This is a genomic window from Sodalis sp. RH19 (genome assembly GCF_047324215.1).
Taxonomy (GTDB): Bacteria; Pseudomonadota; Gammaproteobacteria; order Enterobacterales; family Enterobacteriaceae; genus Acerihabitans.
This window is the reverse complement of the sequence record NZ_CP178734.1, coordinates 1841354-1899024: the sequence shown is the minus strand read 5'-3', so window position 1 is coordinate 1899024 and position 57671 is coordinate 1841354. Positions and strand designations below refer to the sequence as shown.

At 57.8% G+C, this 57671-nt stretch carries 46 protein-coding genes and 2 pseudogenes (2 of these 48 running past the window's edge); 22 read left to right on the top strand and 26 right to left on the bottom strand.

Annotated elements, in window-relative coordinates; translation table 11 throughout:
* Window positions 1-842 carry the 3' portion of an MFS transporter gene (locus ACL2XF_RS08490; RefSeq protein WP_413728426.1) on the top strand. 388 nt of this gene lie to the left of the window's left edge, so 842 of the gene's 1230 nt are visible here — the last part of the coding sequence; the start codon falls outside the window, past its left edge; it ends in the stop codon at window positions 840-842.
* Between the two features lie 229 nt (window positions 843-1071).
* Window positions 1072-1383: pseudogene (locus ACL2XF_RS08485) on the top strand (helix-turn-helix domain-containing protein); the annotation flags it as partial.
* Between the two features lie 197 nt (window positions 1384-1580).
* Here ACL2XF_RS08485 and ACL2XF_RS08480 read toward each other — a convergent pair.
* The 8 genes from ACL2XF_RS08480 to ACL2XF_RS08445 form a co-directional block, all read right to left on the bottom strand.
* Window positions 1581-4073: a virulence factor SrfC family protein gene (locus ACL2XF_RS08480; RefSeq protein ID WP_413728425.1), complete on the bottom strand. Its 2493-nt coding sequence runs from the start codon at window positions 4071-4073 to the stop codon at window positions 1581-1583.
* On the bottom strand, window positions 4070-7054 hold the full coding sequence (locus ACL2XF_RS08475; RefSeq protein WP_413728424.1) for a virulence factor SrfB: 2985 nt from the start codon (window positions 7052-7054) through the stop codon (window positions 4070-4072). The genes ACL2XF_RS08480 and ACL2XF_RS08475 overlap by 4 nt, the downstream gene beginning before the upstream one ends.
* Window positions 7055-7057: 3 nt before the next feature.
* On the bottom strand, window positions 7058-8527 hold the full coding sequence (locus tag ACL2XF_RS08470) for an SrfA family protein (RefSeq protein ID WP_413728423.1): 1470 nt from the start codon (window positions 8525-8527) through the stop codon (window positions 7058-7060).
* Window positions 8528-8698: 171 nt separating this feature from the next.
* Complete coding sequence (locus ACL2XF_RS08465; protein WP_410015102.1) at window positions 8699-9556, bottom strand: transporter substrate-binding domain-containing protein; 858 nt, start codon at window positions 9554-9556, stop codon at window positions 8699-8701.
* A gap of 63 nt (window positions 9557-9619) precedes the next feature.
* Window positions 9620-10345, bottom strand: coding sequence for an ABC transporter permease (locus ACL2XF_RS08460; RefSeq protein ID WP_410015101.1), 726 nt, complete (start codon window positions 10343-10345; stop codon window positions 9620-9622).
* Window positions 10345-11061 (bottom strand): ABC transporter permease, encoded by a 717-nt coding sequence (locus tag ACL2XF_RS08455; RefSeq protein ID WP_410015100.1) that lies wholly within the window; start codon window positions 11059-11061, stop codon window positions 10345-10347. Before ACL2XF_RS08455 ends, ACL2XF_RS08460 begins: the two co-directional genes overlap by 1 nt.
* Before the next feature lie 46 nt (window positions 11062-11107).
* Complete coding sequence (locus ACL2XF_RS08450) at window positions 11108-12568, bottom strand: M20 family metallopeptidase (RefSeq protein ID WP_410015099.1); 1461 nt, start codon at window positions 12566-12568, stop codon at window positions 11108-11110.
* A gap of 236 nt (window positions 12569-12804) precedes the next feature.
* On the bottom strand, window positions 12805-13170 hold the full coding sequence (locus ACL2XF_RS08445) for a winged helix-turn-helix transcriptional regulator (RefSeq protein ID WP_413728796.1): 366 nt from the start codon (window positions 13168-13170) through the stop codon (window positions 12805-12807).
* A 148-nt stretch (window positions 13171-13318) separates the two neighbouring features.
* Here ACL2XF_RS08445 and ACL2XF_RS08440 point away from each other — a divergent pair, with 148 nt between their 5' ends.
* From ACL2XF_RS08440 to ACL2XF_RS08425, 4 genes are all read left to right on the top strand, one after another.
* Window positions 13319-14092: an SDR family oxidoreductase gene (locus tag ACL2XF_RS08440; RefSeq protein ID WP_413728422.1), complete on the top strand. Its 774-nt coding sequence runs from the start codon at window positions 13319-13321 to the stop codon at window positions 14090-14092.
* 90 nt (window positions 14093-14182) lie between these two features.
* Window positions 14183-14800 (top strand): glutathione S-transferase family protein, encoded by a 618-nt coding sequence (locus tag ACL2XF_RS08435; protein WP_410015097.1) that lies wholly within the window; start codon window positions 14183-14185, stop codon window positions 14798-14800.
* 170 nt (window positions 14801-14970) lie between these two features.
* Complete coding sequence (locus ACL2XF_RS08430; RefSeq protein WP_410015096.1) at window positions 14971-16584, top strand: inorganic phosphate transporter; 1614 nt, start codon at window positions 14971-14973, stop codon at window positions 16582-16584.
* 194 nt (window positions 16585-16778) lie between these two features.
* A complete protein-coding gene (locus ACL2XF_RS08425) occupies window positions 16779-17552 on the top strand; it encodes a DUF3750 domain-containing protein (protein WP_410015095.1) in 774 nt (257 codons plus the stop codon).
* Here the strand turns inward: ACL2XF_RS08425 and ACL2XF_RS08420 are convergent.
* Window positions 17506-18156 (bottom strand): YceI family protein, encoded by a 651-nt coding sequence (locus ACL2XF_RS08420; RefSeq protein ID WP_413728421.1) that lies wholly within the window; start codon window positions 18154-18156, stop codon window positions 17506-17508. The two genes, ACL2XF_RS08425 and ACL2XF_RS08420, sit on opposite strands and share 47 nt — an antisense overlap.
* 239 nt (window positions 18157-18395) lie before the next feature.
* Between ACL2XF_RS08420 and ACL2XF_RS08415 the strand changes: the two genes are divergently transcribed.
* Complete coding sequence (locus ACL2XF_RS08415) at window positions 18396-19418, top strand: PfkB family carbohydrate kinase (protein WP_410015093.1); 1023 nt, start codon at window positions 18396-18398, stop codon at window positions 19416-19418.
* Between the two features lie 70 nt (window positions 19419-19488).
* On the opposite strand, the gene gap is transcribed toward ACL2XF_RS08415, so the two are convergent.
* Window positions 19489-20490 (bottom strand): type I glyceraldehyde-3-phosphate dehydrogenase, encoded by a 1002-nt coding sequence (gap, locus tag ACL2XF_RS08410; protein WP_413728420.1) that lies wholly within the window; start codon window positions 20488-20490, stop codon window positions 19489-19491.
* A 201-nt stretch (window positions 20491-20691) separates the two neighbouring features.
* Entirely contained in the window at window positions 20692-21747 is a 1056-nt protein-coding gene (locus ACL2XF_RS08405; protein WP_413728419.1) for an alkene reductase, read from the bottom strand.
* Between the two features lie 241 nt (window positions 21748-21988).
* Here ACL2XF_RS08405 and ACL2XF_RS08400 point away from each other — a divergent pair, with 241 nt between their 5' ends.
* Window positions 21989-22849 (top strand): hypothetical protein, encoded by an 861-nt coding sequence (locus tag ACL2XF_RS08400; protein ID WP_413728418.1) that lies wholly within the window; start codon window positions 21989-21991, stop codon window positions 22847-22849.
* Between the two features lie 101 nt (window positions 22850-22950).
* On the opposite strand, the gene ACL2XF_RS08395 is transcribed toward ACL2XF_RS08400, so the two are convergent.
* A complete protein-coding gene (locus ACL2XF_RS08395; protein ID WP_413728416.1) occupies window positions 22951-23655 on the bottom strand; it encodes an SDR family NAD(P)-dependent oxidoreductase in 705 nt (234 codons plus the stop codon).
* Between the two features lie 175 nt (window positions 23656-23830).
* On the opposite strand from ACL2XF_RS08395, the gene ACL2XF_RS08390 reads away from it, so the two are divergent.
* The 4 genes from ACL2XF_RS08390 (at window position 23831) to treY (ending at window position 30390) form a co-directional block, all read left to right on the top strand.
* Window positions 23831-24757, top strand: a complete 927-nt coding sequence (locus ACL2XF_RS08390) for a LysR family transcriptional regulator (RefSeq protein WP_413728415.1) — start codon at window positions 23831-23833, stop codon at window positions 24755-24757.
* A gap of 228 nt (window positions 24758-24985) precedes the next feature.
* Entirely contained in the window at window positions 24986-25894 is a 909-nt protein-coding gene (locus tag ACL2XF_RS08385; protein ID WP_413728414.1) for an EamA family transporter, read from the top strand.
* Window positions 25895-26071: 177 nt separating this feature from the next.
* Window positions 26072-27859, top strand: coding sequence for a malto-oligosyltrehalose trehalohydrolase (gene treZ, locus ACL2XF_RS08380; protein ID WP_413728413.1), 1788 nt, complete (start codon window positions 26072-26074; stop codon window positions 27857-27859).
* Window positions 27856-30390 (top strand): malto-oligosyltrehalose synthase, encoded by a 2535-nt coding sequence (gene treY, locus ACL2XF_RS08375; RefSeq protein WP_413728412.1) that lies wholly within the window; start codon window positions 27856-27858, stop codon window positions 30388-30390. Before treZ ends, treY begins: the two co-directional genes overlap by 4 nt.
* 113 nt (window positions 30391-30503) lie before the next feature.
* Here treY and ACL2XF_RS08370 read toward each other — a convergent pair.
* From ACL2XF_RS08370 to ACL2XF_RS08360, 3 genes and pseudogenes are all read right to left on the bottom strand, one after another.
* A pseudogene (locus ACL2XF_RS08370) lies at window positions 30504-30599 on the bottom strand (type II toxin-antitoxin system death-on-curing family toxin); the annotation flags it as partial.
* On the bottom strand, window positions 30598-30819 hold the full coding sequence (locus ACL2XF_RS08365) for a type II toxin-antitoxin system Phd/YefM family antitoxin (protein WP_410015084.1): 222 nt from the start codon (window positions 30817-30819) through the stop codon (window positions 30598-30600). The pseudogene ACL2XF_RS08370 and the gene ACL2XF_RS08365, both read right to left, overlap by 2 nt.
* A gap of 252 nt (window positions 30820-31071) precedes the next feature.
* Window positions 31072-31539, bottom strand: a complete 468-nt coding sequence (locus ACL2XF_RS08360) for an NUDIX hydrolase (RefSeq protein WP_410015083.1) — start codon at window positions 31537-31539, stop codon at window positions 31072-31074.
* A 378-nt stretch (window positions 31540-31917) separates the two neighbouring features.
* On the opposite strand from ACL2XF_RS08360, the gene ACL2XF_RS08355 reads away from it, so the two are divergent.
* Window positions 31918-32190 carry a DUF3811 domain-containing protein gene (locus tag ACL2XF_RS08355; RefSeq protein ID WP_410015082.1) on the top strand — a complete coding sequence of 91 codons (273 nt, stop codon included), beginning with the start codon at window positions 31918-31920 and terminating at the stop codon, window positions 32188-32190.
* A 63-nt stretch (window positions 32191-32253) separates the two neighbouring features.
* Here the strand turns inward: ACL2XF_RS08355 and dcp are convergent, their stop codons facing one another.
* Both dcp and ACL2XF_RS08345 read right to left on the bottom strand, forming a co-directional pair.
* Complete coding sequence (gene dcp, locus ACL2XF_RS08350) at window positions 32254-34314, bottom strand: peptidyl-dipeptidase Dcp (protein ID WP_413728411.1); 2061 nt, start codon at window positions 34312-34314, stop codon at window positions 32254-32256.
* A 146-nt stretch (window positions 34315-34460) separates the two neighbouring features.
* Entirely contained in the window at window positions 34461-35501 is a 1041-nt protein-coding gene (locus ACL2XF_RS08345; RefSeq protein WP_413728410.1) for an NAD(P)-dependent alcohol dehydrogenase, read from the bottom strand.
* Between the two features lie 419 nt (window positions 35502-35920).
* Here ACL2XF_RS08345 and ACL2XF_RS08340 point away from each other — a divergent pair, with 419 nt between their 5' ends.
* Window positions 35921-39157, top strand: a complete 3237-nt coding sequence (locus ACL2XF_RS08340) for an autotransporter outer membrane beta-barrel domain-containing protein (RefSeq protein WP_413728409.1) — start codon at window positions 35921-35923, stop codon at window positions 39155-39157.
* 107 nt (window positions 39158-39264) lie between these two features.
* On the opposite strand, the gene xdhC is transcribed toward ACL2XF_RS08340, so the two are convergent.
* The 4 genes from xdhC to guaD are packed head-to-tail and all read right to left on the bottom strand — an operon-like array spanning window position 39265 to window position 45313.
* On the bottom strand, window positions 39265-40056 hold the full coding sequence (xdhC, locus tag ACL2XF_RS08335) for a xanthine dehydrogenase accessory protein XdhC (protein WP_413722870.1): 792 nt from the start codon (window positions 40054-40056) through the stop codon (window positions 39265-39267).
* The gene (gene xdhB, locus ACL2XF_RS08330) at window positions 40049-42517 is read right to left on the bottom strand and encodes a xanthine dehydrogenase molybdopterin binding subunit (protein WP_413722871.1); all 2469 of its coding nucleotides are present in this window, start codon (window positions 42515-42517) and stop codon (window positions 40049-40051) included. Before xdhB ends, xdhC begins: the two co-directional genes overlap by 8 nt.
* Window positions 42510-43982, bottom strand: coding sequence for a xanthine dehydrogenase small subunit (gene xdhA, locus ACL2XF_RS08325; protein ID WP_413722872.1), 1473 nt, complete (start codon window positions 43980-43982; stop codon window positions 42510-42512). Before xdhA ends, xdhB begins: the two co-directional genes overlap by 8 nt.
* Complete coding sequence (gene guaD, locus ACL2XF_RS08320; RefSeq protein ID WP_410015075.1) at window positions 43979-45313, bottom strand: guanine deaminase; 1335 nt, start codon at window positions 45311-45313, stop codon at window positions 43979-43981. The genes xdhA and guaD overlap by 4 nt, the downstream gene beginning before the upstream one ends.
* A gap of 508 nt (window positions 45314-45821) precedes the next feature.
* Between guaD and ACL2XF_RS08315 the strand changes: the two genes are divergently transcribed.
* From ACL2XF_RS08315 to ACL2XF_RS08300, 4 genes are all read left to right on the top strand, one after another.
* Window positions 45822-46880 carry an aldo/keto reductase gene (locus ACL2XF_RS08315; RefSeq protein ID WP_410015074.1) on the top strand — a complete coding sequence of 353 codons (1059 nt, stop codon included), beginning with the start codon at window positions 45822-45824 and terminating at the stop codon, window positions 46878-46880.
* Between the two features lie 60 nt (window positions 46881-46940).
* On the top strand, window positions 46941-47690 hold the full coding sequence (gene ydfG, locus ACL2XF_RS08310) for a bifunctional NADP-dependent 3-hydroxy acid dehydrogenase/3-hydroxypropionate dehydrogenase YdfG (protein ID WP_410015073.1): 750 nt from the start codon (window positions 46941-46943) through the stop codon (window positions 47688-47690).
* A gap of 244 nt (window positions 47691-47934) precedes the next feature.
* Window positions 47935-49521: a M12 family metallo-peptidase gene (locus ACL2XF_RS08305; protein WP_413722873.1), complete on the top strand. Its 1587-nt coding sequence runs from the start codon at window positions 47935-47937 to the stop codon at window positions 49519-49521.
* A 13-nt stretch (window positions 49522-49534) separates the two neighbouring features.
* Window positions 49535-50146, top strand: coding sequence for a hypothetical protein (locus ACL2XF_RS08300; RefSeq protein ID WP_413722874.1), 612 nt, complete (start codon window positions 49535-49537; stop codon window positions 50144-50146).
* Here the strand turns inward: ACL2XF_RS08300 and ACL2XF_RS08295 are convergent, their stop codons facing one another.
* The gene (locus ACL2XF_RS08295; RefSeq protein ID WP_410015070.1) at window positions 50147-50476 is read right to left on the bottom strand and encodes a YnfA family protein; all 330 of its coding nucleotides are present in this window, start codon (window positions 50474-50476) and stop codon (window positions 50147-50149) included. It lies immediately after the preceding gene.
* Window positions 50477-50610: 134 nt separating this feature from the next.
* Between ACL2XF_RS08295 and ACL2XF_RS08290 the strand changes: the two genes are divergently transcribed.
* Complete coding sequence (locus ACL2XF_RS08290) at window positions 50611-50958, top strand: DUF1283 family protein (protein ID WP_413722875.1); 348 nt, start codon at window positions 50611-50613, stop codon at window positions 50956-50958.
* Window positions 50959-51034: 76 nt separating this feature from the next.
* Window positions 51035-51370 (top strand): DUF1161 domain-containing protein, encoded by a 336-nt coding sequence (locus ACL2XF_RS08285; RefSeq protein WP_413722876.1) that lies wholly within the window; start codon window positions 51035-51037, stop codon window positions 51368-51370.
* Window positions 51371-51408: 38 nt separating this feature from the next.
* On the opposite strand, the gene bioD is transcribed toward ACL2XF_RS08285, so the two are convergent.
* From bioD to ACL2XF_RS08270, 3 genes are all read right to left on the bottom strand, one after another.
* Window positions 51409-52104 carry a dethiobiotin synthase gene (gene bioD, locus ACL2XF_RS08280; protein WP_410015067.1) on the bottom strand — a complete coding sequence of 232 codons (696 nt, stop codon included), beginning with the start codon at window positions 52102-52104 and terminating at the stop codon, window positions 51409-51411.
* A 115-nt stretch (window positions 52105-52219) separates the two neighbouring features.
* The gene (locus tag ACL2XF_RS08275; protein ID WP_410015066.1) at window positions 52220-53437 is read right to left on the bottom strand and encodes an ROK family protein; all 1218 of its coding nucleotides are present in this window, start codon (window positions 53435-53437) and stop codon (window positions 52220-52222) included.
* A 125-nt stretch (window positions 53438-53562) separates the two neighbouring features.
* Window positions 53563-54456, bottom strand: a complete 894-nt coding sequence (locus ACL2XF_RS08270) for a LysR family transcriptional regulator (protein ID WP_413722877.1) — start codon at window positions 54454-54456, stop codon at window positions 53563-53565.
* Between the two features lie 127 nt (window positions 54457-54583).
* On the opposite strand from ACL2XF_RS08270, the gene ACL2XF_RS08265 reads away from it, so the two are divergent.
* Together ACL2XF_RS08265 and tus are read left to right on the top strand one after the other, a co-directional pair.
* Window positions 54584-55861 carry an MFS transporter gene (locus ACL2XF_RS08265; RefSeq protein ID WP_410015064.1) on the top strand — a complete coding sequence of 426 codons (1278 nt, stop codon included), beginning with the start codon at window positions 54584-54586 and terminating at the stop codon, window positions 55859-55861.
* Window positions 55862-55997: 136 nt separating this feature from the next.
* Window positions 55998-56927, top strand: coding sequence for a DNA replication terminus site-binding protein (tus, locus tag ACL2XF_RS08260; protein WP_413728408.1), 930 nt, complete (start codon window positions 55998-56000; stop codon window positions 56925-56927).
* Between the two features lie 165 nt (window positions 56928-57092).
* Here the strand turns inward: tus and fumC are convergent, their stop codons facing one another.
* Window positions 57093-57671, bottom strand: the 3' end of a protein-coding gene (gene fumC, locus ACL2XF_RS08255) for a class II fumarate hydratase (protein WP_410015062.1). It continues 819 nt past the right edge of the window; only the last 579 of its 1398 coding nucleotides appear in the window; its start codon lies beyond the right edge, outside the window; the stop codon is at window positions 57093-57095.

Sequence of the window (57671 nt, the reverse complement as noted above, 5' to 3'; positions counted from 1 at the left end):
CCGAGGGCCAGGCCAAAAAAGCCAGCGCCATTACCACGGTGTCGCAGGCGGTGGGCCTGGCGCTGGCGACGTTGGTGGGCGGCGCGCTGATAGAGTACGCGCCTTTTCCCACGCGGCTGAACTTCTGGCTGCTGCTGGTTATCATCCTGGCTATTTTTGCCGCCGCCTGGTTTTTGCCGCGCCATAGCGCGGTGCCGGGGCAGGGACGCTGGCGTCCGCGTACGCCGTCGGTTCCCTCGGGCCTGGGCGGCGTGGTGCTGACGGCGGTGGCGGCGGTGGTATGCGCCTATTCTATCGGCACCGTGGGGTTATCGCTGGGCGCCAAGATAGCGCGGGATCTGATCGGTTCCGCCAACGTGCTGCTTAACGGCGCCACCATGTCGGTGTTCGCCATCGTGCTTGGCGTGGTGGGACTGGCCTGCAAAAGTATGCCGTCGCGTACCGCGATTGCCCTGGGCGGTCTGTGCACGGTGGCGGGCATGGCATGCTTGGTGATCTCGGTATCCTGGCATTCGCTGCTGCTGTTCCTGGCCTTTTTAATCGCCGCCGGGTGCGGTTATAGCCTGTTGTTTATGGGCGGGCTGGGGCTTATCAATATGTATGCGCCCGCCCGTCTTCGCGGCGGCACGCTGTCCGCGCTGTATTTGGTGGCCTACCTGATCCAGGGGGCGTTTGCGCTGCTGCTGGGCGCCAGCGCCAGTCGTTGGGGGCTGGGCTTCGCCATCGACCAGGGCGCGGTGGTGATTTCCGCCCTGTGTATTATCACCGGCGCGATTGCCGTCTTTATGACCGTACCGAAAGCCGCCCATCTCGCGGTGCGCTGCGCGGAAAAAAATCAGTGACAACGTCACGATAATCCCCCCCGGCTGTTAACGCGCCTGCCGTGCCATGGCGTGCTGGCAGGCGGCAAACCCCGTCCTATCGGCACTTTCTCCCGCGCCCGCCTGTCATTGACGCGCCGCCGGCAAACGGCTTATGATAAAATTATCGTTCGTTAATAAAAAGAGGTTGACTAAAAATACGACCGGTCATATTGTAAGTGCAAGGTTATCAATTACGGGGAATGTCTATATGAATCAGAAGGTCATTATTCAGGATTTGATGGAATGGTTGGAAAACAATCTGGATAAGTCATTGTCTCTGGATCACGTAGCCGCCAAATCCGGGTATTCAAAATGGCATTTACAGCGGATGTTCCGCAATGTGACCGGCGATGCGCTGGGCACCTATATTCGCACCCGCCGGCTGTCACGCGCCGCGTCGGAACTGTGTCTTAAGGACCATAGCATCCTTGATATCGCCCTGCAAAGCGGCTTCGATTCGCAACAGTCCTTCAGCCGGGCGTTCAAGCGCCAGTTCAGCCAGACGCCCGGGGCCTATCGTTCGCGGATGGCTTATCCTTACCATCCGGAAGAGTCCATGGAGGATAAGTATATCTCGGCTAAGCGCACGGCTCATGCGTCGCAGCCGGTATTTTAAGTAAGCAGATTTGACAGTCCGGCGACGACGCGGCTAGCCGCCCGGAAATACCAACCCGGCCGCCGGCGGCCGACATTGCCTCCGGCAAGCCGGTAGCGGCTCTAGGCTTCGGCCGCTGTGATCAGGTTGATGATGGCGCCCAGGCGCTGGCGCTGTTCAAGGCTGATTTCCGCTGCACCCGCATATCCCGCATTTTGCCGTATCAGTATATTCAGGCCCACCAGCCAGTCGTAGACATAGAAGGCGGTATTATTCACCGGAGCGGCATTAAGCCGGGTCAAACGGTGGGACGCGTCGATGTCGTGCCCGGGCGCCGCCGGGCGCGTAAAAATTTTATGGCCGGGATTGATGCGGCTGTCGGGCCGTTGCGCGTCGCTTAGCCGCGTAAACCCCAGCCAGGCGACGAAATCACCCAATACGGCCAAGGCCCGCGCCACCTGCCGATCGGCCTTGCTCTCAGGCGGCAGGCCCGCCGGCGCCATATCCATCAGCATGTGCTCGAGCGACCCCAGGATATCGAGCCGGATGGCGGCGGTAATCAACTCCGCCATCAACATGGCCATGGTCGGCCTGGCGATGCCGAGCAAGGCCAGCAGCGGCGCGTTTTCCGGCAGGTTGCGCAAATGATTTATCCAATAGCGTTGCACATTGCGGGCAAACATTTTGTCGTCCGTCGCGCCGGTGACGTCAGCGGTCATCATGACCTGGCCGGTCGGCGCCTCGGGGGCGCTGAGCAGATCGAAGGCGATGCCGACGCCAAAGGGTCCGGCGCCGTCCGCGGCCGGTTCGGTATGGCCGGCGGCGTCCGGTGGTAGCTGCAGGTAGAGGCGGCGCATTTCGTCACGCGTGGGCAGCAGGTGCTCGAGCAGTTCTCCGTGCATGCCGGCGCGCGCCTGCAGCGCTTTAAGCAGTGTGTGCGCGACGTGTTGTTTGGGTAATGTCTCCGCGTCCTGCGCCGCGGCCTGCTGCCATTCGCCGAGCAGGTTTTCGGCCAGTTCCGCCTGCAGCGCCTTCGTCTGTTCGCCCAGGCGCTCCAGGCCCGCCTCGCGCTGCGCCGCGGGGGCGAGGTAGGCCGCCAGGGCGTTGACGCCCCGCGAATCCATCGCCAGCAACGTGCCCCAGGTATCGCCCGGATTGCCAACATAGCGCTGCACGGCGGCATCGTAATTAGTGCCGTGGACCACACGTTGATCGAAGCGGGTCAGCGCCCAGATCAGGGCGGGTTTGCGCCGGCCGCGCACCCCGGCGTTTTCTCCCTGGCTGCGCCTGACCCAATAATCCAGCAGCCTGCCGACTTCGGCGACCGCCGCGCGGTCCTGCGCCGCGGTACAGACCATCAGCACATTCACCGTCTGGGCATCGGTATAACGTTCGGGCAGATAAGCACAGCGGGCGCGCAGCAGGGCCGGCGCCAGCGGGTAGGCGGGCTCGCCGCCCGCGCCGGTGGCCGCCGTGGTTTCAAGGCTGCCGTCGATACCGGCGAAATCGATAAAATCCACCTGCGCGCCGCCGCTTCCGCTCACGCCGGCATCCAGCGGCATCAACAGTTCAACGGCCAGCATCGCCAGCTCGGCCATCGTCAGTTCAACCGGCTTTCCCGCGCGGCCGTTCACCATGGGGATCACCTGCAGCAGCGGGTCGGCGGCGCTATGCAGGCGCGACAGCGACGCGATATCCAGGATGCCGTCCGCCTGGCGCATCGTATCGTCCACCAGCGCGCCAAGGGGCGCTAGCACGTGCTGCGCGCCGCCCAGATGCTGCGCGATAGCGGCAAAATGGCGGTAGGCGTCGCTCAAATCCGCGCGCCCTCGCCACAGCACCGAGAACAGCTCGGCGCGATCCTCGACGCTCAGGCAGGGCGCCAGCTCGACCGCCGCCGGCCAGAACCGCGTCTCCAGCTGTTTCTGCCGCCGCCGATCGTGGCGGGAAACATAATCCCAAATCGCCACCACGGCATCCCCGCTCATGCCGGCGACCGGTTCCACCTGCCGCCGCGCGAGCAGCCGGTCCAGGCGGTCATCCAGCGCGCGATCGTCCAGGTCCCGGGCGGTGTTTTCGCCCCCGGCTTCACGCAGGGAGAGGGTAAACAGCAGCATGGCGATATCCGCTTCACTGAGCAGCGACAGCTGGACCGGATAGGCGGCGTTTTCCGCCTGTACGCGCTGGGCGAAACGCAGCACCAGGCCTGACGCCCGGCTCTGCGGCTCGATAAGGGACAGGACATCCAGCCGTTTGCCGCCAAGCGTGGTGGACAGCCGGTCGTCCTGCCCCACGGTCAGCGCCGTGATCAGATGCAGTTTTCCCCGCGCCGATTGCCCAAAAAAACCAATGGCGCCGGCGGTGTGCGACGCGTTGTACAAATGGCTGGCCTGCAGGCGGCAGCGGCGCAGTTTTATGCCCAGCCGGCCGGCTTCCATATCCAGGCGCGGCGCATGCCGGCGCGTGGCCGCAATCCAGTCGATCGCCTGGTCGATGCCTTGCAGTACCTGGCGCAGCTGGTTATGCAACTGGTTTTGCAATTGGGGAGCCAGCGGGTTGGCAACCGGGTTTAATTTACGCCGCGCCGGTATCGGGGAAGAGATTAATTGACTCATTTTTTCACTATGCTCCCGCTATCTATCCAATATTCGGTCGCGCCTGAACCACTGTCGGCCAGGGTATTTAACGTCAGGCGCACATGGTGCCGCGGCACGGGCGTACCGTCTTCCAGCACCGCCTCCGCTATCTCGAAACGCTCAGGTCCCGCCCGGGAAGTGTCCTGCGCCACCGCCAGCCTGATGCGCAGTTCGCTTTCCCCGGCCACGCGCCGGGCGAGCGCAGGATCGGCTATCGACAGCGTATACAGCGCGGAGGCCGGCCAGCGTTCATTATCCAGTTGGCGAAAGCCCAGGCATAACGCGCCGCGCATGCGAAAGCTGGCGGTGGCGTCCAGCGCGCAATCCGGCGCGTCAAGATCGATATCGCGGTAAAAAACATTCTCGTCGGCCAGGGTGTGGTTGCCGTCCAGCATGCCCAGATAGCGCAGGGTGGAGTAGGGCTGGAAGTCACCGGCTTTGAAATAGAACCCCGGCAAACGCAGGCTAAGCGCCAGCAGGCACAGCATCGCGCCAACCGCCGCGGTGGATTTGGGATTATCGATGCGTCCCCGCTGGTTAAAGGGATACCACGCGCTGGTATGGTAACCGTCCAGCGACAGAATCCGGTTATTGGGCAGCGGCTGCAGGTGGCGGAACAAGGCCTGGATGCCCGGGAAACGCGCCGGCCGCCCGGTAAGCAGCAGCACGTCGCAATCGTGGAGCGAGACGACTTCAGACAACGAGCGCAGGTGTTGGGTAATCGTCATGCGGTTGGCCAGGAACTCATCATGCAGTTTGCCCAGCCTTATCTGGAGCGGGACGCGTAGAATATCGAACGGAGAGGCATCCGCCGGCAGGCCGCGCTGCACCTCGCCATGGATATACGCCAACACGCCAGGCGTGGGCTGCTGGGTCAGCAACTCGCCGAAGACGGCATCGATTTCCGTGCGGTTATCCAGGGGATCGAATCGTTCATAGGCCGCCAGGATCGCGCGGCCGACGGGCATAAACAGCTGCAGCGTCGTCTGCTGGCGCAGCGTGCTGTGCCCGTCCATGCGCCCGTCGCCGCCAAACAGCCGGGCGAGCAGCATGCCGGGGTTGTCCAGGCCGGCGCTGAGCAGCGCCGCCTCCAGGGCGGGCAAGACAAACAGCTGGATCACCTCCAGCAGGATATCGTCGCCCGCGACTTTAAAACCTTCGCGGAACAGCAGCCGCGGGGTGATTTTGACATCTTTGCCGCCGCCGTCGTCCAGGCTGTACTGGGTGATGGCTAAATCGGTGGTGCCTCCGCCGATATCAATGGAGGCGATGCGTAGGGTCTTGCCGGCGCTGCCGGCGGCGGATGCCTTATCCGGCCGCGCCATGGCGCCAAAAAACGCGTTGGTATGACCGGCGAAGTTAACCTGGGTTTCGTTATACAGATAGACCATCTGGCCGCAGGTGGCCTCGTCCCAGTCCATCCGCACTTCGGGCGCCGGTACCCGGCTGCCGGCCCGGTCGCTGGGGGAGGAGAAGGGTTCGTCCGCGCGATGCCAGCCCATGGTTTTCCATACCAGGCCAATCGCTTCGTTCATCCGCCTGAGGAAGATTTCCCGCTCCGGTTTCGGCATCGCCGAGGGCAGGGTCAGGACGATGGTGCGCAGTTGACGCGGCGCCACGTCGTGGCCCATCTTCAGCCGCTGCGCCACGCTGTTGATTTGCATTATCGCCTGCGCCAGCAGTTCCGACAGCATCAGCGCCATCAGCGAACTGCGGCTGTAATGCGGCGAAAAGACCGGCAGGCGGTCGTCCAGCGCCAGCAGGTACAGCGGCTGTCCCTCGTCATTGATCAGGTGGGTAAACGGCGCTTGCACCGCCGGCGGTTCAAGCGCCGGTCCGCCAGCACCCTGGCTGAACCGCCAGCCGGGAGCATAGCTTTCCTCATCCCACAAATAGCGCCGCGGACTGGAAAGACCGGTGGATCCGTCGACGCCCCGGCGCTGCAGCGCCAGGCGCGCCGCCTCCCGGCCGACGCGGGTAATAGCGGGCCAGAGAAAGGCGTCGTCGCGCCCGCTTTCGAGCGAGAAACCGGGTTTGCCGAAAGGCGCCTGGGCAAACTCGACACGGCTTTCAAACAGTTCGTTATATAAAAACTGCGGCTCGCCCAGATCGCGGATCAGCAATTCATAGGCAAGCTTGAGGCCGTTGGGCTCATCGGCATGTTCTTCCACCAGGACGCCGCAGGTATGCGAATTGCCGACATCCAGGATCAAATCCACTTTTACCACCGGCTCCTGAAGCGTGCCGGCGCTGATTTTTATTTCCGGCATAGGCAGCTGTTCACCCAGCAGCGCCAGCAAATTGAGATAATGGGCCTGATATTCAAAGGAACGGAACGCCACCTCCATCTCCCGGGCGCTGCGATCGTCCTGGCGCGATGCCTGCTGGGTAAACACCTCGCGCAGCCAGCCGTCGACCCAGGTAAGATCGAGAAATTCGCCCAGCTCGTCGCTGCGGTGCGCCAGAGTAAAGCCGATGCCGTTATGGATATCGTTTTCGTTGGGGGCTACCGGGGCGTCGGCATGGCCGGCCGGATAAACCCGGGTGTCAAAGGCGACGCTGACCCGGTGGGTAAAGCCGTGCCGGTCCGGCGCATCCAGGGCGCAAATGCGCACCCGCGCCCAATTATCCGGTCCTCCCAGCAGGGTGCGCGGGGGCATAAAGCGGAACACGGGTAGCGGCAGCCAGAGCTTGTCCAGCAATGCCAGGGATTGCTCAAGGCTGAAACTGAACTCGGGCTTTACCACCTCCGGCGGCGCGCCCGCCGGTACCGGAACGGAATATTTGCCGGTCTGCGTGTGGTAATCCAGGCGCAGCAAGGGTCCGTTGGCGGTCTGGCGGACAAACTTGCCGGGCAGTTCGGCGTTATAGCCGGGCGTCAGGGCGAAATCCAGAAACTGGATACCGCTGTCGCGAATCAGCGTGATGTTTTTTGGGTAATCCGTAATCGTCGCCAGCATTTATTATTCACTCTCGCGCTTCATCGTTATCGGAAAAGCCGTATTGGCGTCATAACGGCCTTTGCACTCGGCGACGCCCTTCGCGCCTTGTCTGCAGACGATTTCCGGCATTTGATAGCGGGTGCCGTCGCTGCAGCGGGCCTTGGCCCGGCTGTTGATGATCAGATTGCCCGATTTCATCAGCCCGGCGTCAACCGCCGTGCGGCAGGTCACCCCGTCGCCATGGGTGATTTTCACCGTGCCTTTGCCATGGTTAAGCTGGTATTTAAGGCTCGGTGGCTTACCGGTCAGCGGTTCCTTGATATCCACCGTGGCGCGCCAGCCGCCGTTAAGAAAATCCGTCGAGCCTATTTTTACCGTCTCGGGCGGCAGAACCAGCGCGTTCTTGCTGATGGCGGCCGGCGCGACGGCCGGGACCAGCGCCTCCGGCGCCGCGGCGGCGGGAAGCGGCGCGGCTTGCACATCCGGCAATGGCGCTATGGCGGGGGAGGACGCCCTGTTCCGGCCATCGCCCGCGTCGGCAGGGCCGATTGCCAGCGCCGTCGGCTGCGTCGCCGCGCCGTCGGCGGGCTTTGGCTGCGCCGCGGCGGCATCTAAGGATAGCGCCTTATCGGCGGGATTGGCCGCGTCTGACGCCCTCAGCCCGCCGTTCGTGGCGCTGGAAAGCTGTTTTTCCAGCGGCGGCCGGGGGGCGTCGGTCAGAGGACTGGCGGCGGGCAGGGCGCGTTTTTCCGCCTCAAGGGCGGTCAGCGCCGAGGCGGACAGGACAGGCGGCGGGCGGGAGACGCAGCCGCGGATTTGCAGCGCCAATATGGCCAGCAGGGCAAGCGCCGGCGGGATCCACCACATGCGCCGCCACGATAGCGCCGGTGCCGCCGCAGCCGCAGCCGGCGCGTTTTCCACGGGGGCGGTGGCCGCGATGCGTGGTGAAGCGCGGTCAACATCCCGCGCCAGGTCGGTAACCAATGCCGGGTCCAGGACGGTGTTATCGACGGGTGGGCGCAGGCTGGCAAAAGCATCGGCGTCGGTTTTTTTATCCGTGCCGACAAAACCCCAGAACGTCAATACCGGTTTGCCGCCCACCAGATAGACATAATGCTGATCGGGAAAACGCATGGCTTTCGACAGCAGCGCGCCAAACAGCCTGAGTGAGGGTTTTTCCGCCGCGGCGGCGCGCTGGCAAAGGCCCGCTGCGGCGGCCTGGCAGCCTTCCAATTCCGCAAGGGCGGACGCGCGTTCGGCATCGCTGGCGCCGGCCCAGGAGGACACCTTGCCCGCGCGCGGCGAATACCAGTCGATCCGATCGCCATCCTCGTTGGGCTGGGGGATCGCCAGACAGTCGGCGATCCGCGGCCGTTGCCGCAGACGCAACGTTTCCCTTATTTCCAACGCCGATGCATACACCGGCCGGCCCTGTTCGCCCAACGCATAAATATCAAGCAAACCGCCGCTACGTAAAAATGTTTTTGCCACGCAAAAGGGACCTATGAAAAGTAACACCCGACGGGGAATAAAAATTTTTTTCTATCAGCTGATACTGTAAATCGAACGCAGGCAAATCAAACGCCCGAATAGGCGGCAAAAAAGACAAATATTCGGGGTATCGAAAGAAGAGAGTCCCGGCCCGGCGGCCGGGAAAGGGCTTTATTGCGGGGTAGTATCCATACCGAACCATTTCATGGTCAGCGTTTTCAGCGTGCCGTCCTGCTTGGCGCTGGCAATGGCCTCGTCAAACATCTTTTTCAGTTCCGGATCGGTTTTGCGGATGCCCACCGCCGATCCGCTGCCCAGGATACCGCCGATAAACTGCGGGCCGGCCAGGACGATATCCTGGTTGCCGGGCTTGGTCTTGGCGCCGTTCAGATAGGTGACCGAGGCGAAGACCATATCCACCCGGCCGGATTTAAGATCAAGATCGTGCTCTTCGGTGGTTTTATACTCGCGCACCGTCACCACGCCTTTTAAATATTTTTCCAGGAACTGCTGGCCGATGGAGGAGCCTTGCACGCCGATGATTTTGCCTTTAAGCAGCGGGGTCAGTTTGTCCAGTTCGGCTTTTGCGCCCGCTTCATCGCTGGTAAGCGAGAACCGGGTTCCCAGGTCCGGCAAGGCGGCCAGCGGACTGTTTTTCAGCACCGCGAAGGTTTGTCCCGCATTACTGTAGGAGGCAGAAAAATCAATGATTTTTTTACGCGCCTCGGTGGCGGACAGACCGTCCATGATGGCATCGAATTTTCCGGCGTTCAGCGCCGGGATGACGCCGGCAAAGGGCTGTACGATAATCTGGCATTCCACTTTCATTTTTGCGCACAGCACTTTGTAGAGATCGATTTCAAATCCATCCAGGGTACCGTCGGGTTTGGTAAAGTTATATGGCCGGAACGCCCCTTCGGTGGCGATTTTCACCACCGTCCATTTTTTCCCCTCTTCGGCATGACCGCCGAAGCTGGTCGCCAGAGTGGTGGTAATGCACAACGCGCGTACCAGGTTTACCAATTTCATTGTTTAACTCCTGTATCAATGGGGAAAAATTCGCCTTGCGGCGCAAAAAAGGTTCGGGATGACTCAATGCGCATTCTCCAGCGGCTTTTTATCGACCGTGGCGACGCGCGCGCGCAGATGCGGGGTCAGTCGGTATTCCAGCCACATCACCAGCCGGGTAATGATCAGATTGATCAGCAGGTAAATCAGCCCCGCCACCAGGAAGACCTCCAGCGCCCGGTAGGTGTTGGAAATGATTTGCGCGGCGATGCCGGTAATGTCCATCAGGGTGATGATCGAGGCGAGGGAGGTGGATTGCACCATCGAAATCAGTTCGTTGCCGTAGGCCGGCAGCGCCTGGCGGATCGCCATTGGAAACAGAATGCGCCGTACCACCAGCAGGCGGCTCATGCCGCAGGCGCGCGCGGCCTCCAACGCGCCATGGGGCACCGAAAGCAGGCCGCCGCGCAGGATCTCGCTGCCGTAGGCGGCGGTACACAGCGACAGCGACAGCAGCGCGCAGCCATAAGGTTCGCGCAGGACGGGCCACAGCACGCTATTGCGCACCGCCTCAAACTGGCTCATGCCGTAATAAATTAAAAACAGCTGCACCAGCAGCGGCGTTCCCCGCAGGCAAAAAACATAAAACCGCGCCGGCGCGCTGAGCCAGATAAAGGGCGAGAGCCGGGCCAGCGCCAGCGGAAAAGCCAGGCAAAAGCCCATGGCCACCGAGTAAAAAGCCAATTTCAGCGTCAGCGGGATGCCGGGGATCAGCTGCAAAAAGGTCTCCCAAAGAAATGCCACGTCCATCAGCGTCTTACCCCGCGCGAGTAGTAGGTTTCAGCTTTACCTAGTGACCAGCCCGAACAGGCGGAAATCACCAGATACAGCAGCGCCGCTGCACAGTAGAAATCAAAGGGCTTGCCGGTGGAGCCGGCGCCGGTTTGCGCTTTGTTCATCAGTTCGGCCAGGCCGGTCACCGACACCAGCGCCGCGGCCTTGAGCACCAGTTGCCAGACGTTGCCCATGCCCGGCAGGGCGTGGCGCAGCAGCAGCGGGATAATAATGCGGCGCATGCGCACGGACGCGGTCATGCCCAATGACGTGGCCGCCTCCAGCTCGCCAGGCGCAATGGTCAGGAACGCGCCGCGAAAGACCTCGGTCTGCTGTGCGCCGGCGGCGATGCCTACCGCCAGCATGCCCGCCAGAAAGCCGGGGAAACTGATAAACTGCCCATCGCCGAACAGCCTGCCCAGCGATGTCAGCGCCTGGCTGCCGCCAAAATACAGCAGATAGATTATCAGCAGGTCCGGGATGCCGCGGATAACGGTGGTATAGATATCGGCGACACAGCGCACCGGCCGGTTGCCGCTAATCTTTGCCCAGGCGAACAGCGCGCCGATAACGCCCGCCAGCAAAAAACCCGACACCGCCAGGGCTACCGTCATCAGCGCGCCGGACAACAGCATCGGCCCCCATCCCTCAGGGCCAAAACTCAGGGTCTGGAAAAAACCTAGCTCCGCCATGCTATCTCCTTAGCGTTTAATCGGCAGCCGGCCACAATGGCGCTCATCAGTGGCTGCCGGGAAAGGGAGGCATGACATCGTCGGGGATCGGATTGATAAACGGCGTACCGTTCAACTGGCGCAGATGCTCTTGTTTCGCCGCCGCGATAAGCGCCGGCTGCTTTATGAGGCTGATGGCCGTGCTGGCCATGATTTTGGCCGCATGGGTCAGGCCTTTGTGGGCCAGCGTGGATTTGCCCTGCGCCACCAACTGCCACGAGTGCCCGGGGGTGCCGATGGTATAGGTGGCGCTTTGCGCCTGCACGGTCGGGACCACCCAACTGACCGAACCCACGTCGGTGGAGCCGATCATGGTGCTGGCCGGCCGATCCAGGGGCAGCACATAATCGCACAGCGTTTCCCCAGGCGCCATGGCCTTGCCCGCGCGGTGAAACGCGCTGTGGATTTCCTCGGCGGACATGGTTTGCTGAAACCGGGCCGCATAGGCGTAATCGGCCTCATCAAAGCCCGGTCCGCCGAGCAGTTCAAGGTGCGACTGCATCAGTTCTTCCAGCACCGGGTTCGCCACCAGATTGGCATCGCCGCTGAGGATATTGCGTTTCATGGTGGTTTCGGTCATCAGCGCCGCGCCCGCGGCCACTTTGTCGACCCGCGCCAGGAGTTCCAGCAGTTCGGGCAGGGTACGGGTACGCACCAGATAACGCACGGTCGCCTTCGCCTGCACCACATTCGGCGAAAAGCCGCCTGAATCGGTAATGGCATAATGGATGCGCGCGCTGTTCGGCATATGTTCGCGCAGGTAGTTGACGCCCACGTTCATCAGCTCAACCGCGTCCAGGGCGCTGCGGCCCAGGTGGGGCGTGGCCGAGGCGTGGGAGGCGCGGCCGTGAAAATGGTAGTTGATTTCATTGCAGGCCAGGGAATTGGGCTCCTTGACGCAGTTAAACGCGCCGGGATGCCAGCAGATGGCGATATCCACGTCATCAAACAGGCCGGCGCGCACCATAAAACCCTTGCCCGCGCCGCCTTCCTCCGCCGGACATCCGTAAAAGCGCACCCGGCCGGCGATGCCCTCGGCGGCCAGGTAATCCTTGACCGCCGTCGCCGCCAGCAGCGCGGCGGAACCCAGCATATTATGACCGCAGCCGTGGCCGTTGCCGCCTTCTTCCAGCGGCAGCGGCTGGGTGGCATCCGCCTGCTGGCTCAGGCCGGGCAGGGCATCGTATTCGCCGAGAATGGCAATGACCGGGCCGCCCGCGCCCGCTTCGCCCATCATGGCGGTCGGCAGGCCGGCGACCCCCTCGGTCACGCGAAATCCCTGCGCTTTCAGGATCTCAAGATGCGCCCGCGAGGATTTTATTTCGGTGTAGTTCACCTCGGGCGTGGCCCATATCCGATCGCTGAGATCGCAAAATATCGTCTTTTTCTCATCAATTAACGACCAGATCTGATGCAACAACGCGTTGTCGACGGTCCCTTTCTCTTCATTGATAGTGCGCAACGGCATGACAGCGATCCTTAAACGGCAGTGAATGAAGTTATCTATACATGTACAACTGCAAAGCAAGATCGAGGCCAGTTATGTTCGCCGCGCGCAGGGCGCCGCCGCTGCGCAAGCGGCCCGGGGTGGCATTAAGGGAAAGGGGGGTGTACTAAAATGAGGCAGGCGGGCGGGCGGTGCGCGATAAGGGTGCAACGGCGCGCGACAATGCGGGATAAGCGTGCAACGCTGCGGATCCCGCCTTAACCGACATCCGCCGCATTCTGCGCCGGCGCTGATAAATGCTCGCGCTGCTCCGCCCAGGTCAGCAGCGCGTCAAGGGCGGGACACAGCGCCTGTCCCCATGCCGACAGGCGGTATTCCACCTTCGGGGGTACCTGGGGATAGACGTGGCGCAGCACGATGCCGTCGCCTTCCAGCTGACGCAACTGCTGGGCCAGCATTTTCTGCGATATGGTCGGGATCAGTTTCTCCAGATCGGAATAGCGTCGTACCTGTCCGCCGAACAAATGAAACAGGATCACCAGCTTCCAGCGGCCTTCCAGCAGCCGCAGTACGTTTTCCACGCCGACGGCGGCGGTCACGGGCGTATAGGTGTGCTTTACCATTTGGTTAGTCACTTACTTTTTCGTGCGTTCTTGCGGTAAGGAAAGTATATGGCGATACTCGCGCTATGGCAACGTGATGTGCGGTCACGATGAAAACGGCGCATTTGTTTCGTCGCTGAGGCACGCTTAATACACCGGAGAGCATCTTATGGATTTAGAACTGAAAGACCAGCGCGTGCTGGTTACCGGCGGCACCAAGGGTATCGGCGCCGCCGTGGTCGCGCTGTTCCGCCAAAGCGGCGCTAACGTGATAACCACGGCGCGTACCCGCCCGCCGTCGCTGCCCGACGGGATGTTCGTCGCCGCCGACGTGACGACGCCCGCGGGCTGCGGCGCCGTCGCCGCCGCCGTTAACGACAGGCTGGGCGGGGTGGATATTATCGTTCATGTCCTGGGGGGCTCGACGGCCCCGGGCGGCGGCTTTGCCGCGCTGGGAGATGATGAATGGCATCAGGCGCTTGATCTCAATCTTTTCCCGGCGGTACGGCTCGATCGCGCCCTGCTGCCCGGTATGCTGGCCCAGGGCCGCGGGGTGATTATCCACGTCACGTCTATCCAGCGCCAGCTGCCGCTGCCCGAGTCCACCACCGCCTACGCGGCGGCGAAGGCGGCGCTGTCCACCTACAGCAAGAGTCTCTCGAAGGAAGTCAGCCCCCATGGCGTACGCGTGCTGCGGGTTTCCCCCGGCTGGGTCGAAACCGAGGCCGCGGTGGCGATGGCGCAAAGGCTCGCCGCACAGGCGGGAACCGATTATGACGGCGGTAAACAGATTATCATGAAGTCGCTCGGCGGCATCCCGTTGGGCCGCCCGGCGCAGCCCGGGGAAGTGGCCGATCTGATCGCGTTCCTGGCTTCCGCGCGGGCGGCGTCGATTACCGGCGCGGAGTATGTTATCGACGGCGGGACGGTGCCCACCGCCTGATGACCATCGGGTACGCGGCGCCGGGCCATTTTGCTTATTTCGCGCTACAGTTATCACCATCAACCACGTTATAGCAGGCATGAGGTGATCATGTTCACACTGTATGGCGCGCCGGGCGCGGGATCGGCAATTGTTGAAATCATGTTCGCCCTGGCGGGCGAGCCTTATCAATGGGTAAATGTCGACGGCTATGATCGGCCGGGCGCGGCCCGGGATACCCTGGCCGCGCTCAATCCTTTATGCCAGGTGCCGACGCTGGTGCTGGACGACGGCGGCATCATGACCGAAAGCGCCGCCATCGCGCTGCTGCTGCTCGATAGCCACCCCCATCTGGCGCCGGCGGCCGGCACCGCGGATCGCCGGCAATTCTACCGGTTGCTTGTTTGGCTGGTGGCGAATGTCTATCCCACCTTTACCTATGGCGATTATCCGGAACGCTGGGCGCCAGGGCAGCCCGGCGAACTGGTCGCCAGCACCGACCGCTACCGCGAACGTCTTTACCTGTGGCTGGAAACGCAGCTGGGGGCGGGGCCGTATTTATTCGGTGACGTTGTAACATTAATTGACGCTTACTGGCCGGTGCTTGTCCATTGGGGGCCGAGAAAACCCTGGTTTAAACAGCATGCGCCGCGGCTGTTCGCCATGGCAGAACACGTAGGCCGGTTACCCGAATTACAACCCATCCTGAAAGCCAATACCCTGGTGTAGGCGGGGCCGGCGCCGGCTGTTCAGCCTGTTGCGCCGGCGGCGCGGCGCTTAATGGCCGCCCGGTAAATCGGCCGTCATCAAAAATTCATCTTAACCCTGAATAATGACCCGACACGCTCAACATGTCGTTGACAGGCATCCAGCACGAGAATGCGAGACAGGGGATTATTATGAGTGATAATAGCGCTGCCCGATCCAGCCTTTCCTTTGACAGCGGCAAACCCAAAATTTACCAGAAAAACAGCCGATCGTCCGTGGTGTTATTCGTCTTGCTGCTGGTGCTGGGCATCGCCTTTGCCGGCGTCAATCTGTTTAACGATGTTTCCGATGCCGGCGCCACTTATACCAGCTATGTGCCGTTCTTATTGCTGGGGCTGGCGCTGTTAATCGCCCTGGGCTTCGAGTTCGTCAATGGCTTCCATGACACGGCCAACGCCGTGGCAACCGTGATTTATACCCATTCGCTCTCGCCCATGGTCGCCGTGATCTGGTCCGGGTGTTTCAACTTCCTCGGAGTGTTGCTGTCCAGCGGCGTGGTCGCCTTCGGCATCATTTCCTTGCTGCCGGTGGAATTAATCCTGCAGGCGGGAACCGGCAGCGGCTTCGCCATGGTCTATGCCCTGTTGTTCTCGGCCATTATCTGGAATCTCGGCACCTGGTGGCTGGGCCTGCCGGCGTCCTCGTCCCATACGCTGATTGGCTCCATTATCGGGGTGGGGGTCGCCAATGCGCTGATCCACGGCCGTACCGGGACCAGCGGCGTGGATTGGTCGCAGGCCATAAATATCGGCTATTCCCTGCTCTTATCGCCGGTCATCGGTTTTGTCTTTGCCGCGCTGCTGCTGCTGGTAATGAAAGTGCTGGTTAAAAATCGCGCGCTGTATACCGCGCCGCAGGGGAATTCGCCGCCGCCGTTATGGATACGCGGCCTGCTGATTTTAACCTGCACCGGGGTGTCGTTTGCCCACGGCTCCAACGACGGCCAGAAAGGGATGGGGCTGATTATGCTGATCCTGGTCGGCACCGTGCCGATTGCCTACGCGTTAAACCGCTCGATGCCGCCGGAACAAATACCGCGCGTAGCCGCGCTGGCGACGGCCACGCAGCACGAACTGCTGCGCCAATTCCCCGCCGGCGGCCCCCAACCGGCGGCCCGCGCCGTCCTGACCGGCTATGCCCGCACCAACACCCTGACGCCGGCCGTCATTCCCGCGCTCGCCGGCCTGGCCGGGGCCATTGGCGCCGAACTGAAACAATATGGTTCGGTAAACGAGATACCGGCCCGGTCGGTATCCAATACCCGTAACGATATGTACCTGGCTTCGGAAACCATTAAGCGCCTGAAATCGGAAAAACAGCTCAATCTCTCCCCTGGCTCCAGACAAAACCTGGACGCCTTAAAACACGAACTGGACGGCGCAACGCGTTATATCCCGTTCTGGGTCAAGGTGGTGGTGGCCATTGCCCTGGGTCTGGGCACCCTGGTGGGATGGCGGCGTATCGTCGTCACGGTGGGAGAAAAAATCGGCAAGACGCACCTTACTTACGCCCAGGGCGCCAGCGCCGAACTGGTGGCCATGACCACCATCGGCGCGGCGGATGCCTTCGGGCTGCCGGTGTCCACCACGCATGTTCTGTCATCCGGGGTCGCCGGGACCATGGCGGCCAACAAATCCGGCCTGCAGATGGGCACCCTGCGCAACCTGCTGATGGCCTGGGTATTGACCCTGCCGGCGTCAATCCTGCTTTCGGCCGGGCTGTACTGGATTTTTAATCACTTCTGAGGCGCCTTGCCGCCGGGAAAACACCCACCGTAATTATCCTCTCGCCCCGGTTGCCGAAAACATCTCGCTGCCGGGGCCATCCTGTCCGCCCCGCTGATGCGTATATTTTGTACACGCGCGCATAAGCGCTTATATTATTCCTGACATGCCCCTTATTACCCCTAACCGGGGGTCGGCCGGCTGACAAAGGATATATGGGCTCTCTAAAACTACTCAGTATTGGGTTTCTCTGCGTGTTATTACTGTCTTTCGGGCAGAGTCTGGCCAAGGCAGCGCTGGCGGGCGACGTTTTTTCCGGCGGCGATTGGCGGACGGCACGGCGCGATTCCACCGGGATGGCGCCGGATCCGGTACAGCTGCGCGACACCGCCATCGTGCAAATCTATGCCGCGCCCACTTTTGGCTGGCGTGGACTCGTGGCCGTCCATCCCTGGATTATTTTTAAGCCGGCGGGGGCCAGCCAATACAGCCGCTACGAGGTCATCGGCTGGGGCGGGATTGACGCGGTGCGTCGTAATTACACCCTTCCCGACGGATATTGGTTCGGCGCGCGTCCGACGCTGCTGGTGGATCATCGCGGCGCCCATGCCGAGGCCATGATCCCGCGTATTGAAGCGGCTATCAAACGCTATCCCTATGGCCGCACGTACCGCAGCTGGCCCGGCCCAAACAGCAACACCTTCCTGGCCCATATCGGCCGGGAAGTGCCGGAGCTCAAGCTGGACCTGCCGGCCAATGCCATCGGCAAGGATTTCCGTTCCTTGACCCATCCTGTCGGGTTGCCTCCTTCCGGCAAAGGCCTGCAGGTATCGTTGCTGGGCGTGCTGGGCTTTACCCTGGGCGTGGAAGAGGGCGTCGAAGTCAATATCCTGGGATTAAACCTGGGGGTGGATATTCTGACGCCGGCGCTGCGGCTGCCGTTTATCGGCCGGCTTGGCCTGGGCAAACAGGAAAAGGATGACAGCTGACAACGGCAAGGGATGATGCGGGCGTGCCGGATGGCACCGAGGGGTCGGGCAGGGTGACCATGATATGAATGGCGATCCGATCGCTGACCATGGGAATAAAGCGCGTCATGGCAAAGGCCGACCGCGCAATGGCGGTGTCGGCATAAAAGGTCAAATGGCGTTCGCCGGACCGGGGGTCGTTAAGGGAGACCAATTTTGCCGCCAGGATAACCGGGTGGCTAATGGTCTTGATTTGCAAGGTGCCGAACACCTTATACTGGTCTTTGCCATCCGCCACCACGCGGCTGCTGGTAAACGTCGCGTTGGGGTAGCGGGCCTGATCGAAAAATAGCGGACTTTTAAGCTCAGCGGACAGTATCCCGTTATGGGCATCAATATTGCCCACGGGGATAGTCACTTCCACCCGGGCATTGCCGTCCTGCCGGGGATTAAGGTCCAGCCGTCCGGTTATGCCGGTAATATCCGCATGGGAATTGCCCGCGCCCAGGACTTTCCACGATAAGACCACGGCGGTGGGTACGGTATTGATGTCGTAGTGCAGCGGGGCCGCCGCGGCGGCGGCGCAGACTAACAATAACGGTAATAGCGATAGAAAGCGCGGCATGGGTAAATCCTCAACGAGGGCAACTGGGGAGTTAACACCTCAGGCGGCGCTTTTATTCATTTTATCCACCCAACGCCGTCCCGCCCTGGCGTTCAGGCCGCCGCGGCCAGGGGAACGGCGCCCTGGCGTGGTTAATTTTTCGCCAAATACAGCGTTTTTTTACCTTTAATCAAGCTTGCGCCCGCTTTTTATCTGCATAGTGTCGTCTGTAAAAATCATTTAAGGATACGGAATAAAGCATGAAAGTATTAACGTTGGGAGAAATGATGTTGCGATTGAAGCCGGTCGGCAACAATCGCATTATGCAATCAGATGTTCTGGAAGCAACCTATGGCGGCGCCGAGGCCAACGTGGCCGTGTCCTTAGCCCTGTTAGGCGACGAGGTGGCCTACTTAACCAAATTACCGGCTAATTTGCTGGGGGAAACCGCGCTGTCGACATTGCGCAAATACGGTGTCGATACCACGAAAGTCCTGCGCGGCGGCAATCGTTTAGGCATTTATTTCCTGGAAAAAGGCGCCAGCGTGCGGTCCACCAATGTGGTCTATGACCGGGCGGGCAGTGCTTTCGCCGAGGTCACACAGGCGGAATTCGACTGGGACGCGATTTTCAGCGATATCGATTATTTTTATTTTTCCGGCATCACCCCGGCCATTTCAGCCGAATTAGAGCGGATTGTCACCGCCGCCTGTGAGTATTGCCAGGCCCATGATATCCCGGTTATTTGCGATATGAATTACCGCGGTAAAATGTGGTCGCCTGAAAAAGCCCAGCGCGTCATGTCGACGCTGATGCCCTATGTCGCGATTTGCATCGCCAATGATGAAGATTTCGCCGCAACGCTCGGGATTGATGCTTTTGACGGCGATATGTCGCGTGGCATCGATCAAAAAGAGTCCTTCAAAGAGGGCATGCTGGCGGTAACGCAAAAATACCCGGACTGTAAAATCGTGGCCAGCGTCTTGCGCAACATTCATTCCGTGGAAGACAGTCAATGGATGGGCCTGTTGCTGAAAGACGGCGCGTTTTACGAGTCCACCGCCTATAAGATGCATGTCATGGAAGGCGTCGCGGCGGGCGATGCGTTTGGCGCCGGCTTAATGCATAGCCTGCTGCATAACTTCGCCGCCCAGGAATGGATTGATTTTGCGATTGCCGCCAGCGTCTTAAAACTGACCGTCAGCGGCGATTTAAATCTGGTGCACGAATCTGAAATCCGCGCGGTAATGAAAAAAGGCGGCGGGGCGAGCCTCAATCGCTAACCGACGGTCTGGCTTGATTCACCCTCTCCTTGACCTTCTCCTGCGGGGGACGGCGGGGAGAGGGCGAAAATCAGTACGCCGCCACTTTATCCAGCACCCGCACCAACTGGGTGACGAAGCCGTACTCATTATCGTACCAGGCGACGGTTTTCACCAACTGCACATCGCCCGCCTCGCTGATTTCCGTTTGGGTCGCGTCGAATACCGAGCCGAAGTGGGTGCCGACGATATCGGAAGACACAATCTCCTCGTCGGTATAACCGAAAGATTCATTCCCCTCGGCCGCTTTTTTCATGGCGTCATTGACTTGCTCGACGGAGACTTTTTTCTCCAGCACCGAAACCAGTTCCGTAACCGAGCCGGTAATGGTCGGCACTCGCTGGGCATGGCCTTTGAGTTTGCCCTTTAATTCCGGGATCACCAGGCCAATCGCCTTCGCCGCCCCGGTGGTATGCGGGATAATATTTTGCGCCGCCGCGCGCGAGGCGCGCAGGTCTTTTCCGCGCGGGCCGTCGACCAACGACTGGGTGCCGGTATACGCGTGGATGGTGGTCATGGTGCCCACTTTGATGCCGAAACTGTCGCTCAGGACTTTAGCCATCGGCGCCAGGCAGTTGGTGGTGCAGGACGCGACGGAAAGAATCCGGTCTTCCGCCGTGATGGTGTCGCAGTTGACATTAAAAACAATGGTTTTCATATCTCCGGCCGGCGCGGAAATCAGTACTTTTTTCGCTCCCGCGTCCAGGTGGGCCTGCGACTTTTCGGCGGAGGCATAAAACCCGGTGGATTCCACCACGATTTCCACGCCAAGGGTGCCCCAAGGGATATTCTTGGCGTCTTTTTCGGCATACACGATGATTTTTTTATCGTTAACGATAATCGCGTCGTCGGTATAATCCACCGTACCGTCAAAATGGCGATAGCTGGAATCATGCTTTAACAGATAGGCCAGGACCTTAGGCGAGGTAAGATCGTTGATGGCGACGATCTCTACTTCGCTGCGGGTTTCCAGGATGCGCCGCAACACCAAACGTCCTATACGGCCAAAACCATTAATACCAATCTTTTTCATCTCATAATCCTCATATAAATATGTCGGCTATCTAGCAAAAGATCAAAACTGGCACCTGCCTCCTGTGGAGTCAAGATGGATAAATTCTGAAAGCCAGGCCGTTATCCAGCGGCGCTGCGGATCCTGCGCACGGCCCGCCGCCGGTCGCCGGACGGCGGGTTTATGCTGTGGCGGCTGCTTGAGACGGCATCCCCGTTGCCTTCAGGCCAGGGCGGGGTAATCGGTATATCCGGTGCCGCCTTCGGCATAGATCGTCTGCGGGTTAAGCGGGTTAAGGGCGGCGTTTTGCTTAAAGCGCCGCACCAAGTCGGGATTGGCGATATACAGGCCGCCAAACGCCGCCACGTCGGCCTCGCCCTGGCTTATCAACGCTTCGGCGGACGCTTTGGTTAAGCCTTCATTGGCAATCCAGGCACCGGAAAAAGTTTTCCTTAAGTCCGGTCCGAAACGGTCCGGAAAAGTCAATGACTCACGGGCGAAGATAAACGCCAGCCGCCGTTTATTCAGTTCCTCGACCACATAGCTGAACATGGCTTTGGGATTGGAATCATGCATTGAGTAAGAGCTGGACATTAAATTAAGATGCACGCCAAACCGTTCCGCCGGCCAGACCGACAATAAGGCATCGACGGTTTCCAACAGAAAACGCGCCCGGTTGGCGATGGTGCCGCCGTATTGATCGGTGCGTTTATTCGAACCGTCATGCAGGAACTGATCAAACAGATAACCGTTTGCCGCATGGATTTCAATGCCGTCAAAGCCGGCGCGCCGGGCATTTTCGGCCCCACGGCGGAAATCCGCCACGATGCCGGCTATTTCTGCGGTTTCCAGTGCGCGGGGGACCTCGTAGGGTTTTTGCGGCCGCAGCACGGAAACATGGCCTTCCGGCGCGATGGCGCTTGGCGCCACCGGCAATTCTCCGTTCAGATACACCGGATCGGATATCCGTCCCACATGCCATAACTGAATGACAATTTTGCCCCCGGCCTGGTGCACCGCGTCGGTCACCTCGCGCCAGGCGGCCACCTGTTTTTCCGACCAGATTCCCGGCGTATTGGGATAACCCACGCCCTGGGGCGATACCGACGTGGCTTCAGTCAGGATAAGACCGGCGCTGGCGCGCTGGACATAGTACTCTTTGGTGATGGCGCCGGGGCTGCGCTCGTCGACGGCGCGCATGCGGGTAAGCGGGGCCATGACGATACGATTGCTCAGTTCAATGGCGCCGATATTAATGGGGTCATACAAGGTTGGCATAGGTTTTCCTGTCGCTATATCAGTCATTTATTGGTTTCATTCTAAACCCTAAATGATGAGCAGGGTGTTACTGCATGTGCGGTACGCCATCCCCATTCGGCCGGGCAATTACCCGTCATCGCGGGCATAAAACCATAAGCAGATTTCTCCTAGTTCACAGGCCGGCGCATTCATCTCAATATCGATTTCTGTTATATTGGCGATCTAGATCACAAAAAGCACTAAAGGATGATACCGCGCTATGATCAACCGTTTCACCCTCGCCGCCATTGCGGCTGCTTTTGCGCTGACCGGCTGCGTAAAACACTCATTTGACGAACCCGCGGCTGACAAACCTGCGGCAGACTTTACCACTGGCCCGACGCTTGTCACCGTGACGCATGTGCCCGCCCGCACCGCGGATGGCGCGACCATCTATGTTACCGTCGACGGCAGCGACGCCGGCGCTCTGGCCACTGGCGAAAGCGTAGCCCTGCATGTACCGCCGGGCAAGCATCAGATCGGCGGTTACGCCCGGTCGCTGGTTGGCCATGTCACCATTCCGCCGGTGCAGATCACCACCACGACCACCAGTGCGAAACACATCGCTTATACCGTAGTGAAGAGCAAACCGGTGTTTACCGAACTGAAAGACGATCCGGTCCCGCAGACGACGGCGGCGCAGACTAGCGCAACGCCGCAGACGGCGGCGGCACCGCAGGCAACCGCGACGCCGCAGGCAACGGAAACATCGCAGGCTACCGCGACGCCGCAGACGACAGCAACGCCGCAGACAACGGAAACATCGCAGGCTACCGCGACGCCACAGACGACAGCGACACCGCAAACAACGGAAACATCGCAGGCTAGCGCAACACCGCAGACGACAGCAACGCCGCAAACAACGGAAACATCGCAGGCAACCGCGACGCCGCAGACGACAGCAACGCCGCAGGCAGCGGAAACATCGCAGGCAACCGCGACGCCGCAGACGACAGCAACGCCGCAGGCAACGGAAACATCGCAGGCAACCGCGACGCCGCAGACGACAACAACGCCGCAGGCAACGGAAACATCGCAGGCTGCCGCGACGCCGCAGACGTCCGAGACATCACAGCAATAACGCAATGCCGGCGGCACCGGCCCCGGGTTATCGCCTCAATTCAGGTTACGATAAACGAGGGCCGGCGCTGGAGAAGGCGGCGTGATAGCGATGGCGTTGACTCACCAGGGGACGGTTCTTCCCAGATAGTCCAGATAATGTAATCCCGTACGCCCGGCACAGGCCTCAATGGTGTTAAGCAGGGCCGGGATGCTTTCTTCGATAGTCAGCCGCGCTTCCGGCCCCCCCATATCCGTGCGCACCCATCCCGGCGCCATCAGCAAAAACGTTCTGGGATCGCCCTCGTGGCGCGCAGCAAAGCTGCGCATAAACATATTCAGCGCCGCTTTGCTGCCCCGGTACACATCGTAATGACCATTGGTGTTATTGGCGAGGCTACCCTGGCCGGAAGACATGACGCCGAGGGTACCCGTCGGCGGAACAAGGTCCTCAAACGCCTCGATAACCCGCATCGGGCTCAGCGCGTTCGTTACCATCACGCGAATAAACTCATCGGTCGACACGTCCGCTATCGTTTCCCGATCGCTATTTTTGACGCCGGCATTGACAAAAAGCAGGTCAATGCGCCGATCGCTGAGCCGAACATGTAACGCATCGATCTGCTGGGGCAGCGTAATATCCACGGTCTCTACTTCAAGTGAATCAGGAAAGCGTTCAGCAAGATGGAAAAGACGGTCAGCAGACGAGGCTCGCCCGGTGGCTATTACTCTACAGCCGCGTTTCAGCGACTCTTCCGCCATCGCAAAGCCCAGGCCGCGGGAGGCGCCGATAAGAAGGACCGTCTTTTGGGAAGGTGGTGTTGGCATGCTTTATTTCCTCTGCGTGTGCGCTGCCTGGCGATAAGCTATCCATCAATGCAGCTATTGACGTTGGATGCAGTCACTATATCCCTGCGCAATACAGGGCGGAAGACGCAGCATTTGCACTGATAACATGCATTCAACGCCTTCCCTCATTTTTCCGGCCGGGATACAATGCTTCATGACTGAACCCGACCTCAATTTACTTATTGCGCTGGATGCGCTGCTGGCTGAGACCAGTGTGGCCGGCGCCGCGCGCCGGCTTGGATTAAGCGCCTCGGCCATGAGCCGCACGCTTGGCCGCCTGCGCGCGGTCACCGGCGATCCTTTACTGGTCAGGGCAGGGCGCGGCATGGTATTGACGCCCTATGCCGGGGAAATACGGGCGCGTACGCAACGGACGGTAGCGGAGGCGCGCGCCGTACTGCGGCCTGCGGCGTCGGAACTGAATTTAGCCACGCTTGACCGCACCTTTACCCTGCGCGCCAACGATGGTTTTGTCGAGGCGTTTGGCGCATTGCTTATCGCCGCGGCGGCGACGGCGCCCCACGTGCGGCTGCGTTTTGCGCCCAAGCCGGAAAAGAGTCCACGCTATTTGCGGGAAGGACTGGCCGATCTTGAGATAGGCGTAGCCGAGGCCATGGGCCCGGAAATACGGTTACAGACGTTATTCAGGGACCGGTTCGTGGGCGTGGTGAGAAAAAACCACCCGCTGGCGCTGGAGCCTAAGGTCACCGCCGGTCTGTATGCGTCTTTCGGGCACGTGGTCGCCTCCCGCCGGGGGCGGATTGCCGGGCCGGTAGACGAAGCGCTGGCCGAATTAGGCCTAACGCGCAAGATCGTGGCCGCGGTGCCGAGCTTTCCCGCCGCGCTGGCCGTGGCCCAGGCGTCCGACCTCGTGGCGCTGCTACCCGCGTCATTTCTCATCAATCAACCGGTTATCACTATCATGGGCGAGCCGGGCTCGCTCTGTCTTTTTGAGCTTCCTGTAAAAACCCCGGGCATTACGGTATCGCAGATGTGGCATCCGCGTTCAGAGGTCGATCCGGCCCATCGCTGGCTAAGGCAAATGGTGCTGAGGGTCTGTCGCCAGCAGTTGCCGGAGTGAAACCGCGCGGCACGGCAATCAATCCCTTTACGTTGGGTAACCTTACTTGGCATGGCCGCCGTAACCCCAAACCCTTGGCGCCCGCGATTTCCTAACCGACTGTACTGTTTTATTTCAATGCCATCTGTATGTATAAATGAAGTTGTTTTACAGGTACTTTAATTTAATGGGTAAATGGTGCAAATTGCATAATCAGCTTAAATATCATTAATATTGAAGGAACCGGGGATGTCTGTAAAAGATACGCTGTTGGCACTGTTGGTGGTCATAATCTGGGGCGTTAATTTTGTCATTATCAAAGTCGGCCTGCACGGAATGCCGCCTTTCCTGTTGGGCGGCCTGCGGTTTCTGCTGGTGGCCATTCCGGCCATTTTTTTTATCCCCGCGCCTAAAATCCCCCTGAAATGGCTGGCGCTCTATGCGTTGACCATCAGTTTCCTGCAGTTCGCCTTCCTGTTTTGCGCCATTAATATCGGCATGCCCACCGGCATTGCTTCGCTTATCCTTCAGTCACAGGTATTTTTCACCATCATCCTGGGGACGATTTTCCTGGGGGAAAAAATCAAGGCCATGCAAATCCTGGGTACGCTCATTGCCGCGGCGGGCATGGCGGTGCTGGTGGAAGGCGGCATGAGCAACGCGTTGTCCGCCATTCCTCCGCTCGGTATGTTATTGACGCTGACCGCCGGCCTGTGCTGGGCGCTGGGCAATATCACCAATAAAAACATCATGACCGCCGCGCCCAACACGCCGATTCTGTCGCTGGTTGTCTGGAGCGCCTTGATTCCCGTTATTCCTTTTTTAGTATGCTCGTGGATCTTCGAAGGCCGGCAGACCATCGTCGACAGTCTCGTGGATATTAAGGCGCCCACGGTATTTTCACTGATTTATCTGGCCTTTATTTCCACTATTATCGGCTATGGATTGTGGGGCGCGCTGCTCTCCCGCTATGAAACCTGGCGCGTCACCCCTTTCGCGCTGCTGGTGCCGGTGGTGGGATTAACCAGCGCCGCCCTGATATTGGGGGAGTTGCTCAATATCCTGCAAATCATCGGCGTTGCCGTTATTATGCTGGGCCTGTTGATCAATGTTTTCGGTTCCCGCCTGATAAACCGATGGCTGGCGCCCCAGGTCTAAGGGCGCCTTACCCTTAACGCGCCCACAGCCGGCGTCGCGCCATAACCGCTGCCTGTCGCAGCGGCACATCACTTCCTGCATAATCGTCTATGATTGTTCTACGTGAAACTCGCATCACCGGCATAAGACGGGGCGGTATCGTCCATTGCTTACTTCCGGGTTAAACGAGGCAATTGAATGAAATCCAAATCATTTACTAAAAGCTGGGGCGCCGAATACGTCGCCGCCGGCGTCGTTCGCTTTCGTCTCTGGGCGACCGGACAGGACAAGGTGACGCTCAGGCTTTCCGGCGAAGACAGGGCGATGAACCCGAGCGGCGACGGCTGGTTTGAGCTGGTGGTCACCGGCGTTTCCCCCGGCGCGGAGTATCATTATATCCTTGCCGACGGCACGGCCGTGCCGGACCCCGCCTCCCGCGCCCAGAAGGCGGATGTCGACGGTCCTTCCCTCGTCATCGACCCGGCGCGTTACCGCTGGCGGAATACGCAATGGCGCGGCCGCCCGTGGGAAGAATCGGTCGTCTACGAGATGCATATCGGCACGTTCACGCCGGAAGGGACGTTCCAGGCCGCGATCGATAAGCTGCCTTATCTGGTCGAAACCGGCATCACCATGATCGAGGTCATGCCCGTCGCGCAATTCGGCGGCAGCCGCGGCTGGGGCTATGACGGCGTGCTGCTCTACGCGCCGCATTCCGTCTATGGCGCGCCGGAGGATTTCAAGGCCTTTATCGATGCCGCCCATGGCCATGGTCTCTCGGTGGTGCTGGATATCGTCCTTAATCATTTCGGGCCGCAGGGCAATTACCTGCCGCTGTTGGCGCCGGATTTTTTCCACAAGGAGCGCAAGACGCCCTGGGGCGCCGGCATCGCCTATGACGTTGCCGCGGCCCGCCGTTATATCGTGGAAGCGCCGCTCTACTGGCTGGAGGAATTTCACCTTGACGGCCTTCGCTTCGACGCGATAGACCAGATCGAGGACAGTTCCGCCAAGCACGTGCTGATCGAGATAGCCGAGCGTATCCGCGCCGGCATTACCGACCGGCCGATCCATTTGACGACCGAGGACAGTCGCAACGTCATTTTCCTGCATCCGCGCGGGGAGGACGGCTCCGTACCGCTCTTCACCGGCGAGTGGAACGACGACTTCCACAATGCCGTCCACGTCTTCGCCACCGGCGAGACGCATGCGTACTACCAGGACTTTGCCAGGGAGCCGGAAAAGCTGGTCGCCCGCGTTTTGGCGGAAGGTTTCGCTTATCAGGGCGAGGTCTCTGCGCAGACCGGCAGGCCGCGCGGCGTGAAAAGCACGGGACAGCCGCCGGCGGCCTTCGTCGATTTCATCCAGAACCACGACCAGGTGGGCAACCGCGCCCAGGGCGAAAGACTGATTGCGCTGGCCGGCGCCGACCGTACCCGGGTTCTGCTCGCCGCGCTGCTTTTCTCGCCGCATATCCCGCTGCTTTTTATGGGCGAGGAATATGGCGAGACGAATCCCTTTTTGTTCTTCACCGATTTTCATGGCTCCCTCGCCAGGGCCGTGCGCGAGGGCCGCGCGCGTGAGTTCGCGGGCCATGCCGGCCACGAGGGCGAAAGCGTGCCCGATCCGAACGCGCAGACCACCTTCGAGATGTCGAAACTTGACTGGAAAAAGCGCGATAGCGGGGCGGGCAAAAGCTGGCTGGCGCTGACCAAAGAATTATTGGCGCTGCGCCAGAAACAGGTGGTGCCGTTGCTCGGCACCGCCCGCGGCGATGCCGGCCACGTGGTGCAGACCGCGCCGGGTTTCCTTGCCGTCACCTGGACCTACCCGAAAGGCACGCTGTCCATCGCGCTCAATATCGGCAAAACACCCCAGCCGCTTCCCGACCAGCCGGGCGAGACGATATTCGCCTGGCCGAAAGCGGCAAATGACCTGCCGCAAAACGCCATTATTGTCCGTGTTGCCCCGGGAGACGCAAAGTGAAGATTCCAACCGCTACCTACCGTATTCAGTTCCGCAACGGCATGACCTTCGACCGCGCCGCCGGCCTGGTGCCTTATCTTAAGCGGCTCGGCATCAGTCATCTCTATGCCTCGCCGGTCTTTACCGCCACGTCCGGCTCGACCCACGGCTATGACGTCACCGACGCCAACGAGATCGATCCTTCGATCGGCGGCCGGGCAGGTTTCGATCGCATGGTAAAGACATTGCAGGGCGCGGGGCTTGGCCTGATCCTTGATATCGTGCCGAACCACATGGCCGCTTCGCTGGAAAATCCGTGGTGGCGCGATGTGGTAGAGAAGGGCAAAAACAGCCGCTACGCCCGGCATTTCGACATCGACTGGTCCGAGCGCCTGACCTTGCCTTTCCTCGGCGATACGTTCGAACGCGCCCTGGAAAACGACGAGATTGCCGTAAAGCCCGACCCGAAAACCGGCAGGCCCGCTTTCGCCTATTACGACACCTTCTACCCGCTTGCCGCCGAAACCTGGCAGGGCCGCGAGGTCGAGGTGCTGAATCTCACCGACAAAGGGGCGATTGCCCGGCTCCACGGGCGCCAGCCCTATCGGCTGATGTCCTGGCGCGATGCGCCGCGCGACCTGTCCTACCGGCGTTTTTTCGAGATAACCGGCCTCGTGGGCGTGCGGGTTGAGGACAAGGCCGTGTTTGACGATACGCACCGGCTCATCCTCGAGCTGGTCCAAACCGGCGCGGTCGACGGGCTGCGGGTGGATCATGTGGACGGGCTTGCCGATCCGAAAGCCTATCTTGAGCGCCTGCGGCAGGAAGCCGGGCCGGACTGCTATATAACGGTGGAAAAAATTCTCGGCAAGGGCGAGCAGATCCCGCCGGACTGGCCGATTTCCGGCACCACTGGTTACGAATTCATCGCCGCGCTCTCCGATGTGTTGGTGGACGATGAGAAGATAGACCTGCTGCGGCAGGCCTATGACGATGTCGTGGGCAGGCCTGTGGATATGAAAGCCGAACTGCGGGCGGCCAAGCTGCTGATGGTGGACAGGAATTTCGCGGGTGAATTTACCACGCTCCTCAAGCTGGTGATGGCGATCGCCGGGATGGAAAGGGTGGCGCTGGATGAAAACGCCGCCCGGTCGGCTCTGCGCGAGCTGTTGGTCGCCTTCCCGGTCTACCGCACCTATGGCACGGCGCAAGGGCTGCCACCGGCGGGCGATGAGATGCTGCGCAAGGTGACTGGAAAGGTGAAAGCCAGCGTGAACGCTCCCGACCCCGGGGCGCTCGATTTCCTGACCCGCCTGCTCGCGGGCGAGGTCTCGGATATCGCTTCCGGCGAAGCCGCCACTTTCCGCACCCGCTTCCAACAGTTGACGGGCCCGCTGATGGCGAAATCGGTGGAGGACACGCTATTCTTCCGGCAGAACATGGAGCTGGCCCTGAACGAAGTGGGCGCCGAACCGATGCCGCGCGCCTTCTCGCTCGACCGCTTCCACGCGGAAATGCAAACGCGGCTCGAACGGCAGCCGGATGCGCTGTCAGGCACCTCGACCCATGATACCAAACGCGGCGAGGATGCCCGCGCACGGCTATATACGCTCACCGAAGCGCCGGAGCGCTGGGCGGAATGCGTTGCCCGCTGGCGCCGGATGAACCAGGCCAGCGTCGCCGTGCTTGACGACGGCGCGGCGCCAAAACCGGCGGTCGAATGGATGATCTTCCAGGCGCTGGCCGGTGTCTGGCCGGTGACGCTCGACCCGCAAGACGGGAAGGGCCTGCAGGCGCTCGAAGAGCGGTTTCTGGCCTTTGTGGAGAAGGCGCTGCGGGAAGCAAAACTGCGCACTGACTGGAATGACAGCAACGACGCCTATGAAAAAGCCGTGCTCGACTATGTCCGCCATCTGCTCTCGCCGGCCAACCAAACATTTTTACAGGATTTCACCGGCGCGCTGCAGCCCTTTATCCGCGCCGGCCTGATCAATAGCCTTACGCAGACGGTCATCAAGCTGACGGCGCCGGGCGTGCCGGATATCTACCAGGGTAGCGAAGCGCTGAATTTCAGCCTCGTCGATCCCGACAACCGGCGAGAACCGGATTTTGCCGCCCTTGAACGTCTGCTTGCCGGGAGCGAAAAACCTGTCGTCGCCACGGAGGAGGGCTGGCTTAGCGGCCAATTGAAGCAGCATATCATCGCCAGGATCCTGCCTTTGCGCCGGCAGAAGACGGCGCTGTTTCGCCGCGGCGACTATTTGCCGCTCACCGCCTCCGGCAAACAGGCAGAAAACGTCATTGCCTTCGCCCGGGCGGAAAGCGACGATGCGCTGATCGTTATCGCGCCTCGCCTTGTCTTCGGTATGCTGTACGACAATCCGGCTCAACTGCATCAGCAACGCTTGACCCAGGCGGAAATTGCTTTGCCCGGGCGGCTCGCCAATAGCCGCTACCGCGATATTCTCAGCGGAAAAGAGATCTTCCTGACCGATAGGATAGACTTGGAATCCGTTGACTGCCGTTCGGCGGTGATATTGTTAAAAATTTGATTTTATAGATATAACATCGTGGCACTCCAAGCCTTCGGCTATCACTGCGGGGGGCTCGGGTATAAGGTGGCGCCCTATGCCGGGCAACCGGTGAATGGCGCACCTGCCGTGATTCAGCTATGATCCAGGCGCTCACGCAGGCACTGCGCCAGTTGGTCAACCGTTTTCACGCCGGTCGCCGCGTCGACCGTTAGGTTCTCCAGCGTATCAACGGTCAGTCAGCGCCTGGACAGTATGTGCGTGACGTTGCATGAGGGCGTCGAATTCGGCATCCAGTTTGGCATTTTGATAAGCGTCGAATTCTGCTTTGCTGATCAGTATGGCGGCACTGCCGTCCCGGCGGGTGATTTCAACGGGTTCGCCCTTTAACGCAGTATCCAGTACGGTGGAAATTTTGGCCCTGGCCTGGGTCGAGGTATAGGTTTGCATGGATTGTTCTCTTAAAATGTACATGTCTGGTGTACATTCAAACTGTACATGTTTTCATGGGTAAACGCGTAGGGGTATTATAGGCGTAGTGATGTGAAAGGGCTGGTTACGAACGTAGCGCGCGTATATCGTTGAGACTCATCCTTCTTATTTAACATAATATACATTATGCGCACCAAGATGACTTCATGTGGATGCTGGATTTCGCCTTGCCTCATCAGGCTAATGCGTATTTGCCGGCATCCCGTCTTACTATGGATGTCCGCTCTCAATATCCACTCCAATCGATTTCACCATCTCAGCAATATTCTGCGGGTAAACGGCTTCGTTCATTGCGCTCAATTCTTCGGCATGCCACCAGTAGCGCCCGCTGATAACACTCTTTTCGTTACTGCTCCAATTCACAATGCTTATGTCATGGTCAGTCACTCGCACCAGGTAAAACTTTTCCTGGGCTGCAACCATTTCACCGCTCGGTAACTTCATTACAAAATTTCTTTCTGCCACACACCGGCCAACGTCGCTGCGTATGATACCGGTTTCTTCCCATAATTCCCTGACGGCTGCTTGCTCATATGTCTCACCTTGTTCAACGCCACCGCCTGGCGTTGCCCAGTATGAGGTTCCTGCCAGCGCATCCGTGCGGTGCATAAACCTAAACAGTAAAATGCGTCCGCAAGGATCGATAATCAACAATCTGGATGCTGGCCGTGATGTCATCTTTTCTCCTGCATGCCGTGCTCATAAACCCGTAATTTTGATCGCGCTACGTGAAATCTGAGAAACCCTGGCTACGGTTATACAGCAAATATAGCGCAGCGACAGGGTTCGACAAATGACCCAGGACGCCGCAACAGCAGTTCACGCACGCTTTTATTCCCTGTATCTCAGGCCGGACAAATCGACGGCCCCGCAGCCCGCAGCCCGGAGCTTGGGCTGCCATGGCCATATCATTGGCCATCATTTAACATAATGTTGAGGTCTGATCGCGTTTGTCGCTTTTCCGCCAGGCAGTTTGCACATTAAATGAGGTTTTTACTGAGACTACGCCAACTTTCCTTTACAATGGTAGTCCTTTCCCTTTTCAGGCCGACATTTATGCTCATTCCCAAGCTGACGCAGCAAGACATGACGGAAAGCGAACAACGCCAACTTAAGACCCTGCTCGACCAGGCTAAAAAAGCCAAAGGACTTCCTCTCTCCAACTCAGAAACCAACCATGTCAAGGATGATTACATCGCCCAGCTGATGGCTGAACGTGAGATCATTGCCAAACAGGTTCGGGTAGTGAAACGTCAGAAGAAGCTAAAGCCTGACATTTCAGCCACTTATGAATGGACTGCCAATATGCATTCGCGTGGTAAACGTTAACGTCGTGTTTAAGGTCTAAATCAATCACTCAGGGCGAGGACCTTCCCCGCCCCTGGCACTGCTTTACTCCTGTAAACCACGATTAACCAGCATGGGCGTTATATCGGGTTCCTTGCCACGCCAATCCTTATACACCTTGGCCAGGTCCTGGCTATTGCCTTTTGACAGCACCTCATCACGAAAACGCTGCCCGTTGCGCGCCGTTAACCCCCCCTGTTCCGTAAAGCCCGCAAAAGCGTCATCCGCCAACATTTGCGTCCACAAATAGGCATAATAGCCGGCCGCATAACCGCCGCCCCAGATATGCTGGAAATAACTGGAGCGATAACGCGGCGGGACATAAGGCAGGTTGACGTTGAACTCAACCAGGGCGGCGGCTTCAAACTCGGCTACCTGTTGCTCCGGCAAGCCGGCGCTCAACGTATGCCAGCGCATGTCCAGGAGCGCGGCCGCCAGCAGTTCGGTCATTTCATACCCTTTATTGAAACGTGACGCCTTTTCAATTTTTGCCAGCAACTCGTCGGGCATTGGCGCGCCGGTCTGATAATGCCTGGCATAATTAGCGAAGACTCGGGGTTCGTCGGCCCAGTGTTCATTGAATTGGGAGGGGAACTCGACAAAGTCCCGCGGCGTCGACGTACCGGAAAGACCCGGATATTCCTGGCTGGCAAACAGGCCGTGCAGGGTATGGCCAAATTCGTGAAACAAGGTGACGACGTCATCCCAGGATAACAGGGCGGGTTGCCCCTCGGCGGGCTTGGCGAAATTGGCCACATTATAGATAACCGGCCGGGTACCCAGAAGCAGGGATTGGTCGACAAAATTGCCCATCCACGCCCCGCCGCCCTTATTGTCGCGCTGAAAATAATCCGTATAAAACAGCGCCATGGACGCCCCGTCCTGGTCGAAGACTTCATATACCCGGACATCGGGATGGTAAACCGGAAGATCGGCGCGCGCCTTGAGGTCAATACCGTACAGCAGACGGGCGGCGTAAAATACGCCCTGTTCCAGCACCCGGTTCAGCTCAAAATAAGGTCTGATCTGCGCGTCGTTAAGATCATATTTCATTTTGCGCACGCGATCGGCGTAAAACTGCCAATCCCACGCCGCCAGGGTAAATTTATCCTGGCCGCTGTCGATCAGCGCCTGGATATCGGCGGCTTCCCGCCCGGCCCGCGCCGTGGCGGCGGGCACTATGCGCGTCATAAACTCCAGCGCCGCGGCCGGCGTCTTCGCCATCTGATCCTGCAGCGCCCAGGTGGCATAGTCGGGAAAACCCAGCAGGCCGGCCTGCTCGGCGCGCACCTGCGCCAGCCGGAGAAGAATGGCCCGCGTGTCGTTGCCGTCGCTCTTTTCCGCCCGTGAAATGGAGGCGCTGAACAGCGCCTGGCGGGTGGCGCGCCGTTCCAGGGTTTGCAACTGCGGTTGCTGGGTGGTGTTTTGCAGCGCCAGGAGCCAGCGTTCGCCAAGATTGCGCTCATTCGCCGCCTGCCGCGCCGCCGCAATCTCCTGCGCCGACAGCCCGGCGAGTTGGCTGATATCGTCAACCAGCAATGCGCCCTGTTTGGTGGCATCCAGCAGCCGATGAGAAAACTGCGTGCTTAAGGTCGCCGCTTCCTGATTGAGTGTGGAAAGCCGTTGTTTTTGCGCCGCGGATAATTGCGCCCCGGCCAGGACAAAGCGCTGATAAGTGACGTCGATAAGCCGGCGCGATTCGGCGGAAATCGTCAGGGATTCCCGCTGGTCGTACACAGTTTTCAGGCGGCTGAACAGCCTGGCGTTAAATTTTATCGCATCGTTCATCGCGGCCAGTTTCGGCGATTGTTCCTCATCAATGCGCTGTAGCGAATCGCTGGTATTCGCGGAGGTCATGGCGCCGAATACGCTCATGACCCGCTTTAATAACGCGCCGGAGCGCTCCAGCGCGGCATAGGTATTATCGAAGGTCGGCTCGTCGCGCCGTGCGGCAATATCATCAATCTCCGCGAGATAGGCGCGCATGCCCTCCTCGATTGCCGGTGTATAGTCGCTTTCCCGGATCAGGTCGAAGGGGGGCGCCTGGAAAGGCAGCTGGCTGGGCTGGTAAAACGGATTTTGCTGCTGAAGGTGATTGTCGCGCATGTTCTGCTCCTGCCGAATCGGTCGGTAAACCCTGATCCCATGCTAGCACGCCCCAGGTGAAAAGACAGTCTTGCCCCCGTCCTGAAGAATATGGGCAAAAAAAAAATGCGCCGAAGCGCATTTATACATGTGGGCATCAACAGCCGTTACAGGGAGGCCATATCGATGACGAAACGATAACGCACATCGCTTTTTACCACCCGCTCATAAGCATCATTGATTTGCTGGATATTAATCTTTTCAATATCGGAAACGATATTGTGCTCGCCGCAAAAATCAAGCATCTCCTGGGTTTCCTTAATCGAACCGATGCCGGAACCCGCGAGACTGCGGCGCCCGCCGATCAGGGCCGCGGCGTGCAGCGGCACCTTCTTTTCCGGCAGGCCGACCAGGACCATGGTGCCGTCGATTTTTAACAGCGACAGATAGGCGCCCCAGTCGATTTCCGTTCCGACGGTGCAGATTATCAGATCAAAGGTGCTTTTTAACTTCTCGAAGGTGGCCGGATCCTGCGTGGCGTAATAATGTTGGGCGCCCAGACGCAGACCGTCCTCTTTCTTAGACAGGGTCTGGCTGAGCACGGTCATTTCCGCGCCCATGGCTTTGCCCAGCTTCACACCCATATGGCCTAAGCCGCCAAGACCGATAATAGCCACTTTTTTACCCGGCCCGGCCTGCCAGTGACGCAATGGCGAGTAGAGGGTAATGCCGGCGCAGAGCAAGGGAGCCGCCGCGTCCAAGGGTAAATTATCGGGAACCGACAGCACATAACCCTGCTTGACCACGATATGGTCGGAATAGCCGCCCATGGTTGGCGTTTTGCCGTCGCGCTCCACGCTGTTATAGGTTAATACCAACCCTTCCCGGTATTGTTCTAAATCCACATCGCGCTCGGCGCAATGGGTGCAGGAATCCACAAAGCAACCGACGCCGACCCGATCGCCTACGTTAAACTTTGTCACGCCGTCGCCTGCGGCGACCACCTCACCCACAATTTCATGGCCGGGCACCATGGGGAATATAGCCCCGCCCCACTCGTCCCTGGCCTGGTGAATATCCGAATGGCAAACGCCGCAGTAGGCGATTTTGATCACGACATCATCGGGGCCGGGGGCGCGTCGCTCAAAAGAGTAAGGCGTAAGAGGCGCCTTGGCGCTAAGCGCGGCATAACCTTTAGCTTTAGACATATGACAAACTCCGGGTTGCTTGATAAAGGAGATGGCGCAGGTTCGCCATGCATCCACAGATGCCCTATTCTGCCAGCAATCATCCTGGATAGGGTAGACGATTATTCTTGCGTTATTGCCTGATCCTGCAATCAGGGCCATAAATCGCATTGAAAAGTAAACGCGCACAAAATAATTACTGTTTGGCTTATTATTGCTTTGGTTAATATGTCAATTGTGAATCAAAAAGGTTAAAAAACAACGGCCGCCGTAATGAAGGCAAAACCTTCCCTAAACAATAGTTTATTTTAAGCTGTATTTGTTTTTTGTCTGGCTAGAATAGCTTCCCGTTATCTCACCTCGCTATGGGTAACAATCAATAAACTTATCGATAGTATTTTTGAGTAATTTTTAAATAAAATATAAATAAATAGGCGATCATGAAAAAAACAAGAAAGACCTTTATCGGCATCCTGACGGTAGTCGGTGGCATAACGCAGGCTTATAGTGCCAGTGATAGTGAGAGCAAAGTCAATGAAAGTGATTTACACGGTTCTCCGCCCACTGCCAGTACTAATATAAAGCCATTTTCGAATATCATAAAAATAAAACCTTCTAAAAGTACATTTGAAAATCCAAATTCAGATTCATCGAAAATCCATAGTTTTGATATAAGATCATTAGGTTACGACTCGGAAAACGACAGTACGTACCATATTGTGGATTTGTATAGCAAAAAGGGGGAAACCAAGAAAGTCGATAAAAAAATGTTGACTAAAGGCAGACCCAATGATTTAAAAACCGTCGTGTTTTTTAGAGGCGGGGGGGAGTTTGTCATTAAAGAAGGCATACCGGAAAATCTCAACATTGAAGCGATTATGGTAGACAACTCAACGCTGCTGCTGCAAAATTCTCCGCAAATTTTCGCAAAAGAGATCTGTGCTTCCAAAAACGCCACAATCCAGGGCAATGGCATAATACAATCAAATGTCATTAACGAAGGTACCCTTTCAGTTGATCCTGAAACTAAAAAGCCGAGCAAGTTCAATAGTATTGGTGATTTTTTCAGCAAAAAACCTTTACATGCAGAGAAGGGAATTACCCCTGGTCAAAGCCTTCCGCACACCACGCTTACCATTGATGGCGATTATATCTCAAGAGATAACGGGATCATTGTTCTGAGGGTAAATAAAAAAAATGATAATCCTGATAATAATCAATTGGAGATTAGAGGCAACGCTCCAAATAAAAGCAATATTTTTGTAAAAGGTAATATTTTGAATAGTAATCCAGAAAATATAGCCTCTATTAAGTTAAATGGCAATGTTTCTGAAGATGCCTTCATGTTTCTAAATACACCCGCCTCAAGCGAAAATGAAGCCAAAGTAAGAAGAGAAAATAACCGGCTTGTGGCATTCATTGCCGAAAAAAAGGATGGGGTAAATAAACCATCTTCTGATCAAATCCATCTGCAAAAAAAGATACCTGCCGCAGATGCGCAGGATAACACGGCGAACCATTACAGAAGCGGGCCTCCTAAGCCGCCGCGTACTTTCCAGCATAAAAATAATAACATGACCATTCAGCCGAAACCAACGGATCGGACTGTTCTCCCAGACCGAATAGAAAAACCACCATACCCCAAGGTCCAGTTTAATATAATAAGCAGTACGAGTGACCTTGTTGGCAGTTATGATCACGACTGGACTCAAAGTAATGCCTCTATAAATGACGCGATTGATAAAATTTACGGTGACTTGGGACCCGTGCCTGAAAGGGATGGGAATAACGCTAATGCGCTCGTTTATACGCTCACACACATAAAAGCAGACCTGAGCGAGGGTAAAAATTTCAAAGGTCTGATTAACAATACTGCCAATACCGTGCCGCAAGATGCAAACATAGCCCCCTACAGCCAACTTGGCAGGTTCGATAAATATTTACATGGCGAGGGCTTTGAAGAGAATGACTACGAGCGGGGTTATCCCGCCCATGGCTGCGACGATGATGATGGGATGGATAACGGTTCCGCTGCTCGGTTTGATGAACAAAGAGCTGCGTCCCAGCCGCTTGATACAAATGCAGACTCTACCCGCGGCGATAAGGAGGAGGAGGATTTCGGCCTCGCTGCCTTGTTCAACGAACAAAGCGACGCTTCTCGGCCGCCTGTGCAAAATGCGCACGCCGTTGCCGGCGGCGGCGATGAGGAGGAGGATTTCGGCCTCGCTGCCTTGTTCAATGAACAAACGGACGCGTCCAAGCCGCTTGATAAAAATGCGGACTCCGCAGTCCGTGGTGATGATGAGGAGGAGGATTTCGGCCTCGCGGCCTTGTTCAATGAACAAACGGACGTGTCTAAGCCGCTTGATAAAAACGCGGACTCCGCTGCCGGCGGCGACGATGAGGTGGAGGATTTCGGCCTCGTGGCCTTGTTCAATGAACAAACGGACGCGTCCAAGCCGATTGATAAAAATGCGGACTCCGGTGTCCGTGACGATGATGAGGAGGAGGATTACGGCCTCGTTCTCTTATTCACTGAAGAAATGGACTCTCCAGAGTCGCTCGATGAAAACCTTGATGCTACCGCGCCGCCCGATGATGATTTGGTTGATGATGGACTCTTAGCCTTGTTCAATAGTAATCAGGACAATCAGGGGGTTGATGCGGGCAATGGCTTGCTGGCCCGCAGCAGTTTGCAGCCGGCGGCGGGTATCTATGCCGCCAATATGGCAACCGCCAATACCCTGTTTGCGACCCGCATGCACGATCGGGTCGGCGCCACGGAATTCCCGTCCGCCTTTAACGGCGCCGATGGCGCAGGTCAATCTTCTTTCTGGCTGCGTATCGCCGGCGGTCAAACCGGGGCGCGTATGCGCGACGGCGCGTTATCTGCCAGCACCAATACCCAAAAGGTGCAATTGGGCGGGGAAATCGTTAGCGGCAGCCGCGACGGTATCGACGGACTGCATTTCGGCGTGATGCTCGGCGCGGGTAAAAGCCGCAGCCATAGCCATGCCATTAACGGTAAAAGCGCCCAAGGCGGACTTGAGGGATATGGCGCCGGTATATACGGTACCTGGTATCGCAACGACGGCAATCACGAAGGCCCCTATCTTGATGGCTCGCTAAACTATAACTGGTTCGGCAATCATGTTAAAAACGGATCGTCGGCAAATAAATCCGCCGATACGGCAACCTACCGTTCCGCTGGATTTGTCGGCACAGTAGAAGCCGGTCATAGCTGGCGACTGTTCTCCGCTGCCGCCTTTGACACCTATTTACAACCGCAAATACAGGTCGCCTGGATGGGCGTCGGCGCACGGGATCAGAAAGACCCGAACGGCGAACGCATCACCATGCTGGGCCATGATAATATCCAGACCCGCCTGGGCGCACGGTTGTATATGCGCGGTTATGCCAGCATGGATGAAGGCAGGCAGCGCATGTTCCAGCCCTATGTCGAAACAAACTGGATCCATAATACCCACGACTTCGGCGTTTGCCTGGGTAAGGATGCCTACTCCCAGGAGGGCGCCAGGGATATCGGCGAGATTAAAATGGGTAATGAGGGACAAATTAATGAGCATCTGGCGCTATGGGGCAGCATCGGCCAGCAAGTCGGCGGCAAGGGATACCACGACACCACCGGTACGTTAGGCGTGAAAGTGAATTTCTAAGCGGCGCGGCGCGCCGTCAGCTCAGGGCCGGCTCGGCCGGCCCTGTTTTGGAGCCGTGCGTACGCTGGCGTGAGAGGACGGCGGGTGCCATCCCGCCGCCTTATATATCATGATATTTCGCCGCTGCTATTTGCCTGCCGGTTATAGCAACCAATCACCTCGCCCGCTATCGACACCGCGATTTCCGCCGGCATTTTTCCTTTCACCGTCTCCAAACCGATGGGACAGCGCAGTTGCGCCAATGCCTCGGCACCCATGCCGCGCTCGCCAAGGCGATAAAGAAAGCGCCGGCGTTTGGTGATAGACCCAATAAGCCCGCAATACCGATGGCCGCCGCGTTTAAGTACCTGCTCAACCAGCATAAAATCAAGCTGATGATCGTGGGTCATCACGATAAAATAGCTGTCGGCCGGCATGGCGTCCAGGGCATCGAGCGGATCGTCGATAATCACCTTGACGCGTTGATCGCATGCCGGTGGAAACTGGTCGGCACGGCTGTCCACCCAACTGATATCACAGGGCAGCTCCGCCAGGATCCTGACCAGCGCCTTGCCTACGTGCCCGGCGCCGAATACCGCGATATGAGGCCGCGCCATAATCACCGGTTCGAATAGCACTGATGTCATGCCGCCGCAGCATTGCCCCAGGCGCGCGCCAAGGGAAAAACGCTCCGTGCGGCAGGCCGGGCGAGGCTCGCCCAGCAGTTCCCTGGCTATCCGCGTGCATTGAAATTCCAAATGACCGCCGCCGACCGTGCAAAATTGCCGGCTGCTGGTCACCACCATTTTGGTGCCGCTGTCGCGTGGCGTCGAGCCCTGTTCATCAATAATCGTGACCAATACGGCCGGGGTGCCTTCCGCCTGCAGTTGCGCCAGCGCTGAGATCCAATTATCAGTCATAGGGAGATTCCTTTCCCTGGCGCGCAGGCGTTTGACCGCCGGCCAGCATCGTTTGGGCCGATGCTGCCGGGGCGGGGTTAATAGCACTTTTAGTGACATTGTCACCTAATGTCGGGGCCAGCAGCGCATCCACGGCCGCCAGGACCCGCTCCGGCGTGGCCGGGGCATCGATATCGGGCAGACGGCGATAATCGGCCAGACTGGCCACCGCGTCCCGGATGGCGCACCATACTGAAATGGCCAGCATAAACGGCGGCTCGCCCACCGCTTTGGAATGGAATACCGTCTGCTTGGGATTGGCGCGGTTTTGCAGCAAATGTACGTTCAGCTGCGCCGGGGTATCGCCGATAGTGGGAATTTTATAGGTGGCCGGGCCGTCGGTCAGCAGGCGGCCCCGCGCGTCCCAGATCAGTTCCTCGCTGGTCAGCCAGCCCATACCCTGGATAAATCCCCCCTCCACCTGGCCGATATCGATGGCCGGATTAAGCGAATCGCCTACGTCATGCAGGATATCGGCGCGCAATAACCGGTACTCGCCGGTTAAGGTATCCACCACCACTTCGGAACAGGCCACGCCGTAGGCAAAATAGTAAAATGGCCGGCCGGCGGCTTGCTGGCGATCATAATAAAGGGACGGCGTGGCGTAATAGCCCTGGCTTGCCAGCGATACCTGCTGGAGATGAGCCAGCTCGGCGACTTCGCCCAGGGTAAAGATCCGGCCCGCAACGTCGACCATGCCGTTGCGAAAATTAATTTGCTCCGGTTCGGCGTGATGGACCCGGCATAACATCGTCACCAGGCGCTGTTTCAGCGTTTCGGCGGCGGACTGGGCGGCTTTGCCGTTCAAATCGGCCCCCGAAGACGCGGCGGTGGGCGACGTGTTGGGAATTTTACCGGTATCGGTGGCGGTAATCCTGATCTTCGCGGGATTGACGCCCAGCACCTGCGCCACGACCTGTATGACTTTGGTATGCAGGCCCTGCCCCATTTCCGTACCGCCGTGATTGAGCTGCAGCGTACCGTCGGTATACATCAGCAGCATGGCCCCCGCCTGGTTAAGAAAACCGGCGGTAAACGAGATACCGAACTTGACCGGCGTCAGCGCCAGCCCGCGTTTTAATATCGGGCTGGCGGCGTTATAGGCGATAATCTCCCGGCGTCGTTGCCGGTAACCGGCGCTGGTTTCCAGGGCGTCGGTGAGTTCGTCGAGCAGATTATCTTCCACCGGCTGTTGGTAATGAGTGATATTGCGCGTTGTTTTGCCGTAATAATTCAGCCGTCGCACCGACAGCGGATCCAGACCGGTCTCGCGGGCGATATGTTCAATAATATGCTCGATGGCCAGCATGCCCTGTGGGCCGCCGAAGCCGCGGAACGCGGTATTGGAAGCGGTATTGGTCCGGCAGCGGTAGCCGGTTATCAGCACATCGGCGAGATAATAGGCGTTGTCGGCATGGAACATGGCGCGGTCGACGATGGAGGGAGATAAATCGGCCGAATAACCGCAGTTGGCCGCCAATTCCAGCTTCAGGCCGAGGAGATGCCCGCGCGCGTTAAAACCCACGTCGTAGCGTACCAGGAACGGGTGGCGTTTGCCTGTCATCAGCATATCGTCGCGGCGGCTCAGACGCATTTTAGCCGGTTTGCCCGTGAGCCGGGCCGCCAGGGCGCATAAGCAGGCGGGACCCGCCGCCTGAGTCTCCTTACCGCCAAAACCGCCGCCCATCCTGCGCATATCGACGGTAATATCCTTCATATCCACGCCCAGCACCGACGCCACCAGTTTCTGTACCTCGGTCGGGTGCTGGGTCGATGAAAAAACCTGCATGGCGCCATCCTCGCCCGGGATCACCGACGCCACCTGGGATTCCAGATAAAAATGCTCTTGCCCGCCCATCCGCAGGCTGCCCTGGAGACGACGCGGCGCGGCGGCCAGCGCCGCGTCCGGGTCGCCGCGCCGATGGCAATGCGGCGCGTCGACATAAAGCGCTTTTTCCAGCGCCTCCTCGATGTCCAGCACCGCCGGCAAAGGCTGGTATTCGATAACGGCCGCCGCCGCCGCGCGCCGGGCTATGACCGGGTCCCGCGCCGCCACCACCAGGATCACCTGGCCGGCATAGTCAACCCGATCTTTTGCCAGCAGCGGATCGCCCGCGACCACCGGGCCGATATCCAGCTCGCCGGGCACATCCCGCCAGGTCATAACCCGCTCGACGCCCGGCATCAGATAACAGGGGGACGTATCAACACGGGTAATCAGCGCGTGGGCATGTTCGCTTAACCGCGGCGCCAGATGCAGCTGGTGTGGCAATTCAGGCCGATCGTCAATATATATCGCATCGCCGCTGACGTGTTTGGCCGCGCTTTCATGGGGCTGCGGCTGGCCTACGCCGCCTGTGGCCGGCTGGCGGTAGCGCTGCTGGCGCTGCGCGGCGGAAAATCGTTTTGCCTGCTCAGACATAATGGTCGACCTCCAGGCGATGACGTGGCAACGAGGCGGACAGATAAAACCGCCGCAGTAAATTTTGCGCCACGCGCAGCCGGTAGGCGCCGCCGGCGCGCAGGTCGCTTAACGGGGTAAAGTCGTCCGCAAGTCGCAGACAGGCGAGCTCGACCGTTTTTCGCTCCCAGGGTTGGCCCAGCAATGCGCCCTCAGCGCCGGTGGCCCGGCGGGGTATCTCCGCCATGCCGCCGTAGGCCAGACGGGCCGAACGGATGACGCCTCCCTCGATTTCGCAGCAAAAGGCGGCAAACACTGCCGATATATCATCTTCACGCCGTTTGGCGACCTTATAAAATTGACATTTATGTGACGCCGTCACTCTTGGTACGATAATGCGTTCGATAAATTCGCCCGCCGCCAGCGCGGTATGGCGGTACGAGAGGAAAAACTGCGCCAGCGGCAACTCCCGGGCGTCGCCGCCGCGGCGTAGTACCAGACGCGCGTCCAGCGCCAGAAGCATCGGCGCCCCATCCCCCACGGGCGAAGCGTTGGCCAGGTTGCCGCCGAGCGTGGCCTGGTTGCGCACCTGCCGCGAGGCGAAGCGCGTCAGCGCGGCGCGAAATTCCGGCAAATGCCGCGCTAAAAACGGTTCGCAGGCGCTGAGCGAGGCGGCGGCGCCGATTTCCAACTGCTTTTCGGTCGCGGATAAAATTTTCAGCTCGGGAATATGGTTAATATCAATCAGTAACGGCAGCGTCTCACGGCGCAAGGTAATCGCCAGCGCCAGATCGGTGCCGCCGGCCAGCAGTCTGGCGTCGGGATGGCGTAGAAAGGTGGCGCCCAGCTGCGCCAGGGTGCGGGGACGCAAGCTGACAGGTCTGGCCGGGACACCGGCACCGTCGACAGGCCCCGATAGCGGCGCGGAGACAGACTGATCGTCCTGCTGTTGTAGTTGGGCCAACTGCGCCAGCGTCTGGTTTTCCTGATCGGAAAAGCGGTCGTCCACTGCCCGGCAGATCTGCCGGGCGGCGTCCATAATCGGACGGTAGCCGGTGCAGCGGCAGAGATTACCGCCCAGCGCCTGCGTGATGGCGTCATCGGTGTCCCCGGCGGCGGATTTTTGCAGGGCGAACAGCGACATAACAATACCCGGCGTGCAAAAACCGCACTGCGAGGCGTGGTTATCCACCATGGCCTGCTGCACCCCATGCAATTGTCCCTGATGGGATAAATCCTCCACCGTCAGCAATTGCTTACCGTGCAGCGCGCCGATAAGGGTAATGCAGGCGTTGATGCTGTCATAGCGCAATTTGCCCCCGGCGGCCTGTACCAGAACCACAGTGCAGGCGCCGCAGTCGCCGGACGCGCAGCCCTCCTTGGCGCCCATGCGCCCCTGGCGGCGGCGCAGATAGTCTAATACCGAGGTGTTGGCGTCCAGGCCGGTTTCGCTGACCAACGTTTGGTTAAGTAAAAAACGGATCATGCCGCCCCCTGTTTTATCGTATCCGCATCGCGCCGATAAACCGGTTCGCCCTGGATCCAGGTTTGAAAAATAGTGCGGTCGTCGCCGAGTATCATCATCAGGAACAAGCGTTCCCGCAGCGTCTTGCTGTTGGTTTGCCGCAATCGCTGCAACGGCGTCGCCCTCGGGTCGAGCACGACGAAGTCAGCCTCCTTGCCGGGCATGAAATTGCCCAATACCCCGTCCAGGGATAAGGCTTGGGCGGCGCCAAGGGTGGCATGGTACAGGGCTTCGTGGATCGACAGATGGTAGCCCTGCAGCTGGCCGATCTTATAGGCCTCCGCCAGGGTTTGCAGCAGGTTAAAGGTGGTGCCCGCCCCTACATCGGTGCCGATGCCCAGCGGTATGCCCAAATCCCATGTTTTTCGCAGGTTAAACAACCCGCTGCCGAGAAACAGGTTAGACGTGGGACAAAACGCAATGGCGGAATGTGAGTGCGCCAGATCGCGCCATTCCTGCTCTTCCAGATGCAGGCAATGGGCGAATATGCTTTTACGGCCCGCCAGGCCATAATGCCGGTAGACATCAAAATAGCTTGCGCGCTCGGGGAACAGTTCTTTGACCCAGGCGACCTCCCGCGTATTCTCGCTCAGGTGGGTTTGCAGATACAGGTCGGGAAACTCCCGCCGCAGCCGCCCCGCCAGTCTTAGCAGTTCGGGAGACGAGGTCGGCGCAAAACGCGGCGTCAGGGCATAACCCAGCCGTCCTTTATTGTGCCAGCGCCTAATCAGCCCGCGGGTGGCTTCTTCGCTTTGTGCCGGGGTTTCCAGCAGCGCGTCCGGCGCGTGGCGGTCCATCATCACTTTACCGGCGATAAGGCGCATCCGGCGTTCGAAGGCGGCGGCAAACAACGCGTCGACGGACTGGACGTGAACCGTGCCGTAGACCATGGCCGTGGTGGTGCCGTTACGCAACAGCTGGTCCAGAAAAAACGCCGCCATGCCGGCGGAGCGGTCCGGGCAATGGTATTGGCTTTCGGTGGGAAACGTATAATGGTTCAGCCAGTCCAGTAACTGAGCGCCGTCGGCGCCGATCATTTCCGTCTGCGGGTAATGGATATGGGTGTCGATAAAACCCGGCATGATAATATTATCCGCCAGATGTATGATCTCCTGCCGGGGGTGCAACTGGTCTCGTCCCTCGGGCCAGGACTGCAGGGAAATAATGGTTCCGTCCTCGATTAATAACAGGCCGTCCTCGATAAAACGGGCGGATTCTTCCAGTTCTTCCGGAGCCGATACGCCTGCCCTAAAATCAAAAAAACTGCTGCGAATAGCGGTAATATTACTCATGACAGCGGCCTCGGTAATGGCCCTCGGATATTATGCCAAGTATAAGGATGCTGTTCCGTATACCCATGCGCATCGAGGGACGATAAAATGCAATGCGTCGTTACCTAGATACTGGCAATATTTGTGCCAATATCTGCCCAGCGACTTTTTATTGAATATACCTATATATCAATTGGTTAATAATATTTTACCGTCGGGCCGCACGCATATCGACTGATTAAGCCTGCGAACGGTAAAGGCAAACGTTTGCTTCAAATGACAACCGTTTGCTTATACTCTGTACGGCTGGATAATCATCATTTCTTCAGCTTCGGACCGGGGTAATAAATAATAAATCGTCCATAAATGTTAACAGAAAGCACAATCGCAATACTTATGCACCAGAATGTGGCAACGCTGCCAGACAACAGACTGTTGATGGCAAGGACATTAGTCTATGCTCTAGGTCTGTAGGCTCGATTGCGGGCGCTTGATATATCCGACATGTACTACTGCGAGGAGAATTCTTATGGAATATCGTCTATTGGGCCGTTCCGGCTTGAAAGTATCGGTATTGAGTCTCGGCACCATGACCTTCGGCGGCAAAGGGAAATTTGCCAAAGTGGGCGATACCGGCGTGGCGGAAGCGCGCCGCCAGTTGGCCCTTTGTATCGACGCCGGCATCAACCTGTTTGATACCGCCGATGTGTATTCCCAGGGGGTTTCGGAAGAAATTTTGGGCGAAGTGCTGAAGGAAAAGCGCGACAGCGTCCTGATTGCTTCCAAAGCCCGTTTCCCCATGGGCAATGGACCCAACGATCGCGGGTCATCGCGTCACCACCTGATCCGCGCCTGTGAAGCCAGTTTAAAACGGTTAAATACTGACCATATCGATTTATATCAGCTGCATGAATGGGACGGCCAGACCCCGCTGGAAGAAACCTTATATGCCCTGGAACACCTGGTGAGCAGCGGTAAGGTGCGCTACGTGGGGATTTCCAATTTCTCGGGATGGCATATCATGAAAACACTGGGCGTTTGCGAACGACTCAACCTTATCCGCCCGGTAAGCCAGCAAATCCATTACTCCCTGCAAAGTCGCGAGGCTGAGTATGAATTGTTGCCGATCACCCAGGATCAAGGATTAGGCGTGTTGGTCTGGAGTCCGCTGGCCGGGGGACTGCTATCCGGAAAATATCGCCGGGACCGCCAGCCCGAAGGCAGCACCCGCCATCTTGAAGAGTGGAATGAACCGCCTATCTATAATCAAGATGCCTTATATAACATCATCGACGTCCTGGTTGAAATCGCCGAAGAGAGGAACGTCTCCGCCGCCCAGGTGGCCCTGGCCTGGCTTATCAGCCGCCCCGCCGTCACCTCCGTTATTATCGGCGCGCGTACCGAGGAACAGTTAAAGGATAACCTGCGCGCGGCGGATCTGGTCCTGAACGCCAATGAGATTTCCCGCCTGTCCGACGTCAGCCGCCCGCCGCTGATTTATCCCTACTGGCACCAGGCGCAGACCGCCTCCGACCGGCTGTCTCCGGCCGACCTTTCGCTTATTGCGCCTTACCTGCGCAAACCCTGAGGCGCAGGCTCAGGCTAATTGATAATGCTGTCATTATTCAGAAATAAAAGGACCCGCTGCATGATTATCTTTATTACCGGCGCCACCGCCGGATTCGGCGAAACCATCGCCCGTAAATTCCTCAAGCAGGGACATAAGGTGATTGCCACCGGTCGCCGCCAGGAACGACTTGATCAATTGCAAGCCGAACTGGGCGATAACCTTTATCCCCTGCGCCTGGACGTGCGCGATCGTGAAGGCATTACCCGCGCCGTTGCCTCCCTGCCCCCGGCCTGGCGCGAAGTGGATGTGCTGGTCAACAACGCCGGCCTGGCATTGGGCATGGAACCGGCGCATAAAGCCAATCTTGATGATTGGGAAACCATGATCGATACCAACAATAAGGGATTGGTTTATATGACCCGCGCCCTGTTGCCCGGCATGGTGGAGCGGCGGCGCGGCCATGTGGTTAATCTCGGCTCGACCGCCGGCCGCTGGCCTTATGCGGGCGGCAACGTCTACGGCGCCACCAAGGCTTTTACCCGGCAGTTCAGCCTTAACCTGCGTACCGATCTGGTGGGTACCAAGGTGCGCGTGACGGATATCGAGCCGGGCCTGGTGGGCGGCACCGAATTTTCGGCGGTGCGTTTTAAGGGCGACGACAGTAAGGTGGAAAATACCTATAAAAACGCCGATCCGCTGATGCCCGAAGATATAGCCGAAGCGATCTATTGGGTCACCACCCTGCCGGCCCATGTGAATATCAATGTGCTGGAAATGATGCCGGTAAACCAGTCGTTCGGCGGGCTTAGCGTCCATCGCGACGAGTAATCTCCCCCTGCCCGCGGGTGGTCAGCCTCTGCCCGCGGCGCAATTCCCCGGTAAAATCCTATTATTCCGCTAACCCTTTCTACGCCAAGCCAGGATATTTTTTTTGAAACGGAATAACAGAATTTGGCATTTGTATTTAACATAACAGTTCCTGGATTTTTGTTAAGAATTTATATTATTTTTATTTTTTTTATGATAAACCTCTAGCGAAACATACTAAATCTATTTTCTAGAGAAATCCACCATGAAATTTTATAATAACTATTTTTATTCTCTAAACGCTATAATTAAAGTTATGAGCTTAATAAAAAATAACATCTATTATTTATTGTTTTTTTTATTAGCGTTTCCATTTTTTTCATCGGCAATAACCTTATCGCCAAACCAAGTACCCAATGGACAACTGCCTTCGGGATTCAGGAATATAAATTTCCATACCGCAAATGGAAATTGGGCGGCAGAAATACATTTGCCACAACAGCCTTTAAACGATGATCGCGTATCAATTCTATCCCGCGCAACGCTGCAATCACGTATTATGCCGCAGAGACAGCTTTTCGCCAGCACAACGACATTACTGACAAATGATAATTATATTTTCATATTCCGGACCGATCTTAACCGCTGGGTTATCACCAGTTCCCCGCCGAGGGATATATCGGTACAAACGATAATCAATAATGGTCACACCATACCCCGACCTACTTCCCCTCTAACGAGGGTTAATTTCAATACTAATACAGTTTTGCCTTTGATTAGGTTGCCGCTAAGCGCCAACAATCGTGATTTGATCAGAGTTCATAATGGTTCCACCCCCAGGCTGGGCATCGACAATGTCAACTTGAATTTCAATGCCCCGGTGTATGCATCGACCGGGCAGCAATATGCTTTCCGTTATATAGCTGAAAACCCGTCCGGACGTCGCTGGCAAATTGTTACCGATCCCCTGCCGACGTTGCAGGCCTCAAGCCTGACGAACGGCGTGATACCAGCGTTACAGTCGCCTCGTGCAAGGATCCAGGTCAGCAATGACAATTATCAACAAAGGCTAACTTTACCCAACAATCAGGCACCGGGGTATCGTTTGATCGTTGAAACCCGCGCAGCGTTATCTTTCAATGTTATCGCTGGCAATCGGTCTTTTCCCATATACGATGGCGAGACGGTTTCTTTTGTTACTGACAATAATCGGCAATGGCAGCGAGAAACAGTAACCATTGACATGTTGATTATTTATAGCCAAACCGCGGTAGCGCGTATCGGTGCCGCCGCAGTGCGGACCCGGAATATTGAATCATTTAACCTTATCAATGAGGCATTGGAAAACTCTGGCGCTAACTTTCGAGTGCGCCTGGTCGGCATGCGGCAATTCAATGAACCAGCCAACTGGAATAATGCCGACGCCATATTAAGTTCTTTGAATGTCAACACGCAAATACAATCCTGGCGCCGGGAGTTAAGGGCGGATGCGGTATATTATACTAGCATATGGGGGCCGCAATGCGGCTTAGCCTTTTTAAATGGCCAAGCGCACAGGGACGCGATGTTTGGCTATGAGAATTTACTGTCATCTTGCAATCGCCTTACTATTATGAGACATGAGTTCGGGCACAATATGGGAGTATTTCATGGAGGAGTAACTAATGCTACCCCACCTTTCGCCGTGGGAAATTCTTTGGCAAGAACCATAATGGGTGGAAATGCCATCCCATTTTTTTCGACACCGCTACGATTTACCGATGATTTAGGACTGCCATTGGGAACGCCAAATCTGATAGATGCGGTCAGGACTATGAATAATTTATCTCAGCGTGTATCTAATTTTTATTGAATAAGGTTATATTATGAAAATTATATTATCATTCCTGGGCGCGTTATTTTTTTCGATTATATTAAGCATCGACATTTTACCTTCTGCTTCCGCCCTGGATAAAGCCGGGACGACAGTAGCGGCAAAAATAGCGCCTGGAGTTGCAGTGGACTCCGGCGTTACAACGCTTAACACTCCGCCTTCACTTTTAGTCAGGGAGTTTGCCGGCGACAGGCGGCGGCTCCAATCCCTCGATCTGGCGATGGATCCAGCGATGCTGGCTAAAGGGCGTTATGTTTATTTTGATCTTCCGGCAGCCCGCAGTTTAAAAGTGGGTGATACTTTCAACATTGTGTTGGCCACGCACGGCCATCCATACCTGGCTACAGTTCGCAATGCAGCGCGGCAGGAAGGTATTGTCATACTAAGCGGCGAGCTCGCGGGTAATGAACAAGAGTTGCCTGGTGAGTTTAGCTTAAGCGTAGACCCGGACGGCGGCTATGCTGCCGGGAATTTTTCCACGCCTGCGACCAACTTTTCACTTCAGGCCCGTCATGATATTGCCTGGATTATCGACAATAATGCGATTGATCATCGTGAGGGCATCTGTTTTACGCGGTCGAAAAGCGAGTTGTACTGCGAATGATCACGGATTTCTGGACCATCCGGACAGCATAATCATCACTCCGGCGCAGATCACCGCTGCGCCCAGCCAGTCCTGCGGCGATAATTTTACGCCGTCGATGAACCGAAGCCATAGCAGCGCGGTCAATATATATATCCCGCCGTAGGAGGCATACACGCGCCCGCTGGCGGCGGGATGCAGCATTAACAGCGCGACAAAAGCGATAAGGCTTGCCGCCGCCGGTATCAGCAGCACTATGCCGCCCTGTTGTTTAACCCACAGATAAGGCAGGTAGCACCCCAGAATTTCCGCCACGGCGGTGGCCATAAACAGCAACATTGTCTTGAACATACCGGAGGCTGTTCCTTCATTTTCGTTAACGATGACGAATGGTTTTTAACCATAAGGCAATGTTATTATGCCTGCGCGCGCAATGTTGATTTTACCTGCGTTATTATCCACGTAAAGATTAAAAGGAAGACGTTATGAAAACCACCTCTTATTCACGACTGCTCGGCGGGATGCTCGCGGTCGCTTTGATGGCCTTCTCCGCCGCCGGTGCCGCCGCCACCAACACGCAACGTCTGATCATCGATTCCGGTGATAACGCCCAATCCCGCGAAGAGGCGCGCCAAAGCCAGGAGCAGTGGAACGCCACCCATAATCTGCGCAACAAGCAGATTACGCGCGATGAAAAGGACTTTGATAAATATGACAAAACCATTGATTTAAAGGAAAAATGCAATAGCAGTGAGAACGTAAACGCCTACTGGGAGGACACTACGGCCCGCTGTCTTGATCGCCGTACCGGCCGTACGTTAATGGCTCCCTGATAGGCGGTTATTATCCGTTTCCGGCAGCGCTGCTATCATTGTAACGGGTACTTCATTCTCTGATAAGGACGGTAATATGAGCAATCAAGGCAAGATGAAGGGGCTAAGCCATCAACTGAGCGGAAAAACAGGGAAACGCTTTTTTATCCTGGGCGCAGCGGTTGCCATGATGCTGCCGCTGGCGGCGCAGGCGTCGTGTGAAAGTGTCAAAGCGGATATCACCCAAAAAATCATCGCCAACGGGGTGCCGGAATCCGGCTTCCGCCTGGATATCGTGCCGAACGATAGCGCCGACCAGGCGGGCGGCCAGGTGGTCGGCCACTGTGAAAACGATACGCAGAAGATTGTCTATATCCGATCGGCCGAAGGCGCCGACAGCGCCGCGGCCGCAAGCGACGCGCCAAGCCCGTAAAACAACCGGGGCGGGAGATTTACCCTTCCGCCCGGGAATCACATCTGCTGCGCGGTAATAACCTCCGGTAGCGTTATATTGCTCAAATCTATATATCCCGAAAGATCGCGCTGCTCCGGCCTGGGTAAATAAGGCAATTCACCCAGCTGCGGTGCCGGGATTTTATTACGCAAGATATCCATTATTTCCGCATAATGCGCCAGCCCGGGATTAATGCGATTAGCAACCCACCCTAATAAGGGCAAGCCATCGTTAATAATGGCTTGCGCGGTTAATAACGCATGGTTAATACAGCCAAGCTTGATGCCGATAACCAGGACTACCGGCAATTGTTCCTGCACCACCCAATCGGAATACGGCCGATAGTCGCTCATGATGGTACGCCAGCCGCCGCTGCCCTCCACCACCACCATGTCGGCCAGGCCGGACAGATGCTTCAGTCCCCGGGACATCAAGCCGTAATCGATGTCATCGCCGGAATAGGCGCTGATTTCCTCCTCGCGCAGGGTGATGGGATTGATCTGCTCATAAGGAAGCTGCAGCGTGGAGGAAGCGCATAACACCAGGGCATCTTTATTGCGCAGCCCTTCCGCCGTTTCCTGGCTGCCCCGGGCGATAGGCTTGTACCCGGTAACGCTGAGCCGGCGCGCCGCCAGATATTGCAAAATGGCGCGCGAGACAATGGTCTTGCCGACAGCGGTATCCGTACCGGCTACAAAAATACGTTTTAACATGACGACTCCAGCCTGGCGTTAATCCATTGGACATGTTTGGATAAGGTGGTTGATTAACGTAAAATGTAACCGATATAGCCTTGCCACGGCTTGCGTTAGCTCAATATTTATAGCCTTACCCCTGGACCAGCTTCAATAACAATGAGCCGTCGTACAGCGCATCCTTAACCAGCGCGGCGCCCGGCATGGTGCCTTGGTTTTTAAATCGCGTCGCCTGCACGGTGATGTCCTTACTGTAATCAGGCAGCGACTGTTGACGTATATTGGAGAGAATTACCGGGAATAAAATATCCGATGCCTCATTTAATGGCGAGCCGACCAGGATTTTTTCCGGATTGAATAAATTGACCATGATGGCCAGTATGCGTCCCACGCTGTTACCAATGCCGACGATGATGTCCCGCGCCAGGGTATCGCCCGCCATGGCCGCCTGGCACAGCGATTCAACGCTTATCGCGGCGTCATTCATGATGGAATGGCTGTTCAGCGCCAGGCGTTGGCGCGTCAGTTCCAGTATGCTTTCAATCCCCGCCACCGTTTCCAGGCAGCCGCGGTTACCGCAATAGCAACGTTTGCCATACGGCTCCACCTGGGTATGCCCAATCTCCACCAAGCTGCGGCTGCCGCCGTGCAATAGCGTGCCGCCGGTGATCACGCCGGCGCCCACATTATGATCGATAACGATCTGGATAACGTCATTGCATCCGCGCGCCGCGCCGTAAAGCGCTTCCGCCATGGTCCAGGCGCAGATATCGTGCTGCAGGTAGGCCGGCACGCCGATATGTTCGCTCAGCGCCGGTCCCAGCGCCATGTTGTTGACGTCATACCACGGCATACGGTGCACCATACCCGCCGCGGCGTCGATAATGCCCGGCAGCGTCACCGCCACCGCGGTAAGACGTTCCAACTGATGCTGATGACGGATAAAAAACTGATCGATGGTTTGGATCAGGCGAACCAACAGCGGTTCCGGCGCCGTGGCCGGCAGCGGCACGGTATCTTCGACAATCAGCTTGCTGCTGAGCTCGCGCAGCGCCAGGGTCATGGTGCCGTGCCCGATGCGTACCGAAAGAAAATGCCAGGCCTGGGTATCAACCACCAGTCCGATGGCCGGCCGGCCGCGCAGGCCATTTTCCTGATACTCGGTTTCGGTGACCAAATGAGCCTCGACCAGTTCGCGCACGATTTTAGTGATGCTGGCGGGTGCGAGTCTGGCGAGTTTTGACAAGGCGATACGCGAAATAGGGCCGAATGAATCAATCAGGCGATACACGACTCCCGCGTTAGTCTGCTTGATTTGATCGATATGTCCTGGTTGACCATGGCCAATCACTCACCTTGCTCCTGATATTTTCACGCTATAAAATAATATATTGGGGCTATGGTGGGACTTTTAAAATTAGCCGTCAAATATTTGATTAGTTATGTGATTTACCGCACACAACAACCATACTAGCATTATTGCTTTAACATTAAATTGATCAGCATCCGGGCGGCGGCAGAAAGCTCCTTTTGTCGAAGGGTCACCAGCCATACCTCGGTTTTTGCCTGTGGTTCCTCCAGTGACAGATAGCGCACGCTATCGACTTTGATACGCGCAAAGGACGCCGGCAGGATAGAGACGCCCAGCCCCGCGGAAACCAGGCCGATAATCGTCATTGCCTCGCCGACTTCCTGGGTAATGTAAGGCGTAATGCCGAACCCTTTTAATAACAGCAACGTTTCGTCATACAGCGCCGTACCCACCTTGCGATCAAAGAAAACAAAGGGTTCCCTGGCCAGCTGCAGCACGCTGATCCGGCCGCCGGCGGCGCCTGCTAATGGATGATCCTGATGCACTACCGCCACCAGGGATTCCCGCAGCAGCAATTGATAACCCAATGCCTCCGGCAATGGCGTATTGCGCATGACCCCCATATCGAACTTACCGTTCATCAGGGGCTCGATCTGTTGCTTCGTATTGGTTTCGACCATCTGGATATGCACGGCGGGATGCTGTTGGCGAAAAGCCAGCAGACTTGCCGAGATACGTTGATTAAACGGCGTTGACGACGTGAAGCCGATAGTGATTTCGCCGGATTCGCCGCGATGGATCCTGGCGGCCCGCTCCGCCGCCTGGTTAACCTGTTCAATAATCGACCAGGCCTGTTCCAGAAATTGTTTTCCCGCGGGCGTCAGCCTGACGTTGCGGTTATTGCGTTCCAGCAATCTGGCGCCGATCTGTTGCTCAAGGATTTGGATTTGCTGGCTAAGCGGAGGCTGAGAAATATGAAGTTTCTCCGCCGCTCTGCCAAAATGGAGCGTTTCCGCCACGGCGATAAAATAACGCAAATGACGCAATTCGATATTCATACTTTAAACATATTAAATGAGAGTATTAATATATTAGACAACAAATTGCTTTGTTCCTATCATTTTCAAATTATTACCGCAGACAGATCCCCGTCTGTGGATTTTTTCGCTTTCCCGAGGAGTTATTGTGAACACCCTATCGCGTACCGGCGCGCCCGCCCGTGAGACGCCCGCAGTTAAAGCACCCGACTACTTCGTCCCCGTCAAGCAACCTTTTATCAAACGTGGCACCCCGCAGTTTATCCGCGTCACCCTGGCCTTGTTTTCCGCCGGATTGGCGACCTTTGCCCTGCTCTACTGCGTCCAGCCGATACTGCCGGTATTATCGCATGATTTCGGCGTATCGCCGGCGACCAGCAGCCTATCCCTTTCGGCCGCCACCGGCCTGATGGCCGTAGGACTGCTGTTTACCGGTCCGCTGTCCGATGCCGTGGGGCGCAAGGCGGTGATGGTGGTGTCATTGCTGCTGGCGGCGTCATTTACCCTCGTCAGCGCATTTATGACCGACTGGCAGGGTATTTTGATCGTCCGCGCGCTGGTCGGCCTGTCGTTAAGCGGAGTAGCCGCCGTGGCGATGACCTATCTCAGCGAGGAAATCCACCCGAGCGTGGTGGCGTTTTCCATGGGGCTTTATATCAGCGGCAATTCGATTGGCGGTATGAGCGGCAGGCTGATAAGCGGGGTGCTGACGGATTTTTTTAACTGGCGTATCGCCGTCGGCGCCATCGGCGTGGTGGCGTTAGGCGCGGCGCTGATGTTCTGGCGCATCTTGCCCGCGTCGCGCCACTTCCGCGCCGGGTCGCTCAAACCGCGGACGCTGGCGATAAATTTCCGCCTGCATTTCCGCGATGCCGGTCTGCCGTTGCTGTTTATCGAAGGTTTTTTACTGATGGGGTCGTTTATTACCCTGTTTAACTATATTGGTTATCGTCTGCTCGCCGGACCCTGGTACTTAAGCCAGGCCACGGTCGGCTTGCTGTCTGTCGTGTACCTGACAGGCACCTTTAGCTCGCCCAAGGCCGGCAGCCTGGCCGGGCGCTATGGCCGCGGACCGGTGCTGATGGTCTCGATGACGATTATGCTGGCCGGGCTTTTGCTGACCTGGTTCTCGTCACTGATAGCCATCCTGGGCGGTATGATGCTGTTTACCGCCGGTTTTTTCGCCTCGCACTCCACCGCCAGCGCCTGGATTGGCCGCCGCGCCCGGCGCGCCAAAGGCCAGGCGTCTTCGCTTTATCTGTTCTGCTATTATGTCGGGTCAAGCGTTGCCGGCACCGTCGGCGGCTTTTTCTGGCATGGATTCGCCTGGAGCGGCGTAGTGGTATTTATCGCCGTTATGCTGCTGCTGGGGATATATGTGGCCCAGCGCTTGCGCATGTTGCCTGAACTGCGCGCCCTCTCATAGCCGATGAGCCAAAACAACGCCTGCGATAATACCCAGGGCGCGACGTTTCTGCTGTTAAGCGAAAACAACGGCATTGGTGAAGTGGCGACTAAGAGCTATACTTTAATGTATGTTGTAACTAAATGGTCACCTTAATATGCCCGCGCTAGACTTGATCGACCGACTTAATCAACATTTTAACCAGCTACAGGCCCACTTAACCGAGTGGCAGGGGATGATGGGCGGATTTCGCTTGCTTGCCGGGCGGGTCTTTGAGTTGCCAGAGGTTCCAAAAGGCAAAGAGCATGAGGATACGGCGCAGATAAAGGTTACCCAGCTCGTGGGCGCCCAGGCTGGCACCCTGGGGCTGGCGCACTTCCAGCGCATGTTTATCTATCATCAAAAACAGGACACCAGCGCCAAGTCGGCCATTCGCCTGCCGGGCGTGCTCTGCTTTTCCGTCGACGACGCGCAGTATCATGCGGCGCAGGCGCTCACCGCCGCGATAAACCAGCTAAAAGCCGAACTGACGCATCTGATCACGGTAGAGTCGCAACTGCCGCCCGAACTGCGCTTTGAATTTGTCCATACCCACCTGCGTGGTTTAAAAACCCTCAGCGCCTACCGCGCGCTGCAAACAGTGACCGACCCGGCAAGCGTTCGCTTCGGCTGGGCCAATAAACAGATTATCAAGAACCTGACGCGCCAGGAGGTGCTGGCCATGCTGCAAAAAAGCCTGGAAGCCGGGCGGGCGGTACCGCCTTATGATAAAACGCAATGGGCCGAACGCATCCGGCAGGAGATCGACGCGGTCAGTAAATTGCCTCCCGACATTGCGCTCAAGATAAAAAGACCGGTCAAGGTTCAGCCTATTGCCAGGGTTTGGTATCAGGACAGCCAGCGGCAGGTGCAGTACGCCTGCCCTTCCCCGCTGATAGTGTTATGCCGGCAGTCGTCAGGCGCGCCGGTGCCGAAGCTGGGTGGCTTGCTGGATTACAACCGCGAGGGGGTACGCCATAAGCACAAGCCGCCGGGGCTGCCCGCGCGTCTGCTCATTAAACGATTGCACCTGTACGTGGCGTCCTGATGCCCATCGGGCAATAGGCAACGACATGAAGGGAAACAGGGCGCGCTGACGGCGTCGAGTCGATAAGCAAAGCGCCGCCCAAAAGCGGCGCTCGACAGGACGCGGGCGCAGTAATTATCGCCGCGCCCCGTTACGCGGTGGAGAAACCGCAGCGGCCCAGGCCCATCAGCTTTTCAGCGACCCCACCATATCTTCCGGTCGCACCCATTGATCAAACTCATCGGCGCTCAAATAGCCCAGCTTAAGCGCCGACGCTTTCAGCGTCAGTCCTTCTTTATGGGCTTTTTTAGCAATTTCCGCCGCTTTGTCATAACCGATATGGGTATTCAGCGCGGTCACCAGCATCAGCGATTCGTTTAGCAACTGGTCAATACGCTCCCGGTTGGGCTCGATGCCCACGGCGCAATGATGGTTGAAACTGTCCATGCCGTCGGCCAGCAGGCGTACCGATTGCAGAAAATTATGGATAATCATCGGCCGGTAAACATTCAGCTCAAAATTGCCGGACGCGCCGCCGATATTGATTGCCGCGTCATTGCCCAATACCTGGCAACACAGCATGGTCATGGCTTCGCATTGGGTCGGGTTGACCTTGCCCGGCATAATGGAACTGCCCGGCTCGTTTTCGGGGATGCTGATTTCGCCGATGCCGCAGCGCGGGCCGGACGCCAGCCAGCGGACATCGTTGGCGATTTTCATCAGCGACGCGGCCAGCCCTTTCAGCGCGCCGTGGCCATGGACCAG

Coding starts and splice junctions, on each gene's coding strand:
- ydfG (WP_410015073.1), top strand. CDS start 46,941: ATGATTATCTTTATTACCGGCGCCACCGCCGGATTCGGCGAAACCATC.
- xdhB (WP_413722871.1), bottom strand. CDS start 42,517: ATGTCTGAGCAGGCAAAACGATTTTCCGCCGCGCAGCGCCAGCAGCGC.
- treZ (WP_413728413.1), top strand. CDS start 26,072: ATGAAATCCAAATCATTTACTAAAAGCTGGGGCGCCGAATACGTCGCC.
- ACL2XF_RS08400 (WP_413728418.1), top strand. CDS start 21,989: ATGATCAACCGTTTCACCCTCGCCGCCATTGCGGCTGCTTTTGCGCTG.
- dcp (WP_413728411.1), bottom strand. CDS start 34,314: ATGCGCGACAATCACCTTCAGCAGCAAAATCCGTTTTACCAGCCCAGC.
- ACL2XF_RS08365 (WP_410015084.1), bottom strand. CDS start 30,819: ATGCAAACCTATACCTCGACCCAGGCCAGGGCCAAAATTTCCACCGTA.
- ACL2XF_RS08340 (WP_413728409.1), top strand. CDS start 35,921: ATGAAAAAAACAAGAAAGACCTTTATCGGCATCCTGACGGTAGTCGGT.
- ACL2XF_RS08360 (WP_410015083.1), bottom strand. CDS start 31,539: ATGACATCACGGCCAGCATCCAGATTGTTGATTATCGATCCTTGCGGA.
- ACL2XF_RS08460 (WP_410015101.1), bottom strand. CDS start 10,345: ATGGACGTGGCATTTCTTTGGGAGACCTTTTTGCAGCTGATCCCCGGC.
- ACL2XF_RS08435 (WP_410015097.1), top strand. CDS start 14,183: ATGTTCACACTGTATGGCGCGCCGGGCGCGGGATCGGCAATTGTTGAA.
- ACL2XF_RS08455 (WP_410015100.1), bottom strand. CDS start 11,061: ATGGCGGAGCTAGGTTTTTTCCAGACCCTGAGTTTTGGCCCTGAGGGA.
- ACL2XF_RS08395 (WP_413728416.1), bottom strand. CDS start 23,655: ATGCCAACACCACCTTCCCAAAAGACGGTCCTTCTTATCGGCGCCTCC.
- ACL2XF_RS08415 (WP_410015093.1), top strand. CDS start 18,396: ATGAAAGTATTAACGTTGGGAGAAATGATGTTGCGATTGAAGCCGGTC.
- ACL2XF_RS08390 (WP_413728415.1), top strand. CDS start 23,831: ATGACTGAACCCGACCTCAATTTACTTATTGCGCTGGATGCGCTGCTG.
- ACL2XF_RS08270 (WP_413722877.1), bottom strand. CDS start 54,456: ATGAATATCGAATTGCGTCATTTGCGTTATTTTATCGCCGTGGCGGAA.
- ACL2XF_RS08355 (WP_410015082.1), top strand. CDS start 31,918: ATGCTCATTCCCAAGCTGACGCAGCAAGACATGACGGAAAGCGAACAA.
- tus (WP_413728408.1), top strand. CDS start 55,998: ATGCCCGCGCTAGACTTGATCGACCGACTTAATCAACATTTTAACCAG.
- gap (WP_413728420.1), bottom strand. CDS start 20,490: ATGAAAAAGATTGGTATTAATGGTTTTGGCCGTATAGGACGTTTGGTG.
- xdhA (WP_413722872.1), bottom strand. CDS start 43,982: ATGATCCGTTTTTTACTTAACCAAACGTTGGTCAGCGAAACCGGCCTG.
- ACL2XF_RS08420 (WP_413728421.1), bottom strand. CDS start 18,156: ATGCCGCGCTTTCTATCGCTATTACCGTTATTGTTAGTCTGCGCCGCC.
- ACL2XF_RS08345 (WP_413728410.1), bottom strand. CDS start 35,501: ATGTCTAAAGCTAAAGGTTATGCCGCGCTTAGCGCCAAGGCGCCTCTT.
- xdhC (WP_413722870.1), bottom strand. CDS start 40,056: ATGACTGATAATTGGATCTCAGCGCTGGCGCAACTGCAGGCGGAAGGC.
- ACL2XF_RS08405 (WP_413728419.1), bottom strand. CDS start 21,747: ATGCCAACCTTGTATGACCCCATTAATATCGGCGCCATTGAACTGAGC.
- bioD (WP_410015067.1), bottom strand. CDS start 52,104: ATGTTAAAACGTATTTTTGTAGCCGGTACGGATACCGCTGTCGGCAAG.
- ACL2XF_RS08300 (WP_413722874.1), top strand. CDS start 49,535: ATGAAAATTATATTATCATTCCTGGGCGCGTTATTTTTTTCGATTATA.
- ACL2XF_RS08465 (WP_410015102.1), bottom strand. CDS start 9,556: ATGAAATTGGTAAACCTGGTACGCGCGTTGTGCATTACCACCACTCTG.
- ACL2XF_RS08425 (WP_410015095.1), top strand. CDS start 16,779: ATGGGCTCTCTAAAACTACTCAGTATTGGGTTTCTCTGCGTGTTATTA.
- ACL2XF_RS08430 (WP_410015096.1), top strand. CDS start 14,971: ATGAGTGATAATAGCGCTGCCCGATCCAGCCTTTCCTTTGACAGCGGC.
- ACL2XF_RS08290 (WP_413722875.1), top strand. CDS start 50,611: ATGAAAACCACCTCTTATTCACGACTGCTCGGCGGGATGCTCGCGGTC.
- ACL2XF_RS08480 (WP_413728425.1), bottom strand. CDS start 4,073: ATGAGTCAATTAATCTCTTCCCCGATACCGGCGCGGCGTAAATTAAAC.
- ACL2XF_RS08305 (WP_413722873.1), top strand. CDS start 47,935: ATGAAATTTTATAATAACTATTTTTATTCTCTAAACGCTATAATTAAA.
- guaD (WP_410015075.1), bottom strand. CDS start 45,313: ATGAGTAATATTACCGCTATTCGCAGCAGTTTTTTTGATTTTAGGGCA.
- ACL2XF_RS08445 (WP_413728796.1), bottom strand. CDS start 13,170: ATGGTAAAGCACACCTATACGCCCGTGACCGCCGCCGTCGGCGTGGAA.
- ACL2XF_RS08295 (WP_410015070.1), bottom strand. CDS start 50,476: ATGTTCAAGACAATGTTGCTGTTTATGGCCACCGCCGTGGCGGAAATT.
- ACL2XF_RS08475 (WP_413728424.1), bottom strand. CDS start 7,054: ATGCTGGCGACGATTACGGATTACCCAAAAAACATCACGCTGATTCGC.
- ACL2XF_RS08315 (WP_410015074.1), top strand. CDS start 45,822: ATGGAATATCGTCTATTGGGCCGTTCCGGCTTGAAAGTATCGGTATTG.
- ACL2XF_RS08450 (WP_410015099.1), bottom strand. CDS start 12,568: ATGCCGTTGCGCACTATCAATGAAGAGAAAGGGACCGTCGACAACGCG.
- ACL2XF_RS08385 (WP_413728414.1), top strand. CDS start 24,986: ATGTCTGTAAAAGATACGCTGTTGGCACTGTTGGTGGTCATAATCTGG.
- ACL2XF_RS08440 (WP_413728422.1), top strand. CDS start 13,319: ATGGATTTAGAACTGAAAGACCAGCGCGTGCTGGTTACCGGCGGCACC.
- ACL2XF_RS08285 (WP_413722876.1), top strand. CDS start 51,035: ATGAGCAATCAAGGCAAGATGAAGGGGCTAAGCCATCAACTGAGCGGA.